The following is a 57,671-nucleotide window of genomic DNA, read 5'->3' on the forward strand; positions in this document are numbered from 1 at the left end:
TCTGAAACAGAACACGACTCATGGGGCGCGCCCAGAACTCAAAACCAGGTCACTAGGGATCACAGCGTGGCGTCAAGGCTGCAACCGAGGCGGACGAGTGTCACTCGTTGGCCAGCGGCAGCACCGATCCCACCCATGCCGTTGCCTTCCGGGGGAGTGTGTGGGTGTCGACGCCGAGGACGTGGATGTTTCCGAGGCATCCGCGCGGGCTGCCGGCCTTGAGGGTGCGGTACGAGTGCCCACCGGTGCTGGGGTGGACGATCACGGCACGCCGATCGTCGCTCGAGGTGTAGCCGGCGCTGTAGGTGAGGAGCTGGTGTACGTCTGCGGCGCCGACGCCGTGGCGGTCGTAGCGCTTGTACTTGGCGTCCACCGGCAGCAGCGTGCGCACGGTCGGGTCCCGGTCGGGAAGGCTGAGGAGGACGTCCGGCCGGAAGGCCGAGGTGATACCGAGGTCGCCCCGCACGGTGATGCCTGCCGCGCCACCGCTCGGGACGGTGTGCCCGCCGTGCGGGATTGCCGCGTCGGTGACCAGACGCCGGACCACGGCCTCCCAGAGGGCGGGCATGGCGAGCAGTAGTCCGTCCGCCGCGGTGCCGTGGTCGGTGAGGATGTCCGTCACGCCGCCGCCGCGCAGCAACAGTCGGGCCCAGGTGTGTGCGGCGCGGTAGCGGGCGTTCAACCTGGTGTACCGGGTGCGGTCCAGGGCGCGGAGGGCGGCGTCCGGAGGCGTGGCCTTCGGGAACGCGTCGGCGATGGTGTGGAGGTCGCGAGCCAGGTCGGGACTCGTGGTCAGGGCCCGGGCCACCTGCAGCGCGGTTCCCAGGACACGGTTGTCCCAGATGTCCGTCTCCTGGTCGAACGTGCGGGTGTGCAGCTTGTCCAGCTGTCCGTATCGGAGGGTCGTCTGGGCCGCGACGTCCAGGCGTCCTCGCAGGACCGGTTCCAGGTTCTGGCGGCGCACGTAGTCCCGGCGCAGTCCCTCCCGCAGCAGTCGCTCGCACTGCGCCAGCAGGGCCGTGGCCACAAGGTCGGCGTAGCCTTCCGGGCCGGTGGCCCAGCGCCGTGACGTCACCGGCAGCGGAGCCGGCGCACCGAGGGCATACGCGAGCCAGTCCATGAGCCGATCGCCAGGAATGGCAAACTTGGGCTCCAGGACCAGACGGATGCGGTCGAGCACCAGTAGGCCGACCGTCGCACCGGCCTTGAGTCGCCATCCTGTCGGGGTCTGCTCCAGGCCGAGACGACCGTGTGCCTGCAGGGCACGCAGACGCTTGACGTCACGGGACGTGAGCTGTGAGTCCGCCAGCAGGGCTGAGCCGTACTCCTCGATCCGTACCTCGGTGCGATCAGGCATCGGGGCCCGGTGTACCACTGGTGAACTCGCTTGCCAGCGCGGCGACGAGGTCTTGCGGCGACATCAGCGCGGGGCGCCCGGTGTCCGCGTCGACGAGACCTCCGAGGATCCGGTGCAGCAGGTCGGCGCGACCGAGGCAGTAGTCCTCCAGCAGCGGAATCACCTCGTGGTGGAAGGCGGCGGCCAGATCGTCCTCGGCGGCGATCGGCTCGCCGTCCCGGAGCAGGTAGGCCTGTCCGATCTGATGGTCGGTGTCGAGGTGGCGGGCGATGCGGGTGTTGAGGGACTCGAAGAACTGTGCCAGGTCCAGTGGACCGACGGTGCCGGACACGACATCCGGGTCGGGACCGACCGGAAGGAAGGCGAAGCGGCGGCGTACGGCGGCGTCCAGGTGGCTGATGCTGCGGTCCGCCGTGTTCATGGTCCCGATGATCCGCACGTTCGGCGGTACCGAGAACGTGCGTCGACTCACGGGCAGTCTGACGGGCAGGCCCCGCTTGTCGAGTTCGAGGAGCGTCACCAACTCGCCGAAAATGCGGGGCAGGTCACCTCGGTTGATCTCGTCGATGATCAGGAGAAACTTCTCGTCCGGGCAGGCGGAGGCCTGGGCGCACAGTGAGTGGAACACACCGTCGATGAGCGCGAGTGTCAGTCCGGGGCCTGTGATGTTCATGTCCGGCTTGAAGCCCTCGACGAAATCCTCGTATCCGTAGGAGGGATGGAAGGTCACCATGTGGATGCGGCCGGCCCGCAACATCTCCGCTTGGGCAGCGGCACGCTGCTCAGGCGGAGAGCTCAGGGCGTCCGCCCGGCCAGTGAGGACGAGGGCGGTGCCGAGCGCGAGCCGGGTCTTGCCTGTGCCGGGCGGCCCGTACAGGATCACCTGTCCCTTGCGGTCCAGCGCCTCCAGTACGCTCTCGACGTCTTCGGGCAGCATGACGGGATCACCGGTATGTGACTCCGCGGGTTGTGTGCCCGGGACTCCGAGACCCGCGGAGATCCGCGCGAAAAAGGCCGCGTCGACCTTGGCGAACGTGGACCGCCAACCGTGTTGTGCCTCCGACAGTTTCCGCGCGTGCGAAACGTCCCACGTCACCGGAACGACGTGCCGGTATTCGACGGAGTCGGGCTCGAAGCGGTAACTCCCGCTGACGGTGCCGGTCGCGAGGACCTCGTCCGTCCCGCGGTTGGCGACGATCCGGTCCCCCGGCTCAAGGTCCCGGAAGGCGAGCAGCCGCCGGGCGAGTGTCAGGCTGCCTCCGCTGCTGCGCGGCCAGTGCGCGTCGAGCGCCTGCTTGAGCTCGGTGTCGCTCTGGTACTGGCCAAGGTCACCGAGCTCGTCCCACCCGACGCGGATCACCGCGCCGTCACGGCATTCCCCCCACAGCCGGCCGCGTTCACCGGGTGCGATTTTCCAGATCGTGTTCTGCCGAGGCGGCCGTATTCCTGCATGGCCTTGCGCACCATGTCGACGAGGGTGGAGTTCAGCTCCGCCACCCGCCGGTCGACGAACTGCCGCAGTTTCCCGGCGCGTAGCTCGTCCTCCGCGGCCAGCGCGATCAGGCCCACCTCCCCCTGCTCGACCCTCCCGGCACGGCCGACGAGGTTCCAGAAGTCAGGCGCCGGAATGTCGTTGCCGTACGGGAACTGGTGCGAGGCCAGGACGACGTTCGCCACCGGGAAGTTGACGCCCTGGGCGATGGTCGTGGTGGACACCAGGTGGGTCAGGTCACCGGTCTCCATCAGGTACTCCGTGACGACTCGGATCTCGTCCGGGAGACCGCGGTGATGGACGCCGATCCCCTTGGCGAGCAGACCAGCCAGCGGGAAGTCCCCGCCGAACTCCTCCTCGACCACCTCCCGGACCGCTCGCAGGTCTTCGCCCACGTCCGTCAGCTCGGTACGCCCGCCCGCGATGGTCCGCGCGATCGACCAGGCGTGGCCCGGCTGCTGCGCCAGCGTGATGGTCTGGCCGCGCGCCGCGAGAACCGCCGCCGTCGCCGCGGCGAGCTTGCCCGGGCTGTTCACCTGCGACCAGGACAGCCCGAGCGGCCGGTATCCGTCCAGGGGCAGCAGGTCGGGCACGCTGAGTGTCCTCCGGCTGGTGACCAGGGGTTCCAGGGCGACCTGGAAACCGCCGCTGCCCGGGGCGCGCTCACGCCGAGCCAGCGCCAGGATGCGGTCGTTCGGTGTCCAGTCCACGGACAGGCCGACCGACTGGTGGCTGCCGCTGTCCAGCCACTCGGCGATGACGTCCCCGTTGTCGATGAAGGGCGTCAGGAGCAGGAACCCCGCGTCCTGGGCCTCACGGTTGACCGTGGCGAGCAGCAGCTCCAGTTTGATCCCGCGCTTGTCCACACCCAGGTGGTGTGCCTCGTCCGCCACCACCAGACACAGCGGACGCCCGATCTTCTCCTGCCAGCCGGACCGCAGCAGCAGGTCCAGCTTCTCCGGTGTGGATACCAGCACCCGGAACTGCCGCTCGCTGCGGTCGGTGAGCATGTCCGCTTCCAGGCCGTCGAAATCCAGGGCCGGACTGACCCGCTCCACCCCGATCCCGAGGTCGGCGAAGTCGCGGCGCAGCCGGCGCGTCACCTGGTTCACGAGCGCCCGGTTCGGGGCGACGTACGCGACCCAGCCGTGCTGCTTGTCGTAGGCGTTGAGCGCCTGGAGGATCCGGAACTGGGCGATCAGGGTCTTGCCCGCGCTGGTGGGCAGGCTGACGACCACACTGCGGTGCGCCGACCTGATCAGGCCCTGCTCGGCGAGGGCCACGCGCTGCGGTGGCAGGACCTCGAAGATCGGGCGCGGCCGTCCCCGGTCGACGAGGGAGGCGACGAAGGCGTTCACCTCCGGGCTGACCGCGCGGGCCACCGTCCACAGGCTGTTGTCGACGATCTGGTCCGCCGTGGCCGCGAGCAGCCTCACCAGCACTTCCAGATCCGGGTCCGCCGAGGCCACCGCCGCCTCCAAGGCCCGGTCGCTGTGCGCCTGCACGCGCTGGCGTACTCCGTAGTGACGGCTGGGGCGCTTCTCCCGCATCAGGTGTCCGGTCGCCAGATACTCGGCGAGCAGTTCCGCCGTCTTGAGCAGGTGGTAGTGAGCGGCCAGCGACCAGGCGGCCGGCCGGGCATCGTCCCCGGCCTCCGACAGGTACGCCTCCCCCCACACCGCCTGGTCCTGGCGCAGCCCGGCGATGACATGATCCAGGGCGTCGAGGTCCTCCCATCCGCGCTTGCGCAGCAACAGCAGCCACGCGTCCGCGGTACCGCGGCGCACCCGGCCCTCCCAGTCCTCCTCGGAATCCGGCGCGGACGGCAGCTCGACGTCTGCGAGCAGCCGGGCCGCGAGCGGCGTCTCGTCGGCGATCCAGCCCAGGCAGGCGGTACGCAGCAGCTCCAGCCGCGCCTCGGGAGCGTCACCCTCGGGCAGCCGAGCCCGCGCCAGGGCGAACATCTGCCCGCACAACCGGCGCGTGGCCGGAGCTTTCGGATCCTCCGCGATGGCGTCCCACGCGAGCAGATCCAGTGCCCCCACCGCGAAGTCGACCGCCTCGCGACTGTCCGCGGAACCCTGGGGAACGTCCGCGTCGACCGCTCGCAGGGCCGAGCCGGTCAGCACGCGCTGCGCCCGCTCACCGGCCTCCCGTACGAGACCCGGTTCGAGCGCGCCTTCCAGCCAGCCCAGATCAGCCAAGGTCACCCACCCCCGCGTGGGTGGGCCAGGCGGCCATGCCGATCGGCAGGTACCAGGCGGTCAGCAGCGCGTGCATCGGTTCCACGACCGTCTTGGCGAGCTCGGCGGCCGGCCCGCTCAGGTCCGCGGCCGCTGGAGCGGTGTCCCGCACCAGACAGCCGAACAGCCGGAAGTCCCTGCCCTGCGAGCTGATGAAGCGACGGGCCGCGATCTGGTACGCGCTGACATGCTCGGCGCTGCGGCACCGATGGCGCAGCCACTTCATCAGCGTGAAGTGGTCGTTCCCCTGCGACAGCCGCTTGAGCTGCTCGATCATGCCGTCCGGCCGGGCGGTCATCACCGTCGGCGGACTCTTCACCTCCGCCGACGACTTCACCTCGCCGAACAGCAGCGTCGCGGTCCCGTCCGCCACCCATAAGCCCACCAGGTCGGCACCCGGAAGACTGGCCTTGCGGGTACGCCGGTCCTGGGCGCCGTCCCACAGCCACACCGCGCCGTGCCAGTGCTCCAGCAGCACCTCGGCCAGGGCCTCGCCGAACTGCCACGGTTTCGGCTCCGGCTCGGTCGCCAGCAAGGCACCGATGAACTCGGTCTCCATGTCGGTCGTGGCCAACGACCGTAACTCGGTGACGATGTCCCGGGTCGCCTCCAGGTCGCCGGCCCGCTCGGCCCACGGCCCGGCACCTAACTCCCGCATCACCTCGGCCGTCAGCCCGACGCCGCTCCACGTCACGGCCCCGTCGGTGCCGCCGTACAACTCCATCCCCTGCGGGATGCGCGGTGCGGCGCTGCCTTCCCCCACGCGTACGTCCTTCCCCCCACCCGGCACCCCCGTGCCGACCCCGTGTCACCGCCCGACCGGGCCGGGTGGTGCATCCGGCCACTGCTGAGAACGACGGTGTGATCAGAATTCTCTCCACGCCCCGGCCGTTGTCCACGCCGTGTGTCCGCCTGTGGACGGACTGTCTCGCATTCCCCGTCAGGTGAGCGGGAGCCATGCCCAGACGGTTTTCCCGGAAGGCGGCCGGGGCTCCGTGCCCCAGCGGGTGGCGAGCGCGTCGACGAGCACCAGGCCGCGTCCGGACTCGGCACCGGGGTCAAGGGTGGTGGTACGGGGCTGGGGTCGACGATCGCCGCGGGGGTCGGCGACCTCGACACGGAGAGTGTCCGGCGCCTCGACGACCAGCCTGAGGCGGAAGCAGCGGCCTCTCACTCGGCCGTGCGTCACCGCGTTCGCGGCCAGCTCGGCGACCACCAGGGCGGCGGACTCACTGGCGGTGCAGGAGGGCGGCCAGCCCCACTCCGCGAGCTGCTGCACAGCCAGGAGCCGGGCCAGACGGGCACCGCGCGGTGTGGAGCTGAGGAGCTGAGTGAACTGCCGGGTCGCCCCGGGGGTGGAGATGTGTGACTTCATGTCACCGAGCGTGGTCGGCTCGCTCTACGCTGACCAGGAATCCCTTCGGTACGGAGGGTGTGTGTACCGGCACGGAAGGTGTCCCGTACGGGGTGTCGGCCGTGACCTGAGTTGGGGGTGACGGTGGCGGAGACGCAGGAGTCCTACGAGTCGTACGACGATGACGGCGAGCTGAGCAGCGACCTGATTCGGGCGGTCGGCAAGCAGCTGAAGGTGCTGCGGGAACGGGCCGGGCTCACCCAGCGGGAACTGGGGGACCGGCTCGGGTACAGCGAGGATCTGATCTCCTCGGTGGAGAGGGGGCGGCGGACGCCTCAGCGGGAGTTGCTGAAGGCGGCGGATGAACTCCTCGATGCTGGTGGGGTGTTGGAGGCCGCCATCGAGGACGTGGAGAGGGTCAAGGCGAAGGGGCGGGTTCGGCATCCGGCTTGGTTTCGGGATTATGCGCGGTTGGAGCGGGGGGCCGTCGAGCTGAACTTCTACAACAACCACGACATCCCCGGCCTGTTGCAGACCGAGCGGCGGACCCGGGCGCTGTACGAGATGCGCAAGCCCTTGCTGGGTGAGGACATCATCGAGCAACGGGTGGCCTCGCGGATGGCCCGCCAGGAGATCTTGACGCACTGGCCTCCGCCCATGGTGACGGCCGTCGTCGAGGAGGTAGTGCTGCGGCGGCCCATTGGCGGACCGGAGGTTCACAAGGAGCAGCTGGAGCAACTGATCAGGCTCGCCCAGCTGCGCAACGTGGAACTCCAGGTGATGCCGACGGACCGGAGCGAGCACGCCGGGATGGGCGGCCCCTTCATCCTGCTCACGCCGAAGGGCAAGGCGCAGGTCGGATACACGGAGGTGCAGAACAGCAGCCGCCTGGTCACGGATACCGAGGACGTACGTATCCTGGCCGCACGGTACGGAAGCATCAGGGCTCAGGCGCTCACCATGCGGGAGTCCCTCGACCTGATCAACAGCATGCTGGGAGAACTATGAGCACTGCCGAATCCGTGCGCCTCAGCTGGTTCAAGAGCAGCTACAGCGGCAACGAGGGCGGCGAATGCCTGGAGGTCGCCGCCGCTCCCGGCGCCGTGCACGTGAGGGACTCCAAGCACCCCGCCCGTGCTCAGCTCGCCTTCCGGCGCCGGGAGTGGGACGCGTTCATACGGTTCGCCTCCGGACGCTGACCGCTCAGGTCTTCGTGTTGGTGGGGTGCGGCCCGAGGTAACCCACGTAGACCAGACCGGTGTTGGGACCGTCGTCGTGGAAGTAGAGCCGTGGGGCCACCGTGTTGCCGCCGCCGATGCGGAGGTGGGCCTCCATGAACAGTTTCCGGCTCGGGTCGACGGCCTCGGGAACCGGGAACGTGCGCTCGCGGCGCCAGTCCTCGCGGCTCCCCACGGTCTTGGACTCCTTCATCTTGACCTTGCCCGCCGGGAAGGGGCGCGCGCAGTCTTCCGGCAGGTGGGAGCACCAGTAGCGGAAGTCGCCGCCCGCTGTACCGTCGGCTGACGCTGCGGCGTAGTCGTTGAGGGCGTGGAGAGCGTCCCAGGCGACCTCGACCCAGTTGCCGATGCACTGGGCGTCGAGTTCCCTCGTGATCTTTCGGTTGCCCGTGAAGCGCAGATTGAGGAACTCGCCCATCCGGTCGAGGATGTCGGCAAAGGTGGCCGGGTAGTCGGCGGGTTCCTCGACGGGCGCATGCGCGAGGTCGTACTGACCTGCCTTTTCGAGCCGTATCTGAAGAGCCCGTACCTGGCGCTCGGCGTGCTTGAACTTGGCGTACAAGTCCTGGTTCTCGGCGGCCTGGTCGAACTCCAGCTCCTCTGCGATCTGGAGCTGCTGGCGGAGGTCGCGCAGGACGTCCCCATATGCGTTCTCGCGCTGCTCGGCCTCGTCGAGCATCGCGGTCAGAGTGGCGTTCTTCGCGCGCAGTTCATCCAGGCCCGAGCCGTGGGCCGCCGGGCGGGGGCGGGTGCGCTGGACGGGCAGGTTGTCCAGGGGCCCGGGGAGCGGCAGGCGCAGGGCCAGTCGCTGGGGGAGGGCCGCGAGGATGGCCGCCGCCCGTTTCGGGTTCGCCTCCAGCGTGGCCCGGGACATCACGGGGTGGCGCTGGGCGTCGGGTTTCCAGGCCGGGTCCACGCCCGGGAGGTAGGTGCGGATGCCGCCGCCGAAAACGCGGTGGTAGTCGAAGGTGTCCTCGAACAGCTGCTTGGCGTCCGGGGGAAGCACGTACATCACGGCGAGGCCGGTGAGGTGCTTGAAAGCCGGTTCGACGACTTTCTCGGTCCAGGCTTCCGGGTCCTGTCCGTAGGGCACACTCGCCACGACGATGGGGAGTCGGCGGTCCAGGTCGCAGAGTTCCTCGATCACCTCCTCCACGTCGTCCGGCTCGATGAACTTCGGGACCGTGCCGACGTCGGCGAGACCGTCCTGGGCCTTGAGCGCGTCGAGTAACAGCCTCGCAATGCCAGGGGTGTTGGCGCGGATAGGCCGCACATCCGTTGAAGCCGGGAGATGCTCGATGTCGACCTGGATCCACGTGCGATGGTCGTCCTCCCGGGGGTCCGAACGGACGACGAGCGTGGACTGCCAGGTGCCCGGGACCGGGCGGTCCTTCCACTCCCGCAACCGCCAGCGGGAGTACGCACCGTGCCGGCCGGACACGGTGTCGTGGTCGAGGGTCACCCCCTCGGCTATCTCATTGCGCCCCTCGTCCAGGGCCGAGGTGTCGTACGGCTTCATCACGCTCAACCAGTGGTGCAGTTGGCGGTCCGCAATGGCGGAGGCCGCGACGAAGTCCTGCTTCGTTGACACGACCATCCGGTAGTTGCGTGGTTCCATGGGCGGCTCCTGGGCAGGTGCGGCGGCGGGTGAGGGAGACGCCGAGTACGGCGCACCGCTTGGGCGGTGCGCCGGTGGGGGGTGCTCAGGCGCGGTGGTGTGGGAGCGGTTGGGTCACGCCGGGTGGCGGGGGCCCTGGCCGGGGGGTGGGTCGAGGAAGGTCTGGTAGGCGGTGCCGGTGCGCTTGGCTTCGGCCATGCGGTCGTAGATGTCGAGGATCAGGTTCTTGGTTCGGTAGGTGCCGTGAGTGGCTTCGTCCTCGTTCTTGACGACATGGAACGTCTCCATTACGTAGTCCAGGTCGTCGCGGTTGAGGCCGTAGAGGTGGAAGAACGCTGCGTCGAGTTCGGCGCGGAGCAGCTCGCGGCGTCGTTCGTCCCAACGGAATGGGGGTCCGTCGTCGCCGAGATCTTTAGCGAACGGAGCCATGTTCATGCTTGTGTAAACGAGCTCCAACACGCGGGCAGTGATCCAGTCCCCGACCCGGCCTGCGTAGCACGGCTCCTCGATCTCGTACGTGGGCGGTGGAAGGACCGGGAGCTGCTCAAACTGGAAGTAGTTGAGGTTGGTACCCGCTAGCTTTTGCCGGAGAACGTAGTCGAGGACGAAGGCAGCCGTATTCGCGTAGAGGGCGGCGACCGCGCCGTCCGCCGTCGGCAGCATGAGATTGGCGGAGTCGCCAAGTCCATGGGCAGGAAAGACGAACGAAACCAGGGTGCGTTGGTTATTCTGGTTAGTGATCTTTCGGAAGCCGATCAGCCAGTCCCTGTCCCACTCACGCTCCGCCAATAGCGAGTCCACCCCAGGCCTCATGACGGCTTGGCCCTTCCTGTCCTTCCGCCCTGCATCCACGTCGCATTCCGGCACCCAGTACTGGGGAAGGGGGACAAACTGCGGATCGTCATGCTGCTCTGGCGTCACCCGAGGCAGAGTCCCGACATTGGCCTGTGCTTCGGTCTGGCCCTCGTACGTGCCGAGCCGGTGGTCAAAGTGGTACAGCATCTTTGCCTGGTACAGCGGAAGATACCGTAGGTCCCCTCGTTCGAAGACGTTGCCGTTGAGGCTCCAGCCATCATTCGTAAGCTGCTGTTTGGTGCGGAACAGCGGGGCGTCGTCCGACATGTGAAGAAGCCTTGAGAACGACAGCTCCCACGGATTTCCGAGTGGATCGCCCTCCCGAATGAGCACTGGCACTCGGCGGTAGACGCCAAGCGTGATCTCCGCATCCGTGCGCGATCGGAAGACCGGCAGCGTACCCGTGTTTGGATTGACCAGCAGAATTTCCTCGGGCGGCATAGAGAAGCGGCGGCTGGGCAAGGCCTCCATATACCGCGTGGCGAAGGCGAAAGACGCCTCCCGCACGCGTTCCTCACGGCCCGTCACCGTCAGGAGGCAGAAGCGGACCCCGTGATGCACGGCCCGACTCAGCAAAAAGGCCTCGTTCTCGAAGTCCAGGAAGGCTGCAAGCCGCGCGCTGCGCACCAGGTCGGAGAAGAATGGTGCTGTTGTCGCGTCGGTTGCGACACCTGTCGGCAGGACCAGGCCGAAGCGGCCGTGTGGAGCGATGCCAAGAGATGCCGTCTCCGCGAAGACCGCGTACGTGTTGACATCGCCACGCCCAGCGAGTGGGAACCGGCCAGAAAACCGAAGCAAGTGGCTGACACCATCCGACTGGCGCTTGGTCGCCATGAACTTGGCGAGCAAGCCCCGCTCTGCTGGCTCCTCGCTTGTTCTTAGGGCTTCGATGAGCTGCTCTCGAGCAGCCTTGTTGGGTGCAGTAGCGATCTTGTCGCTGCGTGTAGCGAAGAACTCCCGCTCTTTGAGCTTCACCCGCTCCCACGGCGGATTCCCCAGCACACAGCTGAACCCCCCGCCCCACCCGGTCCGTTCATCCACCCCCGCGGCCGAGAAGTCGGAGTCCTCCGGGACGGAGAACACCTCGGGGAACTCCAGGTGCCAGTGGAAAAACCGGTACTCGCCCCGGAGCCGGTAGACCTCGTCCCGCGTGCCCTCCGGCAGCTTCTCCCAGCCGCCCTCCCGCAGGGCGAGCAGGCTCTCCAGCGTCAGGGCCGGCGGACGCGCGTCCTTCCTCTTCTCCCAGACGAACGCCGCGCACCACGCGTCGGCCAGATCACGCTCACGGACGTAGTCCGACTCGGGGTCCGCCGTCAGCGCCAAATACGCGTCCCGCTGCCGGTGCACGTGCTCCAGGTCGTCGTTGCGCGCGTTGGTGATGTCCGCAGCCGCCCGCGCCAGCTTCACGTTCGACCCCGCCAGCGCCGTGACCGCCGCGAACAGCTCACCCTGGTGGACGCCCGACGACCGGGCCTGCCACGCCACCCGCTCCGCCGCGTTGCGCTTGCGCAGCGCCGTCACCCACGTCTTGTCGTCGCCCTCGATCGGCTTGAAGGCGTCGTCGGGCAGGCCCTCCGCCACCAGCTTCGGCGTCGTACCGACCAGGCCGTTGCCGTGCCTGAGGTGCGAGTCCAGAAAGCCGAGCGGCTTGCCGGGTTCCAGGGACTCGATCCACAGGGAGACCTTGGCCAGCTCCACGGCCATGGGGTTGAGGTCCACGCCGTAGATGCACCGGCCGATCACATCCCGCAGCGCGGTCCTCGTCGCCTCCGCACTCGGCTCCGGGGAGTCCGTCCGCACCGCCGCCAGGCGCTTGGCGATACGGCGGGCCGCCGCGACCAGGAAGTGGCCCGAGCCGCACGCCGGGTCGCACACCGTCAGGCGCAGCAGCGCCGCCTCCTGCTCCTCCGGCGTCGCCCCCGACTTGACCGCGTCGTCTATCACCGGGTCCAGGGTGGAGTCGAGCAGGCAGTCGATCAGGGAGGAGGGCGTGTAGTACGAGCCGGTCGTCTTGCGTTCGTTGCCGGCGAGCGTGCGCAGCTCGAAGCTGTTCGCAGCCGGGTTGAAGCGCGGCACCAGCTCCAGCAGGGACTCGTAGATCGAGCCCAGTTCCTCCGCGCCGAGGTGGCGGTAGTCCACATGGCGCGGACGGTTCAGCTTGGGGTCGACCACGACGGACAGGGTCTTCACCGCCGTGAACAGGGCCTCGTTGGACAGTTCCAGACCGTCGAGCACCGCGTCCTTCTCCGTGCGCTCGAACAGGCCACCCAGGCCCGGCAGGCCGAGTTCCGGCAGGCCGCCCTCCTTGCCGAGGCCGTCCAGGACCAGGCGCAGGGCGTGCCACTGGTCACCGTGCGGGCTGCCGGTGCCGCGGGTGGCCGTGCGGCGCAGGCGGGCCGTGGAGAAGTACGTGTCGTAGCGCTTGCGCGCCTCCGCCGGAGCGTCCGGCGGGATCAGCAGGTCGCGGTCCTCCGCCACGAACAGGAACAGCAGCCGATACACCAGGTTCAGCAGCGCCGGGTGCATCTCCCGGACGGTGACCTCGGACTCGTGGAGCTTCTCGCGGAGCCCGCCGTTGTCGGGGTGGGAGATGAGGCCCGTGCCCAGGGTGACCAGGGCCCTCTCCACGCCCTTGCGCAGCTGGTCGAGGGCGCGGGTGCCGCTGGCGATGGCCTCCGTGCGCCACTTCTCCAGCCAGCAGCCGACGGGGCCGCTGTCGCCGTGGACTTCCACGCGGGAGCGGTGGGTCAGGCGCCACAGGAGCAGGAAGTCGGCGAAGCGGTCGCCCTCGAAGATGGCCTCGACGTCGAACTCGACGTACGCCGAGCCGACCATGGAGGTGGAGTCGCGCAGCAGACGCAGCAGCCGGCCGTTGGCGAGTACACCCCACAGGGCCTGGTCGCCGCTGCGGTTGAGGTACTCCTGGAGCAGTGACTGCGGGGCCGGGCCCGGCAGCGTCGCGTGCCTCCGGTCCAGCTCGACGTTCCAGCCGGTCAGGTGCACCGGCGCGCCCTGCCACACGTGGCTGACCGCGAACCGCTTCTCGCCGTCCGCCGACGGCAGGCCCTCCCCGGGCGTATCCGGCAGACGGCCGTAGCCCAGCTGCTCGAACAGCGGCAGCAGCCAGCGCTCGACGGTCACGCCGACGGCCGGGATACCGTCGTTGCGGTCGGCACCGTCCCTGGCGAGCTGGTCCTGGAAGGCCGCCCACACGCCCTTCAGATACGACCAGGTCCGCTCGGCGGCGTCCCGAACGGTGTCGTTGGCGGCGAACAGGCCGTAGTCGGACGGCTGGGCGCCGGGCACGTCCTTGCCGTCGCGGATGCGCATCAGCATGTCCGGCGGCAGCAGGCCGCCCACGGTGAGGACGGAGTCGGTGACGATCGTCTTCGCGAGGCTCATCAGCGGGCTTCCCCGTTCGTGGTGGTGCCGGTGAGGACGGGGACCGGCAGGTAGTGGTACACGCCGAGCACGTCCGGGCGGCCCTGCGCGGCGACGCGCAGGCCACGGCGGGCCGGGCCGGAGGCGCCGCGTACGTCCCGGAAGGCGCCGCGCACCCGGCGGTGCGACTCCAGCAGGCGGGTCGCCAGTTCCTCGCCGCGCTGCTCCAGGGTGGGCATGAGGGAGTCCAGAGAAGAGAGGATCTTCTCGATGTGGTCCTGGGCGAACTGGCGCTCCGTGTTCTGCGCCGCACGGGCGTCCAGCAGCGCGAACGCCTCCTCCTCGGGCAGCCACTCGGCGTTCGCCGCGCCGCCGCGGAACGCCAGCAGGCGGGCGTCCTCGGCCAGTTGCTGATGGTTCTTGCCGTCGCGGCCGGGCAGGGTGAGCTGGAAGCGGTAGCGGACCAGGAGGAGCGTGGTGCGCTTGGTCACCGCCGTCGTACGGACCACTCCGCAGCGGCGGGCCGGTCGCTGCCACTGCGGCATCCGGTCGTCGAGCGCCGCGTCGAGGACGAAGCGGGCGACGGCCGCCACGACCGGGTCGGTGCGGGTGAGCGCCACCTCACCACGGGGGGCGGTCGGCGCGTCGTGGAAGGCCACCGGCCGGGGATGACGCGGGCCGAGCAGCGTGCCGAAGGCGTCGCGCAGGGCGGCGGGCAGGGCGTCGGCGTGCAGGGTGAAGCCGTCCGGTTCGCCGCGCAGGGGGCCGGCGACGCCGCGCAGCGCGGTCAGGGCGTGGCGGGTGAAGCGGCGCACCTCCTCGACCGTCCCGAGCGACGCCCGCACCTCGGCGACCTCCTTGGCCACCTCTTCCTTCTTGACCGCGTGCTGTGCGTACCGGGAGCGGGAGGCCTTCTCCCGCTCGGCGGCGCTCTGCCAGGCCTCGTGCAGGTCCGCCGCCTGCTTCCCGGCGACCGACTCCACCGCGAACAGGCCCTCCTGCTCGAACTCGGCCCGCTCACCGCGCAGGATGAGCCCCTCCAGGACCGCCTGCATCACGTTCTCGGACGAGTCCGGCACGGGTACGGAGATGCCGGTCGCCTTGCGAATACGGGCGTGCTTGCGCAGCAGCACGTCCAGGACGATGCCGTCGATGGCGTTGTCGGAGCCGTAGAGCGTGACCGTCTTGACGACGTCCCTGCGCTGACCGAAGCGGTCGACGCGGCCCTCCCGCTGCTCGTGTCGGGTCGGGTTCCAGGCGAGGTCGTAGTGGAGGACGGCGTCGAAGCTCTCCTGGAGGTTCACGCCCTCGGAGAGGCAGTCAGTGGCCACCAGCACCCGGCGCTCCGGGGGCGTTTCGCCGTCCTCGTCCTCCTCGGTCAGCGCGGCGATACGGGCGACCCGCTGGTCGGGCGAGAGCTCGCCGGTGACCGCCTCGACGGCGTACGCCTTCTTCTGGCCGCCCTTCTTGCCCTTGCCGCCCTTGTTGAGGGCGGCGTCGAGGTGGGCCTTGACGTACTCGGCGGTGGAGATGAAACGGCAGAAGACGATGGGGTTGTAGCCCTCGTCCAGCAGCTCCTTCACCGTGGCGACGAGTTGCTTCAGCTTGCGGTCCTTCGCGGGGCCGGCGAGCGCCTCGGCGGCTTCGGCCATGGCCAGCAGGCGGGCGCGGTCCTCCTCGTCCAGGGACTGGGCGTCCGGGTCGGTGTCACCCGGGACCAGCAGGGTGCCGGGGACGGCGTCGGCGGACTCGGCCGACTCGTCGTCGGCGGGGTCGGTGACGGTGCGGCTGCCGATGGCGTCGGCCTCGGTCACCGAGTCGGCGTCCTGCACCCCGGCCCGGGTGCGCAGCGTCTTGCCGACGGCGGCGGGGGAGGACCCGAGCGCGCGCAGCAGGGCGAGCGCCGACCACCAGCGGACGCGCTGCTGGAGGGCGCCGTCCGCGCTGCGTACCGTCTCGCGGGCGTAGCCGAGCACCTCGTCGAGGAGGTTCCGGTACTGCGGGTGCAGCGTGTAGGAGACCTCGCGGGAGAGCCGGTCGCTCGGGAAGTTGGCGTCGTCGCGGAAGTCGTCGCGGATGTCCGCGCGACGCCGCTGCACGAAGTGCTGGGCGAGCAAGGTGCGGCCCGCCTCGTGGTCGAGGCTGACCGACTCCAGCTTCCTGTCCAGCAGGCCGAGCAGGTTGCGGAAGGGCTCCTCCTTGCCGCTGTGCGGGGTTGCCGTCACCAGCACCAGGTGGCGTGCGGGGTCGTCGGCGAGGGAGCGTAGCAGGGCGTAGCGCAGCTGGCGCTGCTGCCGGCCGCCGCCCGGGGAGGAGTCCGCGACGCAGGTGTGCGCCTCGTCGACGATCACCAGGTCGGGGCAGTTGTTGATGAACTCGTCCCGGTGCCGGGGCGACTTGATGAAGTCGGTGGAGACGACGTAGTTGCGGTCCTGGCGGAACACCGACTGCCCGTACAGGCGGCTGCGCTCCAGGCGCCCGATCGTGGAGGCCAGCACCAGCTCGGCGTCGATGCCGAACTTGCTGCGCAGCTCGGCCCGCCACTGCTCCGCGAGCGCCGGGCTGCACAGCACGACCAGCCCCCGGGCGTCGCCCTGGGCCAGCAGCTCTTTGGCGATCAGCCCGGCCTCCACCGTCTTGCCGATACCGACGTCATCGGCGATCAGCAGGCGTACGGTCTCCTGCCGCAGCGCCATCAGCAGCGGCACCAGTTGGTACGGGCGGGGCTCCACGGAGATGCCGGCCAGGCAGCGGAACGGGCCCGCGCTGGAGCGGAACCCGATCCGCAGGGCACTACGCAGCAGCCCGGCCGCCGCCTGGTCGCCGAGATCGGCGGGGCTCGGCGGGGCGAAGCTGGCGTGCTTCACCGTCTCCAGGGCGGGCAGCACTCCGGCGATGTCGTCGTCCGTACCGCCCAGCGGGCGCAGGACGAGCAGCTCGGGCTTCGACTCGGGCAGTACGACCCATTCCCGGCCGCGAGCCCGCACCAGCGAGCCGACCGCGAACCGCTGTTCGCCGTCCTGGGCGGGCGCGGCGGTGGTGGACGACGTCATCGGTGGACCTTTCGGAAGAACGTGCGTGGTGGAGACAAGGGCTGGTCAGGAGGCGTCGGAGCCGAACACCGAACGGTAGCGGCCGACGACCTCCGACCAGTCGTCGTCGTGACGGAAGCGGACGACGTCCCAGCCGTCGTCGTACAGCCGCTCCTGCGCGTCCTCGTCCCGCTGGGCCTGTACGTCGTCGTCGTGGTGCGGCCCGTCGATGAACACCGCCACCGGGCCGGTCTTCGTCTCGTACACGAAGTCCGGGCGGGACAGCGCGCTGGAGACGAAGACCTGCTGCTTGTCGGGCAGCTTCAGGCCCTTCCTGGACAGGAAGGCGATGAACCGCCGCTCCAGCGAGCTGTCGGCGCCGTCGGTGAGAACCTGGGCGTGCTCGTCGCGGGAGACTCCCGGGCCCGCGTCGGCGACCTTCGCACCGGCGAAACGCAGCAGCAGGTCCTTCACCAACTTGCGGTCGATGACCTGGTGCCAGCGCTGGTTGCCGAAGGACAGCAGACAGTCGTAGCAGCCCATCTCGCAGCGCGGGCCGCCCTCCCGGCCGCCGGTGTCGGTGCCGTCGGGCCGGAAGTGGGCGATCTCCAGGGCCCGGGCCGCGGCCCGGCGCAGCGCCTCCGGCTCGGCCTGCAGACGGCGCAGCACGCCCGCCCCGCCCTCGGCGCTCTCGATGAACAGGATGCGGTCCCGTGCACCGTCGAGCGGGGGCAGCTGCTCGGTGTCCAGCTCGCCGTCCTCCAGCTGGAACTCTGCCTCGATGCCCCGTTCCAGGGCGTACTGCAGTGTCACCGCCACCTCGGGGGTCACCTTCTCAGCGAGCTGGAGGACCAGGATGTTGCGGGTGTCCTGGACGTACGGGATCACCGGCACCTTGCGGTCCGCCTTCTCCGCGCTCTCCAGCCCGTCCTGCTCCTCGGTGGTCTCCTTGCCCGGCTTGTCCTGGTCCTTCTTGGCGTCCAGCCACTTGCCCTCGACCGGGTCCAGCCAGAAGCCGGAGCGCTGCTTGCTGCGCCGGTAACCGAGGTTGGTGAGGCGGACCGTGGCGCTGTCGCCGTAGGTCAGCTCGGCGAGATGTGCGCCGTCCGCGTCGACCGCCTTGGCGTCGAGCGAGCCGTCCCGTGTGCCGTGCTTGTTGAACTTGTACGACACCTCCACCCAGTAGCCGGTGCGCTGCCGTTCCTCCTCGTCCGAGGAGATCCGGTCCCGGCGCTTGGTGAAGACCGTGCGGAGCTGGAGCAGGTTGTAGCGGGCCTCGGTCAGCTCCCTGTGGCAGGAGTCGCAGGTGTTCTCCAGCGTCTCGCCGGTGTGCAGGTAGCCGCAGTGCTCGCAGACCTTGGCCTCCTCGGTCTGCAGATCGCCCGAGGCGCTGGTGGGCAGCTGGATACGGTCGACCTGGAAGCGGCTGCCCTCGTGGTAGATGAAGGCGCCGGGGCCGAACTCGCGGATTGCGATGAAGCGCGAGCGCTGCAGGTAGTCACCGTCCCGGCTGCCGCGCACAGCCCGGCCGGTGCCCGGGATGAACGCGGCGAGCGGCAGGCGGGGGAAGGAGTACCCGGGCAGGAAGCCCTCGGAGGCCAGATACCGGTACGGCGTGAAGTCCGACAGCAGGGTGCTGCCCGAGGTGTCCTCGTTCTTCAGCAGCTTCAGCTGCGTCTCCGCCTGGTGCCGGCGGCGCTCCGCCTGCGCCGAGGCTTCCTTGCCCAGGGTGTTGTCGAGGATCCGCCGGTGCTGCACCTCCCGCTCACGCAGCGCCTTGCGGAACAGCTCCCGCCAGCGGCCGAGCGCGTTGTCGAAGCCGCCCGGCGCCTTCTCCACCGTGCGCTCCAGCCACTGGTCGTCCCACCACGAGGTGGTGCCCAGCCGGTCCATCGATTCCTTCAGGACCGCGGTGGCACGCTTCAGCGCCCGCCGCTGTGCCGCAGGGTCCCGGATCTGCTCGACGACGTGCGGGTAGAGCCGCAGCGACGGTTCCTCGCCGTCGGCGTCCAGGATGTGCGGGATGCGCCGGCCCAGCTCCAAACCCGTCTCCGCCAGCCAGATGGCGTGCACGTGCGAGCGCACCAGGTCCTCGTTGGCGAGGTCCAGGCGGGGCGGGGCCACCTCTCCGGCCACCATCAGGTGGGACAGGCGGAAGTAGTACTGGTCGTGGCTGTTGCCGGTGGCGCAGTACGTCGTCACCAGCGCCGGCTGACCCTGCCGGCCGGCCCGGCCGCTGCGCTGGGCGTAGTTGGCCGGCGTCGGCGGGACGTTACGCATCGCGACCGCGTTAAGGCTCGCGATGTCCACGCCCAGCTCCATCGTGGGGGAGCAGTAGAGGAGGGGCAGCGGAGTGCCGTCACGGAAGTCGGCCTCGCGGGTCTCGCGGACGGGCGCGGGGACCTGCGCGGTGTGCTCGCGGGCCAGCAGTCCGGCGAGCGTGCCGGCGACGTTCTTGTACAGGTTCTTGAAGAACGGGTTGACGCGCGGGCCCCGGTCCTTGCCGTAGGTCCGTCGCAGCCGGTCCACCGCGCCGAACTCGTCGTCGCGGGCCGTCCACACCACCGCCGTGTGGTTGATGCGGTACCCGGGCGACTCCCCTCGGACCGCGGGCACCTCGGTGAGCAGGCCGCCCTCCTCCAGCACTTCGACCAGGTCGACGATCACCTGCTGCGCCTCGTCCAGGGCCAAAGCCCGCCCCAGCGCCGGGAACTGGCCGGGACGGCGCAGGAACTTGCCGAAGGCGCCCCGGGCGGTGATGTTCATCTCGCTGCGGAAGCGGTTCGGGCGGCCCGGGCGCACGTACGCCGTGCCCGGCGGAGGCGGGATGCGCTCGGTCTCGGCGAGCCCCCACGGATCTGTCAGCAGGTACGACAGCCTGCGCAGCTCGTCGAAGTCGGACTGCTCGAAGTACGGGAAGTCCACGGCACGCACGCGCCGCAGCTCGTCCAGGAGGATGCGGGACAACTCCGCGCGCTTGGCCGGGTCCGCGGTGCGCAGCGGCCCCGAGGCTGCTGTCCAGCGGTCCTCCTCCGCGGTGATCTCCTCCAGGTCCGCGTACTCCAGCCGCAGCAGGCCGGTCTGCTCCAGGTTGGGCATGGTGACCCGCCAGCCGCGCTCCAGGTCCAGGTACAGGCGGTACTCCACCACCTTGGCCAGGGCCCCCAGGGTGCGCCGGGCCTGGCGGGACCCCTCCTTGGGGTTCGCGGAGTAGTCCTGCGGCTTCAGGCCCAGCTTGCCGACCACCGCGGGCGCCAGGTCCTCGTGCAGCAGGCCGTCCTCGCCGGCCTCGGTCATGGCCTGGTAGAGGGCCCCGCGCAACTGGGCCACCAGGACGAAGTCGTTGAAGTGACCCGCCTGGAGGCTGGCGTCCTGGCGGTTATCGACGAACGTGAGCAGCTTGCGGGCGTCCTCGTCCAGTTGATTCTGCGGGAGCTGCTTGAGGTGGCGCACGATGCTGGAGCTGATGACGGAGGTGGCCGTGGAGCGGCCCTCCTGGTCCATCGTCATCAGCTTGCTGAAGTCCTTGCCGCGCGCGGACTCGTAGCTGACCCCGCAGTTGAGGCAGAACATGAACGGCATCGGGATGTACGCCGCGTACAGACCCTGGTCCCGGTCGACGATGGAGCCGTCGGGCCTGGCCCACACCGGCTGGGGCACGCGCTTGCGGCGGCTGTCGACGAGCACCTGGACACCCCGGTCGTCGTCCGTCTTCACCCAGCTGTCGGGGAAGCGCTGCTCGTCGATCGCCTTGCCGGTCTCGTCCGGCCAGGGGTTCTCAGCACTGACGTACAGGTAGCCGTTGTCCTCGTCGTCCTCGGTGCGCGGCCGGAAGCGGTACGAGCCGTCGGCGCGCTCCTCACGCGCGACGGTCAGGTACTCCTGGCCGCACTCACGGCAGAAGGACAGCGGCAGCAGGATCTTGTCCTTTTCGCCGGGCACCCGCACCTGGTAGGTGCGACTGATGTACCGGGTCCGCTCGTCCTCCAGGGAGACGAACACCGAGTCGCCCTTGGACAGGAACTGGTGGAGCCGGAAGGCGAACAGCGGACGGTCGGTCTCCGGATCCCGTGCCTGGGAGCCGGCGTGCAGCGTGTCACGGATGGCGGCCACGCAGTCCTCGTAGGACTCTCCAGCGCGTCCGGCCAGCTTGCGGGCCGCCCTCTGAACCGTCGTCGGGTCGGCCCGCACCAGCGTGCCCTTGTCCGGGCCGTCGGTGAGCGTTCGCAGGCCGAACTCGGTCTCGATCCAGGAGGCGAGCGGGTCGGCGGCGAGTACGTGGTAGTCGGTGGAAGGCGCCTGGTTCCGTATGCGCTCGGCCAGTTCGGCGTCCACCAGGTCCTTGTCACGGGTGGCACGCACCAGCGTCTCGCCTACGACACGCTCCGGGGTGACCGGGGTGGCGAAGAGGGTCGTCGCCACGTCTGCCACGGCCCGCCGCCGGTCCTCGAGGGTGCCCTGGGTCGACATGGTCGCCGAGGTACCCACCACTTGCAGGTCCGGCGCGGCACAGGCGTCCCGGACCCGGCGGACGAGCAGGGCGACATCAGCGCCCTGGCGTCCGCGGTAGGTGTGCAGCTCGTCGAGGACCAGGAACCGCAGCCCCTGGGCGGCGCGCATGAGGGCCTTGCGCTCCCGCGGCCGGGTGAGCATCAGCTCCAGCATCACATAGTTGGTGAGCAGGATGTCCGGAAGACTCTCGAGGATCTTCTCGCGCTCGTCCTCTCTCTCCTGACCCGTGTACCGCGCGAAGGTGACGGGCTCCCGGCCCTCGCCGTAGCCGTGCTGCAGGAACTTCTCCAGCTCGTACTTCTGGCTGTTGGCCAGGGCGTTCATGGGGTAGACGATGATCGCCTGGACGCCGGAGGTCGCTCCCTGCTGCTTGGCGCGCAGCACACTGTCCACGATCGGCACGATGTAGCCGAGGCTCTTGCCGGACCCGGTGCCCGTGGTCAGGACGTAGCTTCCGCCTGCCCGGGCCACCTCGATCGCGTCGCGCTGGTGACGGTGGAAGGCGATGGGGCGCCCCTGTTCCGGAGGGCCGTTCTTCTCCTTGCCCACACGGAAGATCCGCTCGCATTCGAGGTGCAGCAGCCCTTCGGCCACCAGCTGGGTGACGGTGCCACCGGGGGCGAAGCTGGGGTTCAGGGACAGCCAAGGGTCGGGCCACTGGTTGCCCTGTACGAGTGCTTCGCGGACGGTCTCCTCGATCCGCTCGTTCTTCACGACGACGGATCCCGTGGTGAAGTCCTGGTAGTCGGCGATCAGCTGCTCGTGCACCTTGAAGACGTCCACAAAACCCTCACTCGTTCCCGCGCCGACCTGCACCGTTCACCGTAGTGGCTCGGGTGCTCGCGACGGGCCGGTATCCCTGAGATCCTATGAGAGCATCGTTTGTGAACTCAGTCAACGCGTATGGCGGTTGAGTGGTGTGTACAGATCGAGGTGTGCGATCCCTGACCGTGCACGAGAGTGGCACACTCAGTCACCTATGGACATCGGAACGCTCATCGCCAAGCGCTATCGCATCAAGAGTCCCATCGGTCGCGGAGGCATGGGGCAGGTGTGGATGGCCGACGACGAACACCTGGGCCGGCCGGTCGCCGTGAAGACGATGACGCCGACCGGCGGGCTGACACCACAGCAGGTCGCTCATGACGCCGGGCGGTTCGAGCGCGAGGCGAAGGCGGTCGCGCGGCTCGACCACACAGGACTTGCGGCGGTGTATGACCTGGGTGTTGAAACGGGCACTCACTACCTGGTCATGCAGTATGTCCAGGGCCTGGACCTGGGTGATTACATCGCGGAGCACGAGAAGCTCACCCTGGAGGAGGCCGCTGCCGTCGGTGTGCAGATCTGCTCCGTGCTGGCCGCCGCCCATGCCCGGAGCGTCGTCCACCGGGACCTCAAGCCGGGCAACGTACGCATCCGCACCGACGGTGTCGTCAAGGTGCTCGACTTCGGTGTCGCGGCCATCCTCGACGCGGACGCCCAGAAGCTCACCACGACCGGCGAGCGGCTCGGCAGCTTCCAGTACATGGCGCCGGAACAGGTGCTGGGCGAGCCCGTGGACCGGCGCACGGACCTTTACGCCCTTGGCTGCCTGATCCACGAAATGCTGACCGGCCGACCGGTTTTCGTGCACGAGTCGCCGCTGATGGTGCCGAGCCTGCACATCGAAGCCACCCCCGAACCGCTGAGGGCACTGCGCCCCGACGTCCCGGAGGATGTCGAGAGCCTGGTGCTGGAACTCCTCGCCAAGAAACGGGGCGACCGCCCCGCACACGCGGGTGAGGTGTACCGGCGTATCGCCGTTCACCTCCCCGCGCCCGAATCCCCAAAGGGGGCTCTGGTGCCTTGGGCCGAGGCGGATCCGTGCCGACCGTTCCGCTTTCCCATGGCGCCGGACGCGCGCCCCGTCCGCCAGTGGGCCAGGGAGGCGGACGGGGCGCGGTAGCGGACCTCAGCGCGGCTCGGTCTCCCGCACCTTCTCCACAGACGCGGACTGAGCCGGGATCATCAAAGCAAGCTGCTCCCAGTCCGTCTCCTCCGGCTCGGGAGCCGTCTCGACGCCCGGGGCCGCTCCCGTGTCCGGGTCGGCGTCGGAGGCGGAGTCGATGGCGTCGCCCCCGCCCCCGCTGTCCTCGCTCTGGGTCGGCAGTACGTACTCCTGCGCGAGCCCCGCGAGGTGCAGGGGCAACGGCAGACTCAGCGCGTCCGGCAGGTCGGGAGCCTGCCGGAGCTGGTGCACGGCGAGCGCGAGCGCTTCCGGCACGTCCCCGTCGCCGGGGTGGCACCCCAGAACGGCGATCTCCACCAGCCCGGGGTTCCAGGCGGCCTTGTCGGTGTCGATGGTCACCTTGCCCTTGGTATTGACGCGGGGCGCCAGCTTGTCGGCGGCGACCGACAGCTTGAAGGTGCGGGCCTTGGGCGTCGTGGACCAGAAGACGCGGGCCTTGTCGGGGTCCGCGGTCGGGTCCGTCCACAGGTGGGCGGCCAAGCCGTTGGGGCCGTCCGGGTTCACGCCCCACCACTGGGCGGTCTCCCGGTTGCGTGCCGTACGCACCCGCACCAGCCGCAAGTCCGGTTCCAGGCGGCGCGAGGGGGCGTGGCCGTCGCGGAACTTGTCCGCCACCACGGTGCCGTCCTGGAGCCACGTCCAGTGCGAGCGCATGTTCTGCCCGTGCGCCAGCAGCAGGGTCGGCGTGCCGCGCAGCGTGCGGCGCACCCGCTGCAGCCACTCCTCGGTCGCCCGTCGCTGCTCGGCCATATCCGACCACCAGGATGGCCGGGCGACTGGGCCCTCGCCCTCGCGCGGTGTGGGGACGGCGTCCCTCGGCACCTCGCACTGCCTGGTCAGCTTCAGCAGCATCACCGGGTAAGGCACCCAGGCACGAGCCTCGTCGTCCCAGCCCTCCACGCGGGCCAGCCCCTCGCCGGACGGATCCGGCGTGACCAGTACGGCGACGGGCACATGCCCCGCCCACCGGGTGCGGCTGCGCCGGTTCTTGCGCACCATCCATACCGCCGCGTACCGCATGCCGACGGGCAGACGCTCGCCGAGGCTGTGCTCGGGGTGGACCCGCACACCGAGCTGCCTCAGTCCGTCGTCCCAGGCCTTCGCCGCGCGGAACTCCTTGTTCTTCTCGCTGTTGTAACCCTTGGCCTTCTTCGGCACGGCCATGAACTGGGTGAGCACGCCGGCGTCCGCGCAGCCCAGCCGCAGCGCGAACTTCGCGTCATGATCGGGGGACGAGAAATCCTTGGCCCGGTCGAGCTCCACCACGGCGAGCCTGGGGGCGGGCGAGGAGACACCCTCCTCGGTGAGGAAGGCCGTCATCTCCCGGCGGCGGTCGCGGATCGCGGCGGTAACCGCGGCCCGCGAATGCCGGGTCCCCTCCGGCAGGGCGAGGTCCTGGCCGAGGGAGTGGGAGAGCCGGCGGCAGCGCAACCGCACGGTGAGTTCGGGAGACTGCCACTCCAGGACCACCGTGCCGTCGTAGGCCTCCTCGGTCGCCGGTGCGCCGCCGTCACCCTTGAGATCCAGGTGCGCGACGAGCGCGTTGATCGCGGTGTTCCGCATCACCGGGGTCTGCCACAGCAACCGCGCCTCAAGGGTGGGAAGTTCACCCGGGGAGATGTCACTCGGCAGGTGGCGCAGCGCGAAGGCCGTGCCGCGCCGCCGGGCCTCCGCGCGCCTGCGCTCCTCCTCAGCCTTCGCCGGCTCCTTCGAGGGCTCTTGGCGCAGGTTGCCGGGCGTGCTGCCCGACAGGCGGGTGCGAGCCAGCGCGGGCACCGGCTCCAACACCTCCGGAAGGGCCTGCAGGGCCCACTCCACGATCTTCGAGCGCTGGTCCGTCATCAGGCCGGCTCCGACCTCGTGCGTCCCCATTGCCGTGCTGTAGAGGACAGCCGCACGCATGCCGTCCGCCAGCCAGCCGACGGGGTCCGTTAGGACGGCGTCGGCGTCCGGGAACGACTCCGTGAGGGACATGTTCCGCAGCATCCCGGCCGGCCCGCCCCCGACCCAGTCGTACCCGCCCCGGCTCCAGGCTAGCCGAGCCACCGCGAACCGGTCGCTCGCCGGCGCTCCGGGCAGCCACGGCACGCGCGGGCGCAGCAGCACCGTGGTGCGGCGGCCGAACGGCAGGTACAGCCGCCCCGTCCTGGCACTCACCCGGGTCGCGTACCGACGGATGTGGCAGTGCACATGGAAGCGCGGCAGCGGGCCGAAGGGGACCGTCTGCAGCGTGATGTTCAGGACGACGGAGTACCACTCGGGACCCCGGCTCCCTTCGAACTCCAACGCCTGAGAGACGAGTTCGGCGCCCCGGTCCATCGGGCCCCGCGGCATCGCCCGGAAGCGCAGCCGACCACCTTCGAAGTCGTAAGGCTCCAGGGCGAGGATCCGCCGGGCCAGCCAGTCGGTGGACAGCTGGAACTGGCGCGGCTCCGGAGCGGCCGTGCCACCGTCGGTGGGCCGCTGGTGGCGCACCAGCTCCACGGGCACGCCCGCCTGCCACCGGGGAGGGTTTTCCAGCAACGCCGAGCGCGTCTCGGACAACAGCGAACGGAACTCGGGCTCCGGCCGCAGGTCCTTCAGCCAGGCCCCGAGGAGTCCCTTGAGCGCTGCGTCAGGCAGCGGATCGGGCACGTCCTCGGGCGCGTACAGCCAGAAATCCCGGTCCTCCCCGCGATGGCGGTTGGGTCGGGGCCGCACCAGTACGTCGGGGGCGAGCGCCTGCACGACCTGGTCCATGCGGAACGTGGGCACCGTCTCCAGTGGGTTGTCACGGCCCGCGTTGCACAGGGCCAGCAGCGCTCCAGTCCACTCCTCGGGAAAGGGCAGTGCGCGGTACCGCTCGATCGCCGAGGCGTCCGAGGAGACGGGGCGTGCGGCGGCGGTGCGGATGGAGTCGTAACGGCGAGCCATGATCAGGTCCTCTCTGGTGAGGGTCAGGACGTGTGGTGTCCGATCGCGCTCAGCGCCTTGTACAGCGGCGCGTACAGCAGCCGGGCGACCGCCGGGTCCGCCGGATCGGGGCAGTCGGGCGGCGGGGCACCTTCCGCGAAGTAGGGGGCGAGCGCGTCGCGCAGGCCGGTCAGCAGGCCGTCCTCCTGTGGAAGAGGGGCGGCCGTGGCGCCGGGTGACAGCAGCTTGGCCGTACGCGGCGCGAACCGGGCGTCCACGAAGACCACGCGGGCGGGCACCCCACCCCGTACCAGACGGCCGATGACCTGCCAGATCGTCACCAGCTGGTCCCACGTGAAGGACGTCTTCTCGTGGTCGGAAAGCCGGGAGTAGATGTAGCGGCGGGACAGCAGCCGGCGCCACTCGGCGCGCGCTACGTGCCGGAAGGCCAGCCCGGCCGCGTCCAGGTCCGCCGCGGCCGTCACGAGCTTGCTGAACGTGCCCTGCGGGAGCCCGGGTTCGTCGCGGGCGAACCGGGCCGCCCAGTCGTTGATCGCGAACACGGCCAGAGCGAGGTCGTCCGGGCGCGGATGCGGCCGGGCGAGGAACAGGGCCGTGCCGAAAGCCGCGTTGCGCTGGGCGTTGAGGATGTTGTGCCCGCGCTCCACGGCCATCAGCGGGGCCACGAGAATCTCCGCCGTGGGGTCCTGGGCAAACATGGCGAGGTCGCCCCGGCGCAGCGCCGTGACCCGATCCCCCTCCGACCGGGGCGGTGCTGAGCCGCGTACGGCCTGCTCCAGGTCGGCGTCGTCGGCCGTCAACACACGGACTCGGCCGTGCCAGCGCTCCATCTCGTGCAGGACCTCGGCCGCGGTGTGCGCCTCCTTGTAGCTGCCGACCAGGAGGATTGCCCGGCGTCGGCGACTGTCGGTGACCCTGGCCAGTTCCTGCTCCAGCGGGCTCGGGGCGCCGCCCCGGCCGGGGGAGCCGAGCCGGCTGACCATCGCCCGGCAGGCGGCGGGCCGGACCTTCGGCTCGGTGCCCGACAGGCTCAGGGGGCGGCCCTCGTCGTCGTAGAGGAAGTGCGTACTGAATTCCGACTCGCTTACGGCTTCGAGGGACCGTGGCGAGGGGGTCAGCACCGCGCCCACCGGGGCGACCACGTGCGCGCGTGTCGAGGTGCCCGCCCAGCTGGTGCCGGACATGAGCACGACGTGCGGTCCCTTGCGGCCGCGGCCCGCGTCGGCGCCCACGTCGGGCAGGGAGAGCAGGAGTTCGCGGCCTACACCTGCGCACCGGAAGAAGCGCAGGGTGCCGCTGCTCCGTCCCTCGACATCGCGTTCCCGCTCGTCGGGCAGGTACTGGAACCCCAGGACGTTACCCATCGGAGCCTCCGGGACCAGCGGGGCGTAGTCGAGCGGCGGACGGCGGGACAGCTCGTTACCGGTCGAGTCGAGGCGCAGGGCGGCCTCGACCTGGGGCCAGAGGAAGACCAGCCGGTCGAGACGCTGGTTCAGGGCGCTGAGCACCAGCATGAACTCCAGGCGCCGGGCGGTCAGATCGAGCCACGCCTCGTCCTGGGCCCGGACGGACGCGGGAGTGCCCGCGAGCAGCGGGCGCAGCACGGAGAGGACGCGCTCGCGCGTGTCGGAGGAAGACAGCGTGGTCAGCAGGTCCTGGGCCAGGCGCACCAGTTCGTCCGTCACGTTGCCGTACGGGCCTTGGCCGCCCAGGGGGTCGTCCCGGAAGTCGTCGAACCGCTCGGTCAGTTCGGCGCGGTGGGCATCCGCCTCCGGCCCGGCCGACTCAGGCTCCGGAGCGTCGTCCTCGTACGCCTCGTACAGCTCCGCTTCATCGGAGACGCCGTCCGGAGCGCCGGATTCGGGGCCCTGCGCGAACCAGGAGCCGAGAAGCTTCTCCTGGAGGGTCCAGGGGCTGAAGTACTCGATGTCGGCCCACTCGCGTAGATCCGCATCGGAGATCAGCAGCTTGTACAGGCGGTCCGTGGCGGCGTGGACCACCGTCAGCGAGGCGGACCAGCGCTCGACCTCCTGGTCGGTGAGCGGCAGCCGACCCTGCCGGGACAGCTCCTCGATGCGGTGGGTCTGCACCTGGTCCAGCCAGGACTCCGGGCCGGGGGAGACCAGCGTCGCCGAGGGCGCGAAGATCTCGTCCAGCTTCATCTGCACCGAGTCGGCCTCGTCCACGACGATGATGTCGCTGCGGAGGCAGGCCAGTTCCAGGTGGCGCAACCGCTCGTCACCCAGGTGGCGCGGCACGGCCGACTGCACGAGGCTCGCCGGGTTGGCCACCCAGATCAGGGAGTCGACCAGCTCCCGGGCCGCACGGTGACGCGGGCACGCGTACCACAGGGGACACCCGTGCGGCGTTCCCTTCACCTCCGCCGGACGGTCCTCCTCGCTCGGAGACGGCTGCGGCCCCGGCCGATAGGGCTCGGGAAGCGCGGCGGAGTCCGGGCTCTCGTCCTGCGTGCGCTTCTTCTGCGGATAGAGCGAGGTGCACGGCGCGTCCGCGAACCGCAGGGGCTGTGCCGCCTCGGTGCCGCGCAGGGCGTCCACCACGCACACCGTGCTCAGGTGGTCGAAGCTCGGGTCGTCGTGGTCCAGCAGGTTGTGCACACCACGGGAGGCGAGCCGTCGGTGCAGCCGCTGCACATGGGTCTCCCGTGTGGTCAGACCCAGCACCGGCGTGGCGGTCAGTCCCAGATCGCGGAACAGGGCCGTGAGACGCAACTGTTCGGCCACGTCGCCCACGACGAGCGTGGTGCGCAGCGCCGGAGTTCGGCGGGCTCCCCAGACCGCGAGCAGCGTCATCAAGGTCGACTTGCCCGCACCGACCATGCCGGCCAGGTGCAGCAGTCCGTCGAGCCGGAGATCACCCCCCTGTGAGAAACCCAGCCCGTCCGCGTCGCGCGGGAGGATGTGCAGCTCGGTGAGGCGATCCTCCCAGTGGCCCGGGTTCTCCACCTCGTTCGCCCGCTCCGTCGCGTCCATCCAGCGGGCGATCTCGGCGAGTTCGGCCCGGCTGATCGTGAGCGGCTCACCCTTCCCCGGCCGTCCCGCCTCCGGGGCGTGACCGGGAACGGGGTCGGGACGCAGTTCCTCGGGCAGCACCACGGAGGTGGGACGGCGCCGGTCGACGAAGGTGGCACGGCCCGGCGGCGCGAGGGGCAGGGCCTTGCGGGCCAGCGGAGGCAGCTCCGCAAGGGCGGTGTCGTACACGGCGAACCGGTCCGAGGCGACGGTCGACTCACGCCGCCGCGCCGGCTGGTCGAGCGCGAGGACCTCATAGGACCGAAGCCGGTCCGGCAGGCCCCGGTAGGTCTCCAGCGTGCGCTCCCAGGTGCGGCCGCGGCGCAGGTGCCACAGCAGATGGCGGCCCGCGATGAGCATGACCTCGTGTTCGGGTGAGGACACGTATCCCCGAGCGCCGGCGAACTCGTAGCCGCCGAAGAGGACATAGGCACCACGGGCGGGCTCATTCGGCGCGATGTGCTCCAGAATCCGCAGGGCCAGTTCCGCCTGACACAGCAGGCTGGGCTTCACGTCGCCGAGTTCAACCGGCACCTCGTCCCACAAGCGGGCGAGCTCCCTGCTGACCGGGTGATGCCAGCTGTCGCGGTCACGCATCGCCGGTCTCCTCCTTACGCGTGGCCCCGCCGACGCGCGCGAGCCGGTCCTCGGCGCGGGCGAGCAGGTGAGTGTCGGTGAGCAACGGAACCCGGCGGGCGGCAGCCGGGCGGTTGCGCTCATACGTTGCGATGTAGCCCGGCCGGTCGTCGGCGCGGTCCTGCGGCACCACCCAGAACGCCTCGTCGTACCGGGGCTCCTGCGGCACCGGTCGGGCGGCCCGCCCCAGGAACGCCGGATGAGCCCAGTCCTTCACGTCCACGGCCCACACCCAGCCGTCGGGAAAGGTGACGTGCACGTCGTAGGCGTCGTACGCCGGCCACATCCGCACCTTCAGCCCGAGCGCGATGAGCCGCCCTTCCAGCTGCACCTCCGCCCGCCCCGGACCGGTGACGAACTGGCGCAACGGCCTGGCCAGCTGGAGCAGCTCACCGGCCTCCTCCTTCGCGATGCGACGCCCCACCGGCGACCGGCCCCGGCGGCGGCAGCGGTCCCGCTCGCACCACCAGCCGCCGTCGGCTAGCGGCGTCAGCAGAGTGAGACACCGGCCGCAGGTCGCGTAGACGTCACCGCGCAGATAACTGTCCGGGACGGGGCGGTAGATGCGGCTCAGAAGCTCCTTCACCGGGTCGAGCACATGGTCCAATGACACGGCCCACTCCTCGGCCGAGGTGAGGACGGGCCGGGTGACCAGGAGCCGCCGGAACTCGGTGTACGCGTCCTCCTCGCCGTACTCGCGGCACAACCGCAGCGCGGCGCGGATGATCTCACGGTCGTAGAGAACTAGCGCGCTGTCCGAGAACTGCTCCGCCCACTCGTAGCACAACTCGGTTGGGCGCGAGGAGTCCGGGTCGAGCAGCAGATCATCCGGTCCGGCCGCCTCGGTCGGCAGGTCCACCGGCCAGTCCGCGACCGGTCGCTCGCGGCACCAGGACAGCAGGTCCGGAAGGCTCAGCGGAGGCTCGGCTCCGCGCTCCAGACAGGCCAGCACCGTCCGGTCGAGGGCGCGCTGAACCTCGGGCGGGTAGGGCAGAGAGTAGGCCTCGGGGCCGGTGGCCGCGTCGAGCACCGTGAGAGCGGTGGCGAGCGTGCGCATGAGGGGGATGCCGCGATGGGCGGACCAGTCGCCGTCGTGCGGCGGCATTCCGTTGCCGGTCGCCGCGGTCACCGTGCCTCCAGGTGCGCGCGTCCGGCCGCGCAGTGCGTGAGCACGTCGCAGCCGCCGCAGTGGCCGCCGGGCGTCGGCGCGTACTTCTCGTCCACCGCCCAGGGCCCGGCGAGCCCGGCGATGATGCGGCGTGCTTCGGCCCGGGTGTCGGGATCGCCGGGATCGATCTCCTCACAGCGCGACTTCCCGGTCCCTTCTGCATCCAGGTACAGGACCTCCAGCTCGATCAGCGACCGGCGCGGATCACCACCGGGCACTCCGGCCGACATCATCAGCACCGCGAAGGCGAGCTGCGGGTACGTCTCCATCAACGCGCGTCCCTCCCAGGGGGGTTTCGCAGCCGTTTTCGTCTCGTGCCAGATCCAGCCTCCGGAGCGGGTGTACAGGAGGTCGGGGTCGGCGATCAGGACGACGTCCAGTTCCGGGTCGTACGCGGTCAGGCGTGGCTGCACCCGTACGACCTCGTCGGACGGCAGGCCGTCGAGAGGGCAGGCCCGCTGGTGTTCGGCGAGCAGGGCGAGGGCGGTCGGCAGTTCGGCGGGGGAGAGGCCGGGAAGGGTCTCCGAGAGGGGGACGGTGCGGCAGCATCCGTTCTCGTGACGGAGGTTGAGCCACTCGTCGACCGCGCGTCCCCTGCGGATCGGCTCGCTCTCCGGAGCCCCGGACTTCAGGTGCAGTACGCGGGTGAGGTGGAACTGCGCCGGGCAGCGCGCATGGACGCGCAGGTCGCTCGCGGACAAGGAGCGGCGGGTGCGGGGGCGGCGTGGCCCGGGGACCCCGAGAACACCGGGAGTCCGGGGCGGCTGCTCGCAAGCAACCAGGCCTTCGCAGCGCGTGCAGCTGGAACCGGGGTTGAGCCGGTCGTCCTCGATCACCCGGCGCAGCACGGGCTTGGCGTGCTCCGCGAACCGCCGGTCGACCTCGTCGGCCTCCCAGTCGGCCAGCACGTCGTGGTCGCCGCTGCCGCAGCCGATGCCGACGATCCGGACGCGCTGCGGGCGGACGGTGCTGCCAGGCGCCGGACGGAAGATGTCCCGGAATGCCGACTGGGAAGGGATGCCCGTCACTGCCACGGCCGCTGCCTCCGCGATCTCCGCGGGCGGCCGGTCCTCCTTGACGGAGTTCACGGACAGCAGCCACAGCTCGCGCTCCGACCCGTCGGCGGACGCATACCGTCGTCCCCACGCCGTGCGCTCGTAGCGGACCGCCCCGCGGGCGTCCGGGACATCGCACTGGGTGATGGCCGTCCACTGGGCGCGGACCGGCAGGGTCGGCGGGCGCTCGAGCACGCGCCGCTGCGCTTCGCGCGCCGTGCGCGCGAGCAGGTAGGACCGAACGGCTGATTCCGCCCAACTCACGTGGCCCGCGTGGTACTTCTGTTTCTTCAGAAGCCGCGTCAAGGCGCTGTCGACCTCCTCTCCCTCGTGCTCGACCGCGTCCAGGACGCTCATGACCGGCCCGAGGGCGAAGTCCTCGACGGGCTTGCCCCGCGGGCGCGGCGGAATCTGACCGAGCAGCGCCCTGGCGCGCACGGCGTTGCCGCGCGGGCAGTCCTGAGGGTCCTCGCGCAGCAGTGGCAGCGAGGTGCGGATGAGGCGGATGTCTCCGTTCGTTCCGGGCGGAGGCAGGCGGAGCGACACGATGCACCCCTTACGGGCGTGGTGAGAAGAGAGCGCCAACGAACCCAGGGAAGCGCATGTTTGTGAACTGAGTCAAGCGATTCACTCCATGTGACCCGTGAACCGCTACAGTGTGGCTGACACCGTGTCATGAACAGCCGGGGGTGAGGCGTGGAAGCCGGGGAAGTCCTCGACGGCCGCTACCGAGTCAAGGAGGCGCTCGACCAGGGCGGCATGGGCGCCATCTGGACGGCCACCGATCAGGGAAGCGGGCAGTTGGTCGCCGTCAAGACGCTGCGGCTCGACGCTTACACGCAGGGCCGGTTCACTCCGGCAGAGCGCACGCGACGCCGGGTCGAGCTGCTGAAACGCTTCGAACGCGAAGGCGCCATTCTCGAAGAACTGAAGCATCCCGGCATTCCACGCCTGCTGCACCGTGGCTACCTGGGGGAGGAGCCCTACCTCGTCATGGAATACGTCGAGGGGGTCAGCCTGCGTGCGTTCCTGGACACACGCAGGCCATTCCCGTTCGATGCCGCCGTCGCCGTCGCCGTACAGGTCGCCGAAGCCCTGGGGCACGCGCACGCGAGTGGCGTGGTGCACCGGGACCTGAAACCGGGCAACGTGGTCATCGCCTTCGCGGACGGAGCGGTGAAGCTGCTCGACTTCGGTATCGCCTACCTCACCGACCCCGACGCGACCCGCTACACAGCGCTCGGTGCGACCCCCGGCAGCGCCGGGTACATGGCCCCGGAGCAGCTGCGGGGCCAGCAGGACATCGCCGCCTCGGTGGACCTCTACGCGTTCGGCTGTGTGCTGTTCGAACTCCTCGCCGGCGAGAAGCCCTTCGAGGACAAGCCGAACCGCAACAAGGACATCCAGCACCTCGAGACCCTGCCGCCGCGCCTGCAGAGCATCAACGTCGGCATTCCAGAGGAACTGGACGACCTGGTGTGGGACCTCCTCGCCAAGTCCCCTGCGGACCGCCCGGGGACCATCCACGAAGTCCTGGACGTCCTGCGTGACTTCCTGCCGAAGCCGGGCGACCCGGCTCCCGATCCAGAGTTGAATCCGGACCCGACCGCTCGCTATCGCCTGCGGGAGCGTTCGGTGGCAGGCACGGCGGACAAGCGGCCCGCCCTCCGCGCCGCTTCGCGACGTCCGGTCCGCCGTCGTGGCGGGTGGCTGGGACGCAACCAGTTCGCGGGACGGATCGCCCAGGCCCGGGCGGAACTGCTCGCCGACGGCCCCGGCGACCACTGCGCCGAGATCCTCGACCTGCTGCCCAAGGCGGTGTCGGACTGGGGTGCCCGCGAGCCGATCGTCCTGGAGGGGCGGCTGGTGTGTGCCGACGCCGCCCGGCTGGACGGTCGTACGGGTGAGGCGAAGGAGCAGTACCAGCACGTGGCCGAGGATGGAGAGCTCTCAGATCCTCTGGTGCTGGAGGCCCGCCTCGGGATTGCCGAATGCCTCATGCCCGAGGGGGACTTCGCCGGGGCGTTCAGCGGCTGGCGCGCGGTGGTGCACAGCCTGCCTCTCGTCGCAGTACCGGACTGCGACCGGCTGAGGAGCCGCTGCCGCGAGGTCGCTGTCGAGCTTGCTGAATCGGGTTACGAAGCGGAGGTGACCGGCCTCCTCGCCCAACTGCCTGAGCCGTAGCCCATCACGTCCGGGGAAGCTGCCCCGCGGCCAACAGGTCCCCGAGTGCCCGGCTCAGCTCGCCGCCCACGCTCTTCATATCGGTGAGCTCACGTTCGAAAGCAGTGATCTTTCGATAGATCTCCCCGTACCGTCGCTGATCCTCCAGTGAGAGCCTCGGGATGTGCAGACGCCGTACGTCGATGCGTGACGTGGTGGACGCGTGGGTACCGGCCCTCTGCACATTGGCCGGGGCGCGCAAGCAGCCAGACAGGAACCATGGGTCCAGGACCGCGGGATTCGCCCTCAGCGCCGCCAGCTGGGGCCCCAAGACGGACGGGGCGGCGGTGTCCACCCGCACGTCGAAGGAACGGGCCAGCACCGAGACGATGACGTCCTGGGACGCTGTGACCGTGAGGGAGCCGTCCTGTTCGCCCGCTGCGACGGCCGACGCGGGAAGCCACAGTTGCGCCTGCCCGGACAGCGGAGCGCCCGTGAGGACGCGTGCCTCGTCCTCCTGGCTTTCCCCGCGGCGCACCAGGGGTTCCGGCAGCCCCTGCCCGGGTCGGATCTCCAGAGCTCCGGCCCGTTCGAGTTCGCCGACGCTGATGAGCGGAACCGTCTCGTCGCCGTCGGCGGGTACGAATGCGGACAGGGCATCGGCGGCATCGCGCAGTTCCCTCATGTGAGCGTCGAACCCAGTCCAGAGACGTCTGAGGTCGACGATGGTGGCGGCCCGGGTCCTCGGAACCCGCCGGGCAGGCGTGAGGTCCACCTGGTCGTCCAGCAGCTCGACCACGGGCACGGAGGAGCTTCCCAGCATGCTTGTGCCGCCGAGAACCCCCATGATCTGCGCCGTCACAGCGGACCAGTCGAAGCCGCCTCTGTCGACGGCCACGGGCCGAGCGGCGTGTGTGGCGTCCACGAACGTGAACTCTGCGCCGTCCGCTCCGCCCGTGCCGTGGGCCCCGCCCGCGCGCAGGATCCACAAATGCAGTCCGACACCGTAGGGCGGGGCGGCGCCGGGCGGCAGGGCGATCACGGCCCGGAGCACGCCGGACCGCAGGAGACCGGCCCGGATCCGGCGACCCGCCCGGCGCGCCGCCACAGCGGGCGGCAATACCAGAACCGCGACGCCGCCGGGAGCCAGAGCTGCTGCGGCATGCTGGACCCAGGCGAGTTCCGGCTCGGTGCGCGGAGGTTGACCGTGCACCCAACGCGGGTCTGTGGCGAGCTCCGCATGACCCCAGTCACGCTCGTTCGAGGGCGGGTTGGAGAGGACCACATCGGCCTGTGCTCCGGGGTGGGCATCGGCCCGCAAGGTGTCACCCGCCGCCAACGAGACATTGGAGAGATCACGCTCGGTGAATCCTCCGACCGCCAGGCGCGCCTTGGCCAGCTCCACAAGAACCGCGTCGCTGTCCTGGCCCAGGAAGCGCAATCCCGCCGCCGCATGGTCAGCGGCCCACTGCCGACCGGCTGTGAGGAGCAACGTCCCCACCCCGCACGCGGGATCCAGCACGGTCCGTACTGGGCCCGGGTGGTTCAGAGCTGCGATTTGCCCCATGAGGTCGGCCAGCTGCACCGGAGTGGTCGTGATCTGCCGTACGTGTGTCCGGAGCCACCGCTCCAGAAGAAGGTCGAAGGTCCTATGCTCCTCGTCCTGCGCGGCCAGTTCGAGAGTGCGCTCCAGAAGACGGGCATGGCGCTGATCAAGGAGCGCCCCCGTCATCGGCCTGCCGGTCTTGACGCCGCTCTGCCAGAGTCCGACCTGGGCCACCAGCAGGCCTGTCGTTTCCCGGTCGCCCAGTGACTCATATTCCGGCCAGAGCCGGTCGAGCGGGTTCAGGGCCGTCTTGAGCTTGTTCTCCCGCCTGAGCCACTCCTCGACTTGGGGAAGGGAGAACTGCGGGCTTGTGTCGGTGCCGCCGACAGGGGAGGGAAAGTTGTCGTACCGCCGCCGCCAATTGCTGACAGCGGCGCGCCCGACTCCCGCGATACGGGCGATCTCCGCCAGGGTGACGACAACCGGGGGTGACCCCGCGGGTGTGGACATGGTCTCCTCCGGAGTTCATGGCGGCTTCGCAACGAATGGATCCGTGATTACCTGCGAATCAGGGTGGGTGTTGTTTGACTGAGTTTACGCACAGGCTGAGGGCGCGCTCCGCGTCGGACAGCAACATGCAGGCAGTAGCCGTTTGTGAACCAGTCGCCGTGGCATCCCTGCCGACGCGGCGGCAGATCGCCCAGTGATTGACCGAGGTCACCACGAGGTGTGGGTCACTTGATCGCCTCTGCAACCCGACCTAGCAAGACAGTAGATCCGGGCCCGTAACGCCACAGGTTTGAGAAGGGCCTCCGTTTCTTAGAGGAGGACCTCTCCCGATCGTTCATCCGTGTTTCAGGTGGCGGACGAGCCCCTGGAACACGCTCCGGGCGCCGGGGTCGGTTAGGTCTCCCAGGGGGTAGTGAAGGGCGGGTCTGGCTCCAGGGCCGAGCCGCTTGGGGAGGCTGCCGAAGGGCGGATGCCCGGCACGGGCCTGACCGACGGCGTCAGGCTCGTGCCGAGGGTGAACGCGACGGGGGCGGGCGGGGCTTCCAGGCGCGGCGGACCGTGAGGTCGTGGCGGGCTGAGCGCAGCGACTTGAGCAGGGTGACGAGACCGTGGTCGGCGGCGAGTGCGGTCGCGAGTCCCTCGACGGCGTCCAGGGTCGGTGTCTCGTCGCCGCCGTAGCCGAGCGCGAGGGTGATGTCCTCCTCGACTCCCGCCAGTGTTCGGAGAACGCGGAGAGTTGCCAAGGTGGGGCGGCCGGGGTGTCCGACCGCGACGAGCCAGGTGGGCCGGGGTGCGGGCGCGGGCCAGATCGTGTGCTGCCGCGGGGAGCCCTGAACGCGTCGACCTTTTCGGAGAGGCCCAGGCCCTCGTCACCCGCCTGCGGAGACCCCCGTAGGCACCGTGCGCAGTTCCCGCGACGGACCCCCCACCCTCCCCCGTAAAGCAGACGAAAGGAAGCTCACCGGGAGGGGAACAGGACGTGGCAGGGCACAGGGGCAGACGTGTCAGGGGTACGGCGGCCGCGGTGGTGGCGATGGCTGCGCTCACCGCGTCGCAGGCGCCGGGGGTGATCCCGGCGCGGGCCTCCGTACCGGCGCCCGGTCAGGCACCGGCCGAGCACGGACCGAGCGTGTCCGGCGACGCGCCGTACAGGACCGAGCTTCCGCCGCTGCGGACCGGGAAGCGCGCGGGTGGTGGCGGGGCGGCCGTGGTGGTGGGCGGCGCGCTGCCTGCGAGTGTGTTCGCCGCCTATCGGCGGGCCGAAAACCGGCTCGCGCGTGAGGTGCCCGGCTGCCGGCTGCGCTGGCAGCTGCTGGCCGCGATCGGGCAGGTGGAGTCGGGGCAGGCGCGGGGCGGAAGGGTGACGTCGGACGGTACGACCGTGGCGCCGATCCTCGGGCCGCGGCTGGACGGCGTGGCCTTCGCGCTGATCCGGGACACCGACGGTGGTGTCCACGACCGGGACACGGCGTACGACCGCGCGGTCGGGCCCATGCAGTTCGTCCCGTCGACCTGGGCCCGCTGGGGCGCGGACGGCAACGGCGACGGGCGTACGGATCCGAACAACGCCTTCGATGCGGCCCTCGCCGCCGGACGGTACCTGTGTGCCGGCGGCCGGGACCTGTCCGTCCCCGCCCAGCTGGACCGGGCGATCCTCGGCTACAACCACTCGGCGGCCTATCTGCGCACGGTCAGGGCCTGGTACGCATACTTCTCGGAAGGACACCGGGTGGTGCCGGACGGCTCCGCCGGGTCCTCCGCCAGGGCCTCCTCCGCGCGCCCGGAGCCGTCGCGGCCGGCCGCCGCACCGGAGCCGTCGCGCACACCCTCCGCCCGGCCCAGTGCCCCGCCGCCCCGTACCTCGTCGACCCCCGCCTCCCCGGCCCCGGCCGGAACCGGCCCGGCCACCGAACCCGAGAAGTCGGATGAGCCCCAACTCCCCGCCCCCGACCCGGACATGGAGCTCCCCGGCGAGAACCTGCTGCCCAGCGGCGTCCCACTCACCAGTAACAGCGCGGACTCGATGACCGTCTCCCCCTCCACAACCGCCGATACTCGGCGGTAATGTCGCCCCCCGCCGGACAGCACGAGACCGGTGGGTGAGCGCGAAGGGGTCCTCATGGCGACGGACATGCCCGCAGAGACACCTGCGGAGATGCACGCGGCCGACGAGCGGTGGCGCCACATGTGGAGCCACCGCGAGCATTTGCTCAAGGTGGCCCGGCGCAGGTCGATGAGTGCGGAGGACGCCGAGGACGCGGTACATGAGGCGATGCTGCGTGCCGCCGAGCGGCCCGACCTGGACGAGGAACGGCTCGTGGCCTGGCTGACGACGGTGACGATGCGCCTGTGCGTCGACCGCTACCGGCAGATGAACCGCGAGGCCGAGGTGCGAACCAGCCCGACGCTCATCGCCCCGGGTCCGGTGCCCGTCGAGGAGGCGGTGTGCGACCGGGCCGAGGCGAAGTGGCTGGCGGTGCGCAGCGGTGAGCTGCCCGCGCGGCAGGCCGAGGCGCTGCGGCTGAAGTCGGAGGACCTGGACGTCGGCCAGGTCGCCGTCCGGATGGGTCTGAGCTACCGGACCGTCGAGTCGCTGCTGGCCCGGGCCCGGCGGACGCTGCGGCAGTCGCTGGCCGCCACGCTCGGGTGCGCGCTGTTCCTGATCGGGTGGCGGCCGCGCGGGGTCGGCAGGGCACAGGCCGTGGCGGTCGCCTCGGGGGCGGCGTCCCTGGCGGTGGCGGGGTTCGTCCTGCCGTACGCGCTCGACGGCAGCGGAGGCGGGGGCGGTGCGACGCCTCGGCCCGCGGTCGCCACCCCGGACGCGGAGACGATGAGGACGGACAGCGGTGGCGAGGGCCGTACGCCTCGGGGGACTGAGCCCACGGCTGCCGCAGCCGAGCGCGGAGCGGCCGGGGCTCCCGTCGGCGAATCGTTCCTCCCGCTGTCCGTGCCGTCGCTGCCGGAGGTCCCGGTCGTCGCCCAGGTCCCGGACGTTCCGGAGGTCCCGGTGTCGCCGCTGCCCGGGCTGTCCGCGCCGGAGGTCCCGCAGGTGGCCGACGTCCCCGACCTGCCGGTGGAGCCCTCCGTCGTGCCGACGGACATAGGGGATATGGCGGATGCCGCGGACACGGCGGACACGGCCGTCCCGGAATCCCCTGAGGCTTCCGGCGCACCGTCCATCTCGTTCCCCGGACTCACGGCGAGCCCGCTTCCCTAGCGCTGCCGGGCCCCCCGGGTAGCGCTGTCCGGCAGCCGCCCGCAGGCGCTGTCCGGCAGCCGCCCCCGGGCGCCAGCCCGCAGCGCTGCCCGGAATCCGCCCCCAGGCGCCGCCCCGCAGCGCCGCCCGGGCACCCACCCGAAAGCACCGCCCGGAAACCCGTCCCAGAGCACCGCCCGGAAACCCGCCCGAAAAAAATCCGCCACACCAGCGACGGACGCCCAGCCCCTCCCCGTAGAGCAGATGTCAGAGCTGCTCCAGGGGCACTGCTCCGCGGGCTGAAGGGTGGACCGGATGGGTGTCGAGATCTGTGTGGAAGGGCTGACCAAGTCCTTCGGTCACCAGGTCATCTGGCAGGACGTCTCGCTGACGCTGCCCGCCGGGGAGGTCTCGGTCATGCTCGGCCCCTCGGGCACGGGCAAGTCGGTGTTCCTCAAGACGCTCGTCGGACTGCTGAAGCCGGAGCGCGGCTCGATCACGATCCAGGGCCGGGACATCACCAAGCTCCGCGAGCACGACCTGTACGAGGTGCGCAAGCTCTTCGGCGTGCTGTTCCAGGACGGCGCGCTGTTCGGCTCGATGAACCTGTACGACAACATCGCTTTCCCGCTGCGTGAGCACACCCGTAAGTCCGAGAGCGAGATCCGGCGCATCGTGCTGGAGAAAATGGACATGGTCGGGCTGATCGGCGCCGAGGGGAAGCTGCCCGGCGAGATCTCCGGCGGGATGCGGAAGAGGGCGGGGCTCGCCCGGGCGCTCGTCCTCGACCCGGAGATCATCCTCTTCGACGAGCCCGACTCCGGCCTCGACCCCGTCCGCGTCGCCTACCTCAACCAGCTCATCGTCGACCTCAACGCCCAGATCGACGCGACCTTCCTGATCGTCACGCACGACATCGCCTCGGCCCGCCAGGTGCCGGACAACATCGGGCTGCTGTTCCGCCGCGAGCTGGTGATGTTCGGGCCGCGCGCAGAGCTGCTGAACAGCGACGAGCCCGTCGTACGACAGTTCCTGAACGGCCGGATGCAGGGCCCGATCGGCATGGCGGAGGAGAAGGACGCGGCGCAGGTCGAGCAGGAGCTCGCGCAGATCGACGACAGTGCGCGCGTGCAGCAGCTGACGCCCCGCCTGCTGCCGGGACCGGGCATCGCCCGCCCGCCCCGCTGGCAGGCGATCGCACGGCGCGAGGCTCAGCTCCAGCAGAAGGAGGTGGCCGGCGCATGAGCCTGTCACCGGCCGGAGCACTGCGGCACTCCGGCAGCCTCTTCGCGATGGCGCTGGACGTCGTCCGGACGATCCCCCGACGGCCCTTCCAGGCACGGGAGTTCATCCAGCAGGCGTGGTTCGTCGCGAGCGTGACGATCCTGCCGACGGCCCTGGTCTCCATCCCGTTCGGTGCGGTCATCGCGCTCCAGATCGGCAGTCTGACCCGGCAGCTCGGCGCCCAGTCCTTCTCCGGGGCCGCCTCCGTGCTCGCCGTGCTGCGCGAGGCCTCGCCGATCGTCACCGCTCTGCTGATCGCGGGCGCCGGCGGCACGGCGATCTGCGCCGACCTCGGCGCGCGGAAGATCCGCGACGAGATCGACGCGATGCAGGTGCTGGGCATCGATCCCATCCACCGGCTGGTCGTTCCCCGTGTGCTGGCGTCGATGCTGGTGGCGGTGCTGCTCAACGGCCTGGTGTCGGTGGTCGGCGTGGCAGGCGGCTACTTCTTCAACGTCGTCCTCCAGAACGGCACTCCCGGCGCCTACCTGGCCTCCTTCACCACGCTCGCCCAGCTCTCCGACCTGTGGGCGGCCGAGGTCAAGGCGCTGGTGTTCGGTGCGATCGCCGGGATCGTCGCCTCCTACAAGGGGCTGACCGCGAAGGGCGGGCCCAAGGGTGTGGGCGACGCGGTGAACCAGTCGGTGGTGATCACCTTCATGTTGCTGTTCGTGACGAACTTCGTGATGACCGCCGTGTACTTCCAAGTCGTTCCCCAGAGGGGCTGAGGCATGGCGCTGTTGAAAGGCCTGGAGGAGCTGGGAGCCCAGCTGTCCTTCTACGGGCGCTCGCTGGCCTGGACGGGGCGCACCCTGCGCCGCTACAAGAAGGAGATCCTGCGGCTGCTCGCCGAGGTGAGCTTCGGCCGGGGCGCGCTCGCCGTCGTGGGCGGCACGGTCGGCGTGATCGCCTTCCTGTCGTTCTTCACCGGTACGGAAGTGGGCTTGCAGGGATACGCCGCGCTCAACCAGCTCGGCACCTCCAACTTCGTGGCGTTCCTCTCGGCGTACTTCAACACCCGTGAGATCGCCCCGCTGGTGGCCGGGCTCGCGCTCTCCGCGACCGTGGGCGCCGGTTTCACCGCCCAGCTGGGCGCGATGCGGATCAGCGAGGAGACCGACGCGCTGGAGGTCATGGGCGTGCCCTCGTTGCCGTTCCTCGTGACGACCCGGATGATCGCCGGGTTCGTGGCCGTCGTCCCGTTGTACGTGATCGGCCTGCTCTCCTCGTACCTGGCCGCCCGCACCATCACCACCGGCTACTACGGGCAGTCCACCGGCACGTACGACCACTACTTCCAGCAGTACCTGCCCCCGGTGGACGTGCTGTGGTCCTTCGGGAAGGTGCTGGTCTTCGCCGTCCTGATCATCCTGGTGCACTGCTTCTACGGCTACTACGCGAGCGGCGGCCCGGCGGGGGTCGGCGTCGCGGTGGGCCGTGCGGTGCGGACCTCGATCGTGGCGATCAACGTCCTGGACTTCTTCCTGTCGCTGGCGATCTGGGGCGCCAGCACGACCGTACGGATCGCGGGGTGAGCCGCCGAATGAGGGTGTTGAGACTGAGGTTGTACGGCGTCGTCTTCATCGCCGTGCTCGCCCTGCTGCTGTCCCTGTCCGTCGCCGTCTACCGCCAGGTGTTCACGCCGGTCGTAAGGATCACCCTGGAGGCCGACAGCCTCGGCAACCAGCTCGATCCGCGCGCCGACGTCAAGCTGCGCGGGCTGCTGGTCGGTGAGGTGCGCGAGGTGCGGGCCGACGGGACGAAGGCGACGCTCGACATCGCGCTGAAGCCGGAGCACGTCGCCGAGATCCCGTCCGACGTGCACGCGCGCCTGCTGCCCAAGACGCTGTTCGGCGAGAAGTACGTCGACCTGATCGCACCGCGCGGCTCATCGGCCCGGCCCATCCGCGCCGGGGACGTCATCACCCAGGACCGCACCCGCGTCGGCATCGAGGTCCAGCAACTGATGAACGACCTGCTGCCGCTGCTGCGGACCGTGCAGCCCGGCAAGCTCAACGCCACGCTCTCCGCGTTCGCCACCGCCCTCGACGGCCGCGGCGACCGGATCGGCGACAACCTCACGCGAGTGGAGGCCTACCTGCGCCGCCTCAATCCGCACCTGCCGTCCCTGAAAGAGGACATCGCACGCTTCGCCGACGCCGCCGAGGTCTACGGCGACGCGGCGCCCGACCTGATGGAGATCCTGCGCAACACCGTCACCACCAGCCGCACGATCGTCGAGCAGAAGGACCGGCTGGCGGCGGCTCTGACGACCACGGCGACCGTCGCGGGCACCGCCGAGGACTTCCTCGACGCCAACGGCGACCGGCTGATCACCCTCGGCCGGGTCTCCCGCCCCACGCTGGAACTGTTCGCCCGGTACTCGCCCCAGTACCCCTGTCTGCTGACCGGGCTGGTCCGGCAGGAGAAGGCGTCCGAGGAGGCGTTCCGGGGCGGGAAGATGCACATCACACTGGAGGTCGTACGACCGCAGGGTGCGTACGAACCGGGTGAGGAACCGCGCTACGGCGAGCGGTCGGGCCCGAACTGCCGTGATCTGCCGCATCCTCCGGTGCCGGCGCCCGGCGCCCACCTCGATGACGGTTCCGACAAGCCGGGTACGGCCTCGGGCGGCCCCCTCGGCGTCTCCGCCACCCGGGCCGAGCAGCGGGCCGTCGGCTCACTCGTGGCGCCGGTGCTCGGAGTGCCCGCCGACGAGGTGCCGCCGGTCGCGACGCTGCTGTTCGGGCCGATGGCGCGCGGGACGGCGGTGAGCGTCGCATGAGCACCACAGGGGCCCGGCGCACCGCCGCGCCGTTGATCAAGTTCAGTCTCTTCGCGCTGGTGACGGTGGTGGCGACGGCCCTGCTCGCCGCAACCATCGTGAACATCTCCTTCACCCCCGAGCACGAGTACCGCGCGGTCTTCAGCGACGTCACCGGCCTGGAGGAGGGTGACGACATCCGGGTGGCGGGAGTGCGGGTCGGCGAGGTCGCGGGCATCCGGATCAAGGACCGGACGCTGGCCGAGGTCACCTTCACGGTCAGCCGGGACCGGCCGCTGCTCACCAGCACCGGCGCCGTCATCCGCTACCGCAACCTGGTCGGTCAGCGGTACCTCGCGCTGACCGAGGGCGCCGGCGACAGCACCCGGCTGCGCCCCGGCGGCACGATCCCGCTCGCGCGCACCCAGCCCGCCCTCGATCTGAACGCGCTGCTGAACGGCTTCAAGCCGCTGTTCGCCGCGCTCAGCCCGAAGGACGTCAACCAGCTGGCCACCGAGATCATCAAGACCCTCCAGGGAGAGGGCGGCACCGTCAACAGCCTGCTGACGCACACGGCGTCGCTCACCACGACACTGGCCGGCCGCGACAAGCTGATCGGCTCGGTGATCGACAACCTCAACACCGTGCTGAAGACGCTCGACAAGCGCGGCGCCCGCTTCTCCGGACTGCTCAAGCAACTGCGCCGGGTCATCTCCGGCCTGTCCGCCGACCGCAAGCCCATCGGGGAGTCGCTGGTGAGCATCGGCGGCCTGACGGAGGCCACCTCGGGCCTGCTGAAGGACGCGCGCCCGCCGCTCAAGGACGACATCGCGGAACTGACCGACCTCACCGGGACGCTGAACGACAACGAGAAAACCGTGGAGGGCGTGCTGAAGAGGCTGCCGAACAAGCTGGGCGAGCTGACGGGGACGGCGTCCTACGGTTCGTGGTTCAACTTCTACCTGTGCGACTTCGACGGCCGGATCGTGCTGCCGAAGACGAAGCAGGTGCTCACGCCCGAGATGCACGTGGCGAGGGCGAGGTGCGGGGCATGAGCCGCAAGCGCCGCCCGGAGCCGCTGTTCAAGGTGCGCGTGGAACCGCCGAAGCTGCCGCGCCTGAGGCTCCCGAGCGTACGGGCCCGTCGCAAGCCGCGTCCACAGCCGCTGATGAAGGTCCGCGTCGACCCGCCGAAGCTGCCGAGGATACGGCTCCGCCGTCCGCACCTCGGGCCCTTCCGCGAACGCAATCCCCTCGTCATCGGTGCCGTCGGACTCACCGTCCTGGCGTTGCTGACCGTGGCGGCGTTCAACGCCGACCGCCTGCCGGTGATCGGCGACGGCGAGACGTACAGCGCCGCCTTCGCGGAGGCGGGCGGTCTCAAGCCGGGCGACGAGGTGCGGATCGCCGGGGTCAAGGTCGGCAAGGTCGAGGAGGTCGACCTGGACGGCGACCACGTGAAGGTCACCTTCAAGATCAAGGACGAGCCGGGGTTCGGCACCGAGACCGGCGCGTCGATCCGGGTCAAGACGATCCTCGGCGCCAAGTACCTCGCCCTGCGCCCCAGAGGGCGGGGCCAGTTGGAGCCCGGTAGCGAGATCCCGCTGGAGCGGACCGTCCCCGCGTACGACGTCGTGCAGGCGTTCAGCGATCTCACCACCACGACGGAGAAGGTCGACACCGACCGGCTGGCCAAGGCCCTGGACACCATCTCCACCACCTTCGAGGACTCACCGCAGGAGGTACGGGCGTCCATCAAGGGCCTGTCGAAGATCTCCCGGACGGTGGCCTCGCGCGACAAGGCCCTCGGGGAGCTCCTCGACCACGCGAACGGCGTGACGGGCGTACTCGCGGACCGGTCGGGCGACTTCACCGCCCTGGTCGAGGACGGCGACAAGCTGTTCAAGGAGATCAGCAAGCGGCGTGCGGCGATCCACAAGCTGCTGAAGACCTCCGCCGCGCTCGGCATCCAGCTCTCCGGCCTGGTCCAGGACAACGAGAAGGAGATCGGGCCCGCGCTCAAGGGCCTCAACACCGTGGTGAAGATGCTCGAACGCAACCAAGCCGGCCTGGAGCGGAGCATCAAGCTCCTGGCTCCCTACGTACGGGTCTTCACCAACACCCTCGGCAACGGCCGCTGGTTCGACTCCTACGTCCAGAACCTGGTCGCCGCCCCGGTGGTGCCGCGGACGCGAACGGGAGGTGCGCGGTGAGCAACCGCTGGAAGACGAGCCTGGTCCTGCTGACCGTCCTGGCCCTGGTCGCGGCGCTCACCTACGTCCTGTGGCCGCGGACCGAGCCGGCCCGCGTCACGGCGTATTTCCCCCGCACCGTCGGCATCTATCCCGGCTCGGACGTCCGCGTGCTGGGCGTGCGGATCGGCCAGGTCAGGAAGATCACGCCGGAGGGCGGCCGGGTGCGGGTGGAGCTGGAGTACGACGCGGACCGCAAGGTCCCGGCGGACGCACAGGCCGCGATCATCAACTCCTCGGTGGTGAGCGACCGTTACGTGCAGCTGCTGCCGGTGTACCGGAGCGGCCCGGTCCTGCGGGACGGGGACGAGATCCCCGAGTCGCGCACGGCCGTGCCGGTCGAACTGGACCGCGTCTTCGACAGCCTGCACACCACGGCCGAGGCGCTGGGACCCGAGGGCGCCAACAAGGACGGCGCCCTGTCACGGTTGCTCGGCGTCAGCGCCGACAACCTCGACGGCCAGGGCGAGAACCTGCACCGGACGGTGGAGGACCTCTCGGAGGCGGTCACGACCCTGTCCGACGGCCGCACGGACCTGTTCGGCACGGTCCGCAACCTTCAGGTGTTCACGGCGGCGCTGGCGGCGGACGACAAGAACGTGCGGTCGTTCAACAGCAGCCTCGCCAAGGTCGCCGGGCAACTCGCGGGCGAGCGCAAGGACCTGGCGGCCGCGCTGAAACACCTCGGCACGGCCCTCGGTGACGTGTCCGCCTTCGTGAAGAAGAACAAGAAGTCGCTGACGTCGAACGTGGAGGGCCTGAGCAAGGTGACCAAGGTGCTCGTCACCCAACGGGCGGCACTGGAGGAGCTGCTGGAGGTCGCGCCGACGGGCATGTCGAACCTGAACAACGCCTACAACCCCGCCGCCGGCACCCTCGACACCCGCAACAACCCCGACCACCCGCAGGATCCGGCCTCCCTGCTGTGCTCGATCCTGAAGACGACAGGGGAGAAGGCCGACTGCCGGGACCTGAGGGACCTCTTCGACTCCCTGCCCGAAGTGCCCGAAGTGCCCGAAGTACCCGACGGTACTGCGGCCACCGGCAGGGTCGACCGCACCCTCGGCGGAATCCTGGGGGCACGCGCATGAGGCCACTGCGCAAGGGCGGGGCCGTCGCGTGGGCGGCCGTCGGGACACTGCTGCTGTCCGGCTGCGAGTTCAACGGCTGGTACGACATCCCGCTCCCCGGCGGAGCCGCCGCCGACGGCCGTGCCTACCACGTCACCGTCGAGTTCCGCGACGTCCTCGACCTGGTGCCGCAGTCGGCGGTCAAGGTCGACAACGTCACCGTGGGCGCGGTGGAGAAGGTGGACCTGGAGGGCTGGCACGCGAGGGTCCGCCTCCGGGTCGCCGACTCGGTGAAGCTGCCCGCCAACGCCGTGGCCGGGCTGCGGCAGACCAGCATGCTCGGCGAGAAGTACGTGGCGCTGGCCGCGCCGCCGGAAGGCACGCCGGTCGGCCGGCTTCGCGACGGCGACGTGATCCCCCTGTCCCGCACCGGCCGCAACCCGGAGGTCGAGGAGGTGCTGTCCGCGCTGTCCGCCCTGCTCAACGGCGGCGGCGTCGCCCAGCTCAAGACGATCACCACGGAGCTGAACAAGGCCCTGGAGGGCCGGGAGAACCGGGTCAAGTCCCTGCTCAAGGAGCTCGACACCTTCATCGGCGGCCTGGACGACCAGCGCCAGGACATCGTCCGCGCGCTGAAGGCCGTGGACCGGCTGGCCAAACGGCTGGGCAAGGAGAAGACCACGATCGCCGAGGCCGTCGACGCGATGCCGCCCGCCCTGAAGGTCCTGGCCGACCAGCGCCGCGATCTGACGAGGATGCTCACCGCCCTGTCCAAGCTGGGCAAGACCGGCACCAAGGTGGTCAACGCCTCGCACGACGACACGGTTGCCAACCTCAAGCAGCTCCGGCCGATTCTGCAACAGCTCAACAAGGCGGGCAGCGACCTGCCCAACTCCCTGGAACTGCTGACGACGTACCCGTTCCCGCGCAACGTGGTGGACGCCATCAAGGGCGACTACGTCAACCTGCACATCACGGCGGACCTCGATCTGCCCGGGATCTACGGCAACCTGACGGACGAGCCGGGCGGCCGGAACGGCGGGGACACGCGGATACCGGAGCTTCCCGAGGTCCCGGACCTGCCGGACGTACCGGATCTCCCGGAGGCACCGGATCTGCCGGACGTGCCGAAGCCCACCGCGCTGCCGAGCGGTCCAGGCGTGCCGTCGGCCCCGTCGGCACCCTCAGGCGGTGACGATCCGCTGTGTCCGCCGGTGTGCACCGCCGGCTACGGCTTTGGCGGCCACCGCACCGGGGGCGACTGGCCCGAGGGGATCGACCTCGAACTCGCCGAGCTGATGCTGAAGGGGGTCCAGCCATGATCACCCGTACGGTCAAGGCACAACTGATCGCCTTCGCCGCCCTCACCGCCGTGGGGGTGTCGTACGTCGGCGCCGAGTACACGGGCCTGGTGGACGAGGTCCTGGACCGCGGCTACACCGTGCGGGCCGACTTCGCCGACTCCGGGGGCGTCTTCCCCGGCGCCGAGGTCACTTACCGCGGGGTGCCGGTGGGTAAGGTCGGCGCCCTGCGCCTGGCCGGCTCGGACGGGGTCTCGGTCGCGCTCGACATCGAGGACGGCGCGCCCCGTATTCCGGCGGACACGCTGGCGGTGGTGGCGAACCGCTCGGCGGTGGGCGAGCAGTATGTCGACCTCCAGCCCCGCACCTCCCGCGGCCCGTACCTGCTGAACGGCAGCACGATCCCGCGCGAGAGCACGCGGGTGCCGCTGTCGACGACGGACATGGTCCTCGGCCTGGACCGCCTGGTGAACTCGGTCGGCAAGGACGACCTGGGGGTCACGGTCGACGAACTGGGCAAGGCGTTCGCCGGCACCGGCCCGAACCTGGGCCGTCTGGTGGACTCGGGCAACACCCTGGTCGAGTCGGCGTCCGAGGCGCTGCCGGAGACGACCGCCCTGATCGAGGACTCACGGAAGGTCCTGAAGACGCAGACCGACCAGGGCTCTTCGATCAAGTCGTTCGCGCGCGATCTGGCGGCGCTGTCAGCCCAGTTGAAGTCCAGTGACGCGGACCTGCGCAAGCTGATCGGCAACGCGCGGCCGGCGGCGCAGGAGCTGAACTCGCTGCTGAAGTCGGCCGGACCGCAGCTGTCGGTCCTGCTGACCAACCTGATCAGCGGCGGCCAGGTCACGCTGGCCCGCCTCCCCGGTGTGGAGCAGGCCTTGGTCACGTTCCCGCTGATGGTCGCGGGCAGCTACACGGTCGTCCCGGGCGACGGCACCACCCACTTCGGCCTGGTGCTGAACGCCGACGACCCGCCGGCCTGCACCCAGGGGTACGGCACGACACGCCGCGACCCCGCGGACACCAGCACACGCGAGGCGAACACCGGCGCCCGCTGCTCTCTCCCGCGCGGCAGCCAGTCGTCGGTACGGGGCGCGCAGAACGCCCCGGGCGCGTCGACCGCCGGCGGGGGAGCGAACCAGGCGGCGTACGTCACCCCGTACGACCCGGAGACCGGCACCACCACCGGCCCGGACGGAAACAACGTCGAGATCGGCTCGACGGGCGGCCAGCAGGCCGTGTTCGGAAAGGAGTCGTGGCAATGGCTGCTCGTCGGCCCCATGGCATGAGGCAGGTACCACCCCGAGTGATGACGGCCGGACTCGTCGCGGCGACCGTCGTCACCACAGCACTGGCGCTCTGGCTGGCAGTCGGAATCCACGCACAGAACGAGGCGGACCATCGACGCCAGGGCATCCTGGCCGCGGCCCGCCAGTCGGCACTGAACTTCACCTCCCTCGACTACCGGCACTACGACCGCGACAGCGCGAATGTCCTGGCGGGCGCGACGGGCGACTTCAAGAAGCAGTTCACCGCCCAGACGGAGCAGTTGACGAAGCTGGTCGCCCGGAACAAGTCCGTGTCGGAAGGCCAGGTCCTGGAGGCGGGCATCGTTCGCTCCGACGAGGACTCGGCCCGTGTGCTGGTGGTCGCCGACAGCAAGGTGACCAACACCGCCGTGCCCGGGGGAGAGGCGCGCACGTACCGGCTCCAGCTCGACCTCGTACACAAGGACGGCCGCTGGCTGACGTCCGACGTCGAGTTCGTCGGCTGATTCACGGGCCGATTCGCCGACCGACAAGCACCGACGAGGAGTACCACCATGCCGAAGACGACCACCGGCCGCGCCCCCGGTCCCGGCACCCGCCGTACCATGACGGCCGCCGCCCGCGCGGCGGCGAAGCGCGCGGAGCGCGGCCACCGCGAAGCGGGCGCGGTGACGGCCACCCACGAGGAGTCCCCGCGCCGGGCCGAGCGGCCACTCGCCGGACGCACCGTCCTCATCGAGGCCCCGAAGCGTGGCTGGGACGACCCGCCGGAGCCGTCGCCGGAGTCGTTCGGGGAGGACGGGCCGCAGGAGCGCAGCGAGCCCGGCTCCGGCGGCCGACGGAAGCTGCTCACCTTGCTCCTGGCCGTCCTGCTCGTCGTCGGCCTGGTCGTGCTGGCCGCCCTGGGACGGCAGTACCGCGACGGCCGCCTGACGGAGACCGCCCGGAGGGAGGCGCTCACGGCCGCGCGCACAGCGGCACCGATCGTCCTGTCGTACGACTACCGCCACCTGGAGAAGGACTTCTCGAGGGCCCGCGCCCACCTGACCGGTGACTTCCGCGACGAGTACGGCAAGACCACGAAGACCGTGGTCGCCCCGACGGCCGAGAAGTACCACGGAGTCGTGAAGGCAAGGGTCGCCGCCCCCGGCTCCGGCGGCGCCTCGGCCGCCTCCGTTGTATCGGCCTCCCCCGAGAAGGTCGTCGTCCTGCTCTTCGTCAACCAGGTCACCGAGAGCACTCAGGTGTCGGGGTCCCGCGTGGACCAGAACCGGGTGCGGATGACGATGGACCGTACGGGTGACGAGTGGAAGGTGAGCGCGGTGGACGCGCTGTGAAGGCAGGACCGGGATCCCCCTCCACTACACCCGGCCGGGCCAGGCAAAGGTGGACGGGCTCTTGTGCGTTACCCGTGATCAGAGCGACTGACGCGGGACGTCCGCCTGTGCCGAGTGCGCCGTGGACCGTCGTGTCACCCGCTCCAGGTGCCGTGCCAAGACCTCTCGCGCCTCCGGCGTAAGCGTCCGCAGCGCCACCAGCGCCGTGATGACGACATCGCACAGCTCCGCCTGCACGTCCTCCCACGTGTGCGTGACCCCCTTGCGCGGGTTCTGCCCCGTCGCCCCGATCACCGCCTCCGAGACCTCGCCGACCTCCTCGGTCAGTTTCAGAATGCGCAGGAGTACGCCCTCGCGGCCCTCGATCGGCTGGTTCCTGTCGAGCCATTCCCAAAGGGTGTCGATGGTGGTCCAGAGGTCGGGGCCGGGAGGTGTCTGGTCGGTCATGGCCGCAGACTGCCATGAGGGTCTGACAACGCCCCGGCCTGCGCCCCGGCCCCTGCAGGGTGCGACCACGCCCCGGCCCGCGCCCCGGCAGGTCCGACCACGCCCCGGCCCGGACCCCGGCCGCCGCCCCTACTCCATGTACTCCTCCTCGAACAACGCCTCCTGCTCTCCCTCCTTCGCCTTCCGCAGCCGCCTCGCCCGGGCCCCCACCACCACCGCCGTGCCCGCCGCCGTCGCCGCGAAGGCCGCCGGGATCATCCAGCCGCGGTTCACCGCGTGGCCGAGCAGGTGGTCCACGGAGAGTCGGCCCGGGCCGGTGATGGCCAGGCCCGCTGCCGTGAGGCCGAGCGTCGCCGCGTACTCGTAGCCGCCGCCCTGGTTGAAGAAGCCGTTCGGGGTGTGCACCGCCGCCGCTCCGGCCATCGCGCCGGCCGCCGCCGCTCCCGCGGCCGGGGTCGCCAGGCCCAGGGCCAGCAGCGTGCCGCCGCCCGTCTCCGCCAGGCCGGCCGCCGTCGCGCTCGCCTTGCCGGGGGAGTAGCCGACGGACTCCATGAACTGGCCGGTGCCCTCGATGCCGTGGCCGCCGAACCAGCCGAACAGCTTCTGCGTGCCGTGCGCCACCAGCACACCGCCCGCCCCGAGCCGGAGCAGCAGCAGACCCAGATCACGTCGGTCGTTACGCCTCACGTCGTCTCCCGTAGCAGGTAGCAGGTAGCAGGTAGCAGCAGCAGGAACGGAGGAACGCCCCCGTCTCTCCTCGCGTTTTCACCGTCGCACCCCTCACCGCTCACGACACCCGGCGGGCCCGTCCCGGGACGCCGTTCGGGTGGCACCGGTGGCGTGCGGCCGTGGCCGGTACGAGGCTGCTCGCATGACGATTCAGACCACGCGCCTCAGCGATCCCGCCGTCCGGGCCTTCGTGACCGCCGTGAACAACCACGACCGCGAGAGCTTCATGGAGCTCCTCGCGCCGGACGCGACCATGACCGACGACGGTTCCGACCGTGACCTCGACGACTGGGTGGACCGGGAGATCTTCTCCTCCCACGGCCACATGGAGGTCGACAACGAGTCCAACGGCGGCCGTTCCCTCCTCGCCCGCTACAGCAACGACACCTGGGGCGAGATGCGCACCCGGTGGAGTTTCCAGGTGGACGACGACGGCCGGATCACGCGCTTCGAGACCGGGCAGGCCTGAGATTCCTTCACCCGCGGGGGCTTGTCCTCGCGTGCGCTCCAACTCCTAGCGTCTCCCGCATGGAGACCACACGGCCGCTGGGACGCAGCGGCATCGAGGTGAGCGCCCTCGGCTTCGGCTGCTGGGCGATCGGCGGAGAGTGGCAGGCGGCGGACGGACAGCCGCTCGGCTGGGGCAAGGTCGACGACGAGGAGTCGGTGCGGGCGGTGCGGCGCGCCCTCGACCTGGGTGTCACCTTCTTCGACACCGCCGACACCTACGGCGCCGGGCACAGTGAACGCGTGCTGGGCCGGGCCCTCGGCAAGCGCAGGGCCGACGTCGTCGTCGCCACCAAGTGGGGCAACGTGTTCGACGAAGAGACCCGTACTCTGACCGGCGGTGACGACTCTCCGGCCTACCTGCGTCGCGCCCTGACCGCCTCCCTGCGGCGGCTCGGCACCGACTACGTCGACCTCTACCAGTTCCACCTCTCCGACGCCGATCCCGATCAGGGGGCCCTGCTCCGGGACGCGTGCGAGGAACTGGTCCGCGAAGGGCTGATACGGGCCTACGCGTGGAGCACCGACGACCCCGCACGCGCCGCGGTGTTCGCCGAGGGGCCGCACTGCGCCGCCGTCCAGCACGCTCTCAACGTCCTGACCGACGCACCCGCGATGCTCACGCTGTGCGAGGAGGCCGGCCTCGCGAGCGTCAACCGCAGTCCGCTCGCCATGGGGCTGCTCAGCGGGAAGCGCCGGGACCGGCAGCCGCTGGAGGCCGGTGACATCCGCAGCAGGCCCCCGGCCTGGCTGCGCGGGTTCGGTGACGGGTCCGGCGCCGACCCGGAGTGGCTCGCCCGCGTCGACGCCCTCCGGGACGTCCTCACCAGCGAGGGCCGTACACCCGCCCAGGGTGCCCTGGCCTGGCTGTGGGCGCGCAGCACCCGCACGGTGCCCATCCCCGGCTTCCGGTCGGTCGCCCAGGCCGAGGAGAACGCGGGGGCGCTGGAGAAGGGCGCCCTGACCGAAGCACAGCTGGCCGAGGTCGACCGGCTGCTCGGGCGCTGATCACCGACCGGTCCTCGATGTGAGCGGCAGTCGTTCCACGCCCACCGGTGCGTACTCCGCGGTCCCTCGCGGAATCCACCCCCACCCGGTGCCGTGGAACGACTGCCGCCTCCCCCCAGAAGGTGGCCAACGGAAGCGCCGCACTCCAACTGTGAAGCTTTCGTGTAGGAGAGTTGAGCATAAGCTCCCTACCGGCCGCAATGGGGCGGAGGTTCCTATTCCGTTTGTGCAGGTTGACGAGTTGACGAATTCTGCCGCGCGCTCAGCCGCGTCCGACGTACGGCATCGCCGTCGCCAGGACGGTCGCGAACTGCACGTTCGCCTCCAGTGGCAGTTCGGCCATGTGCCGCACCGTGCGGGCGACGTCCGTGACGTCCATGACCGGTTCCGGGGCTACTTCCCCGTTCGCCTGCAGCGCTCCCGTCTGCATACGGGACGTCATGTCGGTGGCCGCGTTGCCGATGTCGATCTGCCCCACCGCGATCCCGTACGGCCGCCCGTCCAGGGAGAGGGACTTCGTCAGGCCGGTCAGCGCGTGCTTGGTCGCCGTGTAGGCCACCGACATCGGGCGGGGCGTGTGCGCGGAGATCGAGCCGTTGTTGATGATCCGGCCGCCCTGCGGGTCCTGCTCCTTCATCTGCCGGTACGCCGCCTGCGCGCACAGGAACGCCCCGTTGAGGTTGGTGTCCACCACGTGCCGCCAGGCCTCGTAGGGCAGTTCCTCGACCGGCACACCGCCCGGGCCGAACGTGCCCGCGTTGTTGAACAGCAGGTCGACCCGGCCGAAGCGCTCCACGGTGGCGGTGAACAGGGCGCTCACGTCCTCGGGGCGTGAGACGTCCGTCCGTACGGTGAGGCACGCGCCCACGGCCGCGCCCGAGGCATTGCCCTTCGCCGTGCCCGCTGTCGCCCTCTCGAGCGCCAGGGCCGCCGTCTCCTGCAGTGTCTCCTCGCGCCGGCCCGCCAGCGCCACCGACCAGCCCGAGCGCAGCAGTTCCACGGCGACCGCCCGGCCGATGCCGGAACCCGCCCCGGTCACCACCGCGATTGCGTTGTCCTTGGCATTCATGGGCCCGCAGCGTAACGGGAGCCGAACCCCTGCCCCCGCGCGCCGGATCCCGGCCTCGAACCGACGTGAACCCGCGCGCCGGATCAGGGCCTCACACCGACGTGAGCCCTCGCGCCGGATCAGGGCCTCAAGCCGACGTGAGCTCCGGTTCGCCCGCCTCGTCGGGGTAGCGGACGCCGACGCGGTCCCGGATCGCGTCCAGCGTGCGCATCACGGCGAGCGTGCCGTCCAGCGGGACCAGTGGGGACTCCGTCTCCCCGGCGCGCAGGGCCCGCATCACCTCCAGCGCCTCGTGGCGCATGCTGTTGCGGGGCCCGTCCGCGGGATCGGCCGTGAACTCCTCGGCGTCGCGGCCCTCCCGGTGCAGGACGAACCGGTCCGGGAAGAAGAAGCCGTGCGGGATGTCGATCCGGCCCCGGGAACCGGTGACCGACGCCGAGGTCGCCGTACCGCCCACGATGGAGCAGTGCACCGAACCGAGCGCGCCGCTGTCGAAGGAGAGCACCGCCGCCGTCTGGAGGTCGACACCCTCCTCGGAGAGCACCGCCCGCGCCGCGACGTCCGACGGCTCCCCGAGCAGCAGCTGCGCGAACGACACCGGATACACGCCCAGATCGAGCAGCGCGCCGCCGCCCAGCTCCGGGTTCCGCAGCCGGTGCGAGGGCGGGAAGGGCCCGGCCAGCCCGAAGTCGGCCTGGACGCTGCGCACCTCGCCGATCGCACCGTCGTCGACCAGCGCCTTGAGCCGCCGGACCAGCGGGTTGCAGTACATCCACATCGCCTCCATCAGGAAGCGCCCGTGCTCCCGCGCCAGCGCGACGAGTTCCCCGGCCTCGCGCACGTTCAGCGTGAAGGGCTTCTCGCACAGGACGTTCCGCCCGGCCGCGAGACACAGCCCGGCGGCGGTCCGGTGCGCCGTGTGCGGGGTGGCGACGTAGACGACGTCGACGTCCTCGTCCTGCGCGAGCTCGTTCCAGTCGCCGTAGGCCCGGGGTATGCCGAAGCGCTCCGCGAACGCCCGCGCCGACTCCTGCGACCGGGAGGCCACCGCCACGACGTCCGCGTCGGGCAGGTCGATCAGATCCGCGGTGAACGCGCCCGCGATTCCGCCGGTCGCCAGGATCCCCCACCGCACCGTGTCCGCCGTCATCGCGCCCCGCCTCCACCTCGTGACCCTGAGCAGTACCTGCGAGCTGTCGTACACACCGTCCGTACGACAGCCGTACGGGCAGTCGTACCTGCCGTTCGTACGGCAGTCGTACGAGCAGTCCGTACGAGCTGAGAGCATAGGTGGCGATCGACTCGGAGAGGGAGGGACTCATGCCCGAGGGTGGGGCGTCCATATCGAACACCGCACAGGAGGCCGCGGCCGGGACGGAGCGGCCCGACCGCACACCGCACCGCCGCACCGGGCTCCTGGTCACCTTCCTCCTCGGAAGCCTGACCGCCGTGCCCCCGCTGGCGATGGACATGTACCTCCCGTCCCTGCCGGAGGTCACCCGCTCCCTGCACGCGCCGGCGGCGACGGTCCAGCTCACGCTCACCGCCTGCCTGGCCGGCATGGCGCTCGGACAGCTCGTGGTCGGGCCGATGAGCGACCGGTGGGGGCGCCGCCGCCCGCTGCTCGCCGGGCTCGCCGTCTTCGTCGTCGCCACCGTCCTGTGCGCGCTCGCGCCCACCGTGGAGACGCTGGTCGCCTTCCGGCTGGCCCAGGGGCTGGCGGGCGCCGCCGCCATCGTCATCGCCAGGGCCGTCGTCCGCGACCTCTACGACGGCATGGCCATGGCCCGCTTCTTCTCCACCCTCATGCTGATCTCCGGAGTCGCCCCGATCGTGGCGCCGCTCATCGGCGGGCAGGTCCTGCGCGTGACCGACTGGCGGGGCGTGTTCGTCGTCCTCACCGCCATCGGCGTGCTGATCGGGGTCCTGGTCTGGACGAGGCTGCCCGAGACGCTGGAGCCCGCCGAGCGGCACGGCGGCGGTGTCGGCGAGGCCCTGCGCGCGATGCGCGGCCTGCTCGCCGACCGTGCCTTCGCCGGCTACATGCTCACCGGCGGCTTCGCCTTCGCCGCCCTCTTCGCCTACATCTCGGCGTCCCCGTTCGTCATCCAGGAGATCTACGGCGCCTCCCCGCAGACGTTCAGCCTGCTGTTCGGCGTCAACTCGGTCGGGCTGGTCCTCGTCGGCCAGATCAACGGCAAGATCCTGGTCGGCCGGGTCAGCCTCGACCGGGTGCTGGGCATCGGCCTCACGATCGTCATCACCGCCGCGACCGCGCTGCTGCTGATGTCCCTCGGCGTCTTCGGCGAGGTCGGCCTGGTGCCGGTCGCCGCCGCGCTGTTCGTGCTGATGTCCGCCATGGGCATCACCCTGCCCAACACCCAGGCCCTCGCCCTGATGCGCACCAAGCACGCGGCGGGCTCCGCGTCGGCCCTGCTCGGCACGTCGTCCTTCCTCATCGGCGCGGTCGCCTCCCCGCTCGTCGGCGTCGCCGGGGAGGACACCGCCCTCCCGATGGCCGTCGTCCAACTGGCCGCCGCACTGGTGGCACTGGCCTGCTTCATGGGAATGTGCCGACCCTGGAAGCAGGAGAGCAGCCGCGCGAGCGTGGAGGGAGCAGTCAGCTGAGCGCACCCAGACTGCGCGACGGCACGCCGGAGCGGGCCGGACTCGACCCGGGGGAACTGCGTCACCTCGTCCGGGAGGTCCACGTCCTCACCACCGGGCAGCGCCCCTGGGCACCGGGCGCGGTCCTCGTCGTCGGACGCGGCCCGGTGATCGCGGTCGAGGAGGCGGCGGGCTGGGCCGTCCGCTACTCGGCCTACGACCCCGACGCCGACGCCGGAGTGGAGCTGCCTCTCGGGCAACGGGTCCCGATGACCGTCGGCACGCCCTTCGACCTGGCGTCCCTCACCAAACTGTTCACGTCCGTGGCCGCCGTGCAGCAGATCGAGCGGGGCACGCTCGGCATCGACGCGAGGGTCGGGGCGTATCTGCCCGACTTCACGGCGGCCGCCCGGCACGGCATCACCGTACGGCAGCTGCTCACGCACACCTCCGGGCTGCGGCCCGAACTCCCGCTGTACGACTGTGCCGACGACACGCAGCGGCTGGCCGCGCTCCGGGCGGAGCCGCCGGTCGGCGTGCCGGGCACGTACTGCTACTCCGACCTCAACATGCTGCTCCTGCAGTACCTCCTGGAGCGCATCACCGGCCGCACGCTCGACGTCCTGATCCGCGACGGCATCACCCGGCCGCTGGGCATGACGGCGACGGACTTCGGGCCCTGCCCTGGCGCCGCGGCGACGGAGGACCAGCGGC

Annotated in this window: 40 protein-coding genes (1 of these 40 running past the window's edge); 21 read left to right on the plus strand and 19 right to left on the minus strand. The window is 70.6% G+C overall.

Annotation, left to right across the window (positions count from 1 at the left end):
• Window positions 1-100: 100 nt before the first annotated feature.
• The 5 genes from FDO69_RS29485 to FDO69_RS29505 form a co-directional block, all read right to left on the minus strand.
• Window positions 101-1,357 carry an McrC family protein gene (locus FDO69_RS29485; RefSeq protein ID WP_104784182.1) on the minus strand — a complete coding sequence of 419 codons (1,257 nt, stop codon included), beginning with the start codon at window positions 1,355-1,357 and terminating at the stop codon, window positions 101-103.
• Window positions 1,350-2,717 (minus strand): AAA family ATPase, encoded by a 1,368-nt coding sequence (locus FDO69_RS29490; RefSeq protein ID WP_234388168.1) that lies wholly within the window; start codon window positions 2,715-2,717, stop codon window positions 1,350-1,352. Before FDO69_RS29490 ends, FDO69_RS29485 begins: the two co-directional genes overlap by 8 nt.
• On the minus strand, window positions 2,714-5,053 hold the full coding sequence (locus FDO69_RS29495; RefSeq protein WP_104783808.1) for a DEAD/DEAH box helicase: 2,340 nt from the start codon (window positions 5,051-5,053) through the stop codon (window positions 2,714-2,716). Before FDO69_RS29495 ends, FDO69_RS29490 begins: the two co-directional genes overlap by 4 nt.
• Window positions 5,046-5,855: a hypothetical protein gene (locus FDO69_RS29500; RefSeq protein WP_138430215.1), complete on the minus strand. Its 810-nt coding sequence runs from the start codon at window positions 5,853-5,855 to the stop codon at window positions 5,046-5,048. The genes FDO69_RS29495 and FDO69_RS29500 overlap by 8 nt, the downstream gene beginning before the upstream one ends.
• Before the next feature lie 177 nt (window positions 5,856-6,032).
• Window positions 6,033-6,467, minus strand: coding sequence for an ATP-binding protein (locus FDO69_RS29505; RefSeq protein ID WP_104783813.1), 435 nt, complete (start codon window positions 6,465-6,467; stop codon window positions 6,033-6,035).
• A 123-nt stretch (window positions 6,468-6,590) separates the two neighbouring features.
• Between FDO69_RS29505 and FDO69_RS29510 the strand changes: the two genes are divergently transcribed.
• Both FDO69_RS29510 and FDO69_RS29515 read left to right on the plus strand, forming a co-directional pair.
• Window positions 6,591-7,454, plus strand: a complete 864-nt coding sequence (locus tag FDO69_RS29510) for a helix-turn-helix domain-containing protein (RefSeq protein ID WP_104784185.1) — start codon at window positions 6,591-6,593, stop codon at window positions 7,452-7,454.
• Entirely contained in the window at window positions 7,451-7,645 is a 195-nt protein-coding gene (locus FDO69_RS29515; protein ID WP_104783815.1) for a DUF397 domain-containing protein, read from the plus strand. The genes FDO69_RS29510 and FDO69_RS29515 overlap by 4 nt, the downstream gene beginning before the upstream one ends.
• A 4-nt stretch (window positions 7,646-7,649) precedes the next feature.
• On the opposite strand, the gene FDO69_RS29520 is transcribed toward FDO69_RS29515, so the two are convergent.
• From FDO69_RS29520 to FDO69_RS29535, 4 genes are all read right to left on the minus strand, one after another.
• Window positions 7,650-9,302 carry a hypothetical protein gene (locus FDO69_RS29520; RefSeq protein ID WP_234388169.1) on the minus strand — a complete coding sequence of 551 codons (1,653 nt, stop codon included), beginning with the start codon at window positions 9,300-9,302 and terminating at the stop codon, window positions 7,650-7,652.
• Between the two features lie 114 nt (window positions 9,303-9,416).
• Window positions 9,417-13,559 carry an Eco57I restriction-modification methylase domain-containing protein gene (locus FDO69_RS29525; protein ID WP_104783818.1) on the minus strand — a complete coding sequence of 1,381 codons (4,143 nt, stop codon included), beginning with the start codon at window positions 13,557-13,559 and terminating at the stop codon, window positions 9,417-9,419.
• Window positions 13,559-16,591, minus strand: coding sequence for a helicase-related protein (locus tag FDO69_RS29530; protein ID WP_104783821.1), 3,033 nt, complete (start codon window positions 16,589-16,591; stop codon window positions 13,559-13,561). The genes FDO69_RS29525 and FDO69_RS29530 overlap by 1 nt, the downstream gene beginning before the upstream one ends.
• A gap of 45 nt (window positions 16,592-16,636) precedes the next feature.
• Window positions 16,637-21,865 carry a DEAD/DEAH box helicase gene (locus FDO69_RS29535; protein ID WP_104783824.1) on the minus strand — a complete coding sequence of 1,743 codons (5,229 nt, stop codon included), beginning with the start codon at window positions 21,863-21,865 and terminating at the stop codon, window positions 16,637-16,639.
• 196 nt (window positions 21,866-22,061) lie between these two features.
• Between FDO69_RS29535 and FDO69_RS29540 the strand changes: the two genes are divergently transcribed.
• A complete protein-coding gene (locus tag FDO69_RS29540) occupies window positions 22,062-23,027 on the plus strand; it encodes a serine/threonine-protein kinase (protein WP_104783827.1) in 966 nt (321 codons plus the stop codon).
• Window positions 23,028-23,033: 6 nt separating this feature from the next.
• Here FDO69_RS29540 and FDO69_RS29545 read toward each other — a convergent pair whose 3' ends face one another.
• Genes FDO69_RS29545 through FDO69_RS29560 form a run of 4 tightly spaced genes read right to left on the minus strand, consistent with a single transcriptional unit; the run spans window position 23,034 to window position 32,440 of the window.
• Complete coding sequence (locus tag FDO69_RS29545) at window positions 23,034-26,003, minus strand: pPIWI_RE module domain-containing protein (RefSeq protein WP_104783830.1); 2,970 nt, start codon at window positions 26,001-26,003, stop codon at window positions 23,034-23,036.
• Between the two features lie 23 nt (window positions 26,004-26,026).
• Complete coding sequence (locus FDO69_RS29550) at window positions 26,027-29,632, minus strand: pPIWI_RE_Z domain-containing protein (protein ID WP_104783833.1); 3,606 nt, start codon at window positions 29,630-29,632, stop codon at window positions 26,027-26,029.
• The gene (locus tag FDO69_RS29555; protein WP_104783836.1) at window positions 29,625-30,800 is read right to left on the minus strand and encodes a pPIWI_RE_Y domain-containing protein; all 1,176 of its coding nucleotides are present in this window, start codon (window positions 30,798-30,800) and stop codon (window positions 29,625-29,627) included. Before FDO69_RS29555 ends, FDO69_RS29550 begins: the two co-directional genes overlap by 8 nt.
• A complete protein-coding gene (locus FDO69_RS29560) occupies window positions 30,797-32,440 on the minus strand; it encodes a PD-(D/E)XK nuclease family protein (protein WP_104783839.1) in 1,644 nt (547 codons plus the stop codon). The genes FDO69_RS29555 and FDO69_RS29560 overlap by 4 nt, the downstream gene beginning before the upstream one ends.
• Before the next feature lie 150 nt (window positions 32,441-32,590).
• On the opposite strand from FDO69_RS29560, the gene FDO69_RS29565 reads away from it, so the two are divergent.
• Entirely contained in the window at window positions 32,591-34,078 is a 1,488-nt protein-coding gene (locus tag FDO69_RS29565) for a serine/threonine protein kinase (protein ID WP_104783842.1), read from the plus strand.
• 4 nt (window positions 34,079-34,082) lie between these two features.
• Here the strand turns inward: FDO69_RS29565 and FDO69_RS29570 are convergent, their stop codons facing one another.
• Window positions 34,083-36,113, minus strand: coding sequence for an N-6 DNA methylase (locus FDO69_RS29570; protein WP_104783845.1), 2,031 nt, complete (start codon window positions 36,111-36,113; stop codon window positions 34,083-34,085).
• A 497-nt stretch (window positions 36,114-36,610) separates the two neighbouring features.
• Window positions 36,611-36,856, minus strand: coding sequence for a DUF6177 family protein (locus tag FDO69_RS42770; RefSeq protein ID WP_104783848.1), 246 nt, complete (start codon window positions 36,854-36,856; stop codon window positions 36,611-36,613).
• Window positions 36,857-37,146: 290 nt separating this feature from the next.
• Between FDO69_RS42770 and FDO69_RS29580 the strand changes: the two genes are divergently transcribed.
• From FDO69_RS29580 to FDO69_RS29640, 13 genes are all read left to right on the plus strand, one after another.
• Window positions 37,147-38,178 carry a lytic transglycosylase domain-containing protein gene (locus tag FDO69_RS29580; RefSeq protein WP_104783851.1) on the plus strand — a complete coding sequence of 344 codons (1,032 nt, stop codon included), beginning with the start codon at window positions 37,147-37,149 and terminating at the stop codon, window positions 38,176-38,178.
• Between the two features lie 54 nt (window positions 38,179-38,232).
• A complete protein-coding gene (locus FDO69_RS29585; protein WP_104784191.1) occupies window positions 38,233-39,330 on the plus strand; it encodes an RNA polymerase sigma factor in 1,098 nt (365 codons plus the stop codon).
• A gap of 294 nt (window positions 39,331-39,624) precedes the next feature.
• Entirely contained in the window at window positions 39,625-40,554 is a 930-nt protein-coding gene (locus tag FDO69_RS29590; RefSeq protein ID WP_104783853.1) for an ABC transporter ATP-binding protein, read from the plus strand.
• Window positions 40,551-41,321 carry an MlaE family ABC transporter permease gene (locus FDO69_RS29595; RefSeq protein ID WP_104783856.1) on the plus strand — a complete coding sequence of 257 codons (771 nt, stop codon included), beginning with the start codon at window positions 40,551-40,553 and terminating at the stop codon, window positions 41,319-41,321. Before FDO69_RS29590 ends, FDO69_RS29595 begins: the two co-directional genes overlap by 4 nt.
• Before the next feature lie 3 nt (window positions 41,322-41,324).
• Window positions 41,325-42,128, plus strand: coding sequence for an MlaE family ABC transporter permease (locus FDO69_RS29600; RefSeq protein ID WP_104783858.1), 804 nt, complete (start codon window positions 41,325-41,327; stop codon window positions 42,126-42,128).
• 8 nt (window positions 42,129-42,136) lie between these two features.
• Window positions 42,137-43,378, plus strand: coding sequence for an MCE family protein (locus tag FDO69_RS29605; RefSeq protein WP_104783861.1), 1,242 nt, complete (start codon window positions 42,137-42,139; stop codon window positions 43,376-43,378).
• Window positions 43,375-44,412, plus strand: coding sequence for an MCE family protein (locus FDO69_RS29610; protein ID WP_104783863.1), 1,038 nt, complete (start codon window positions 43,375-43,377; stop codon window positions 44,410-44,412). Before FDO69_RS29605 ends, FDO69_RS29610 begins: the two co-directional genes overlap by 4 nt.
• Window positions 44,409-45,569: an MCE family protein gene (locus FDO69_RS29615; RefSeq protein ID WP_234388170.1), complete on the plus strand. Its 1,161-nt coding sequence runs from the start codon at window positions 44,409-44,411 to the stop codon at window positions 45,567-45,569. The genes FDO69_RS29610 and FDO69_RS29615 overlap by 4 nt, the downstream gene beginning before the upstream one ends.
• A complete protein-coding gene (locus tag FDO69_RS29620) occupies window positions 45,566-46,699 on the plus strand; it encodes an MCE family protein (RefSeq protein WP_234388171.1) in 1,134 nt (377 codons plus the stop codon). The genes FDO69_RS29615 and FDO69_RS29620 overlap by 4 nt, the downstream gene beginning before the upstream one ends.
• Window positions 46,696-48,000: an MCE family protein gene (locus FDO69_RS29625; RefSeq protein ID WP_104783866.1), complete on the plus strand. Its 1,305-nt coding sequence runs from the start codon at window positions 46,696-46,698 to the stop codon at window positions 47,998-48,000. The genes FDO69_RS29620 and FDO69_RS29625 overlap by 4 nt, the downstream gene beginning before the upstream one ends.
• Entirely contained in the window at window positions 47,997-49,274 is a 1,278-nt protein-coding gene (locus tag FDO69_RS29630) for an MCE family protein (RefSeq protein WP_104783869.1), read from the plus strand. The genes FDO69_RS29625 and FDO69_RS29630 overlap by 4 nt, the downstream gene beginning before the upstream one ends.
• A gap of 20 nt (window positions 49,275-49,294) precedes the next feature.
• Window positions 49,295-49,759, plus strand: a complete 465-nt coding sequence (locus tag FDO69_RS29635) for a hypothetical protein (protein WP_104783872.1) — start codon at window positions 49,295-49,297, stop codon at window positions 49,757-49,759.
• A 48-nt stretch (window positions 49,760-49,807) separates the two neighbouring features.
• On the plus strand, window positions 49,808-50,590 hold the full coding sequence (locus FDO69_RS29640; protein ID WP_104783875.1) for a hypothetical protein: 783 nt from the start codon (window positions 49,808-49,810) through the stop codon (window positions 50,588-50,590).
• A gap of 78 nt (window positions 50,591-50,668) precedes the next feature.
• Here FDO69_RS29640 and FDO69_RS29645 read toward each other — a convergent pair whose 3' ends face one another.
• Together FDO69_RS29645 and FDO69_RS29650 are read right to left on the minus strand one after the other, a co-directional pair.
• The gene (locus tag FDO69_RS29645) at window positions 50,669-51,037 is read right to left on the minus strand and encodes a MazG-like family protein (protein ID WP_104783878.1); all 369 of its coding nucleotides are present in this window, start codon (window positions 51,035-51,037) and stop codon (window positions 50,669-50,671) included.
• Window positions 51,038-51,166: 129 nt separating this feature from the next.
• Entirely contained in the window at window positions 51,167-51,724 is a 558-nt protein-coding gene (locus FDO69_RS29650; RefSeq protein WP_104783881.1) for a DoxX family protein, read from the minus strand.
• A gap of 184 nt (window positions 51,725-51,908) precedes the next feature.
• Here FDO69_RS29650 and FDO69_RS29655 point away from each other — a divergent pair, with 184 nt between their 5' ends.
• Complete coding sequence (locus FDO69_RS29655; RefSeq protein WP_104783884.1) at window positions 51,909-52,235, plus strand: nuclear transport factor 2-like protein; 327 nt, start codon at window positions 51,909-51,911, stop codon at window positions 52,233-52,235.
• 59 nt (window positions 52,236-52,294) lie between these two features.
• Window positions 52,295-53,281 (plus strand): aldo/keto reductase, encoded by a 987-nt coding sequence (locus FDO69_RS29660; RefSeq protein WP_104783887.1) that lies wholly within the window; start codon window positions 52,295-52,297, stop codon window positions 53,279-53,281.
• A 262-nt stretch (window positions 53,282-53,543) separates the two neighbouring features.
• Here FDO69_RS29660 and FDO69_RS29665 read toward each other — a convergent pair whose 3' ends face one another.
• Both FDO69_RS29665 and FDO69_RS29670 read right to left on the minus strand, forming a co-directional pair.
• Window positions 53,544-54,350 carry an SDR family oxidoreductase gene (locus tag FDO69_RS29665; protein ID WP_104783890.1) on the minus strand — a complete coding sequence of 269 codons (807 nt, stop codon included), beginning with the start codon at window positions 54,348-54,350 and terminating at the stop codon, window positions 53,544-53,546.
• Between the two features lie 127 nt (window positions 54,351-54,477).
• Window positions 54,478-55,500, minus strand: a complete 1,023-nt coding sequence (locus tag FDO69_RS29670) for a Gfo/Idh/MocA family protein (protein ID WP_104783893.1) — start codon at window positions 55,498-55,500, stop codon at window positions 54,478-54,480.
• A 170-nt stretch (window positions 55,501-55,670) separates the two neighbouring features.
• Between FDO69_RS29670 and FDO69_RS29675 the strand changes: the two genes are divergently transcribed.
• Together FDO69_RS29675 and FDO69_RS29680 are read left to right on the plus strand one after the other, a co-directional pair.
• A complete protein-coding gene (locus FDO69_RS29675; RefSeq protein ID WP_104783896.1) occupies window positions 55,671-56,978 on the plus strand; it encodes a multidrug effflux MFS transporter in 1,308 nt (435 codons plus the stop codon).
• Window positions 56,921-57,671, plus strand: the 5' portion of a protein-coding gene (locus FDO69_RS29680) for a serine hydrolase domain-containing protein (protein ID WP_104783899.1). 434 nt of this gene lie beyond the right edge of the window; 751 of the gene's 1,185 nt are visible here — the first part of the coding sequence; the start codon lies at window positions 56,921-56,923; its stop codon lies beyond the right edge, outside the window. Before FDO69_RS29675 ends, FDO69_RS29680 begins: the two co-directional genes overlap by 58 nt.

Origin of the sequence: Streptomyces tibetensis, assembly GCF_007655005.1 — a bacterium.
GTDB classification, from domain to species: Bacteria; Actinomycetota; Actinomycetes; order Streptomycetales; family Streptomycetaceae; genus Streptomyces; species Streptomyces tibetensis.

Bases quoted from the DNA above. Each gene is read 5' to 3' on its own strand.
- FDO69_RS29485 (WP_104784182.1), bottom strand. From the start codon at position 1,357: ATGCCTGATCGCACCGAGGTACGGATCGAGGAGTACGGCTCAGCCCTG.
- FDO69_RS29505 (WP_104783813.1), bottom strand. From the start codon at position 6,467: ATGAAGTCACACATCTCCACCCCCGGGGCGACCCGGCAGTTCACTCAG.
- FDO69_RS29515 (WP_104783815.1), top strand. From the start codon at position 7,451: ATGAGCACTGCCGAATCCGTGCGCCTCAGCTGGTTCAAGAGCAGCTAC.
- FDO69_RS29520 (WP_234388169.1), bottom strand. From the start codon at position 9,302: ATGGAACCACGCAACTACCGGATGGTCGTGTCAACGAAGCAGGACTTC.
- FDO69_RS29525 (WP_104783818.1), bottom strand. From the start codon at position 13,559: ATGAGCCTCGCGAAGACGATCGTCACCGACTCCGTCCTCACCGTGGGC.
- FDO69_RS29530 (WP_104783821.1), bottom strand. From the start codon at position 16,591: ATGACGTCGTCCACCACCGCCGCGCCCGCCCAGGACGGCGAACAGCGG.
- FDO69_RS29540 (WP_104783827.1), top strand. From the start codon at position 22,062: ATGGACATCGGAACGCTCATCGCCAAGCGCTATCGCATCAAGAGTCCC.
- FDO69_RS29545 (WP_104783830.1), bottom strand. From the start codon at position 26,003: ATGGCTCGCCGTTACGACTCCATCCGCACCGCCGCCGCACGCCCCGTC.
- FDO69_RS29550 (WP_104783833.1), bottom strand. From the start codon at position 29,632: ATGCGTGACCGCGACAGCTGGCATCACCCGGTCAGCAGGGAGCTCGCC.
- FDO69_RS29570 (WP_104783845.1), bottom strand. From the start codon at position 36,113: ATGTCCACACCCGCGGGGTCACCCCCGGTTGTCGTCACCCTGGCGGAG.
- FDO69_RS29580 (WP_104783851.1), top strand. From the start codon at position 37,147: ATGGCTGCGCTCACCGCGTCGCAGGCGCCGGGGGTGATCCCGGCGCGG.
- FDO69_RS29585 (WP_104784191.1), top strand. From the start codon at position 38,233: ATGGCGACGGACATGCCCGCAGAGACACCTGCGGAGATGCACGCGGCC.
- FDO69_RS29590 (WP_104783853.1), top strand. From the start codon at position 39,625: ATGGGTGTCGAGATCTGTGTGGAAGGGCTGACCAAGTCCTTCGGTCAC.
- FDO69_RS29595 (WP_104783856.1), top strand. From the start codon at position 40,551: ATGAGCCTGTCACCGGCCGGAGCACTGCGGCACTCCGGCAGCCTCTTC.
- FDO69_RS29600 (WP_104783858.1), top strand. From the start codon at position 41,325: ATGGCGCTGTTGAAAGGCCTGGAGGAGCTGGGAGCCCAGCTGTCCTTC.
- FDO69_RS29605 (WP_104783861.1), top strand. From the start codon at position 42,137: ATGAGGGTGTTGAGACTGAGGTTGTACGGCGTCGTCTTCATCGCCGTG.
- FDO69_RS29610 (WP_104783863.1), top strand. From the start codon at position 43,375: ATGAGCACCACAGGGGCCCGGCGCACCGCCGCGCCGTTGATCAAGTTC.
- FDO69_RS29615 (WP_234388170.1), top strand. From the start codon at position 44,409: ATGAGCCGCAAGCGCCGCCCGGAGCCGCTGTTCAAGGTGCGCGTGGAA.
- FDO69_RS29625 (WP_104783866.1), top strand. From the start codon at position 46,696: ATGAGGCCACTGCGCAAGGGCGGGGCCGTCGCGTGGGCGGCCGTCGGG.
- FDO69_RS29630 (WP_104783869.1), top strand. From the start codon at position 47,997: ATGATCACCCGTACGGTCAAGGCACAACTGATCGCCTTCGCCGCCCTC.
- FDO69_RS29635 (WP_104783872.1), top strand. From the start codon at position 49,295: ATGACGGCCGGACTCGTCGCGGCGACCGTCGTCACCACAGCACTGGCG.
- FDO69_RS29640 (WP_104783875.1), top strand. From the start codon at position 49,808: ATGCCGAAGACGACCACCGGCCGCGCCCCCGGTCCCGGCACCCGCCGT.
- FDO69_RS29645 (WP_104783878.1), bottom strand. From the start codon at position 51,037: ATGACCGACCAGACACCTCCCGGCCCCGACCTCTGGACCACCATCGAC.
- FDO69_RS29655 (WP_104783884.1), top strand. From the start codon at position 51,909: ATGACGATTCAGACCACGCGCCTCAGCGATCCCGCCGTCCGGGCCTTC.
- FDO69_RS29660 (WP_104783887.1), top strand. From the start codon at position 52,295: ATGGAGACCACACGGCCGCTGGGACGCAGCGGCATCGAGGTGAGCGCC.
- FDO69_RS29665 (WP_104783890.1), bottom strand. From the start codon at position 54,350: ATGAATGCCAAGGACAACGCAATCGCGGTGGTGACCGGGGCGGGTTCC.
- FDO69_RS29670 (WP_104783893.1), bottom strand. From the start codon at position 55,500: ATGACGGCGGACACGGTGCGGTGGGGGATCCTGGCGACCGGCGGAATC.
- FDO69_RS29675 (WP_104783896.1), top strand. From the start codon at position 55,671: ATGCCCGAGGGTGGGGCGTCCATATCGAACACCGCACAGGAGGCCGCG.